This is a genomic window from Mesorhizobium sp. M0848 (genome assembly GCF_040319805.1).
Lineage (GTDB): Bacteria > Pseudomonadota > Alphaproteobacteria > Rhizobiales > Rhizobiaceae > Mesorhizobium.
Map to the genome: position 1 here is coordinate 1 of NZ_JAMYOM010000021.1, position 56969 is coordinate 56969.

The 56969-nt window shown below is 63.2% G+C and carries 51 protein-coding genes, 1 tRNA gene, 1 other RNA gene and 4 pseudogenes (1 of these 57 running past the window's edge); 33 read left to right on the forward strand and 24 right to left on the reverse strand.

Annotation, left to right across the window (positions count from 1 at the left end):
* Positions 1 to 81: 81 nt before the first annotated feature.
* The 8 genes and pseudogenes from NKH95_RS22710 to NKH95_RS22745 form a co-directional block, all read right to left on the reverse strand.
* Positions 82 to 1818: a sulfatase-like hydrolase/transferase gene (locus NKH95_RS22710; protein ID WP_352893294.1), complete on the reverse strand. Its 1737-nt coding sequence runs from the start codon at positions 1816 to 1818 to the stop codon at positions 82 to 84.
* A gap of 161 nt (positions 1819 to 1979) precedes the next feature.
* On the reverse strand, positions 1980 to 2267 hold the full coding sequence (locus NKH95_RS22715) for a GCG_CRPN prefix-to-repeats domain-containing protein (protein WP_023811460.1): 288 nt from the start codon (positions 2265 to 2267) through the stop codon (positions 1980 to 1982).
* A gap of 112 nt (positions 2268 to 2379) precedes the next feature.
* Positions 2380 to 2835, reverse strand: a complete 456-nt coding sequence (locus NKH95_RS22720) for a periplasmic heavy metal sensor (protein WP_352610780.1) — start codon at positions 2833 to 2835, stop codon at positions 2380 to 2382.
* Positions 2832 to 3278 (reverse strand): hypothetical protein, encoded by a 447-nt coding sequence (locus NKH95_RS22725; RefSeq protein WP_352610779.1) that lies wholly within the window; start codon positions 3276 to 3278, stop codon positions 2832 to 2834. Before NKH95_RS22725 ends, NKH95_RS22720 begins: the two co-directional genes overlap by 4 nt.
* Before the next feature lie 86 nt (positions 3279 to 3364).
* Positions 3365 to 3906: pseudogene (locus tag NKH95_RS22730) on the reverse strand (RNA polymerase sigma factor).
* Between the two features lie 45 nt (positions 3907 to 3951).
* Entirely contained in the window at positions 3952 to 4383 is a 432-nt protein-coding gene (locus NKH95_RS22735; RefSeq protein ID WP_023811456.1) for an EF-hand domain-containing protein, read from the reverse strand.
* A 163-nt stretch (positions 4384 to 4546) separates the two neighbouring features.
* Positions 4547 to 4735, reverse strand: coding sequence for a YodC family protein (locus tag NKH95_RS22740; protein WP_023811455.1), 189 nt, complete (start codon positions 4733 to 4735; stop codon positions 4547 to 4549).
* Positions 4736 to 4866: 131 nt separating this feature from the next.
* Positions 4867 to 4942: transfer RNA gene (locus tag NKH95_RS22745), tRNA-Thr, on the reverse strand.
* A 334-nt stretch (positions 4943 to 5276) separates the two neighbouring features.
* Between NKH95_RS22745 and NKH95_RS22750 the strand changes: the two genes are divergently transcribed.
* Entirely contained in the window at positions 5277 to 6416 is a 1140-nt protein-coding gene (locus NKH95_RS22750; protein ID WP_352773451.1) for a hypothetical protein, read from the forward strand.
* A 13-nt stretch (positions 6417 to 6429) separates the two neighbouring features.
* Here the strand turns inward: NKH95_RS22750 and NKH95_RS22755 are convergent, their stop codons facing one another.
* Together NKH95_RS22755 and NKH95_RS22760 are read right to left on the reverse strand one after the other, a co-directional pair.
* Positions 6430 to 8031 carry a cisplatin damage response ATP-dependent DNA ligase gene (locus NKH95_RS22755; protein ID WP_023811452.1) on the reverse strand — a complete coding sequence of 534 codons (1602 nt, stop codon included), beginning with the start codon at positions 8029 to 8031 and terminating at the stop codon, positions 6430 to 6432.
* A gap of 235 nt (positions 8032 to 8266) precedes the next feature.
* Positions 8267 to 9277 (reverse strand): ligase-associated DNA damage response exonuclease, encoded by a 1011-nt coding sequence (locus tag NKH95_RS22760; protein WP_023811451.1) that lies wholly within the window; start codon positions 9275 to 9277, stop codon positions 8267 to 8269.
* Positions 9278 to 9383: 106 nt separating this feature from the next.
* Between NKH95_RS22760 and NKH95_RS22765 the strand changes: the two genes are divergently transcribed.
* The 3 genes and pseudogenes from NKH95_RS22765 to NKH95_RS22775 all read left to right on the forward strand — a co-directional run bounded on the left by NKH95_RS22765 (position 9384) and on the right by NKH95_RS22775 (position 11619).
* Complete coding sequence (locus NKH95_RS22765) at positions 9384 to 10301, forward strand: class I SAM-dependent DNA methyltransferase (RefSeq protein ID WP_023811450.1); 918 nt, start codon at positions 9384 to 9386, stop codon at positions 10299 to 10301.
* A gap of 364 nt (positions 10302 to 10665) precedes the next feature.
* On the forward strand, positions 10666 to 11028 hold the full coding sequence (locus tag NKH95_RS22770; protein ID WP_023811449.1) for a hypothetical protein: 363 nt from the start codon (positions 10666 to 10668) through the stop codon (positions 11026 to 11028).
* Positions 11029 to 11091: 63 nt separating this feature from the next.
* Positions 11092 to 11619 (forward strand): annotated as a pseudogene (locus NKH95_RS22775) (P-loop NTPase family protein).
* Positions 11620 to 11630: 11 nt separating this feature from the next.
* On the opposite strand, the gene NKH95_RS22780 reads toward NKH95_RS22775, so the two are convergent.
* The 7 genes from NKH95_RS22780 to NKH95_RS22810 all read right to left on the reverse strand — a co-directional run bounded on the left by NKH95_RS22780 (position 11631) and on the right by NKH95_RS22810 (position 21100).
* Positions 11631 to 12572: a 2-hydroxyacid dehydrogenase gene (locus tag NKH95_RS22780; RefSeq protein WP_023811448.1), complete on the reverse strand. Its 942-nt coding sequence runs from the start codon at positions 12570 to 12572 to the stop codon at positions 11631 to 11633.
* A 29-nt stretch (positions 12573 to 12601) separates the two neighbouring features.
* Positions 12602 to 14233, reverse strand: a complete 1632-nt coding sequence (locus tag NKH95_RS22785; protein ID WP_023811447.1) for an ABC transporter ATP-binding protein — start codon at positions 14231 to 14233, stop codon at positions 12602 to 12604.
* Positions 14230 to 15375, reverse strand: a complete 1146-nt coding sequence (locus tag NKH95_RS22790) for an ABC transporter permease (protein WP_023811446.1) — start codon at positions 15373 to 15375, stop codon at positions 14230 to 14232. Before NKH95_RS22790 ends, NKH95_RS22785 begins: the two co-directional genes overlap by 4 nt.
* A complete protein-coding gene (locus NKH95_RS22795) occupies positions 15375 to 16472 on the reverse strand; it encodes a microcin C ABC transporter permease YejB (RefSeq protein WP_013527941.1) in 1098 nt (365 codons plus the stop codon). Before NKH95_RS22795 ends, NKH95_RS22790 begins: the two co-directional genes overlap by 1 nt.
* A gap of 30 nt (positions 16473 to 16502) precedes the next feature.
* Entirely contained in the window at positions 16503 to 18371 is a 1869-nt protein-coding gene (locus NKH95_RS22800; RefSeq protein WP_023811445.1) for an extracellular solute-binding protein, read from the reverse strand.
* Positions 18371 to 20251 carry an extracellular solute-binding protein gene (locus NKH95_RS22805; protein WP_023811444.1) on the reverse strand — a complete coding sequence of 627 codons (1881 nt, stop codon included), beginning with the start codon at positions 20249 to 20251 and terminating at the stop codon, positions 18371 to 18373. The genes NKH95_RS22800 and NKH95_RS22805 overlap by 1 nt, the downstream gene beginning before the upstream one ends.
* Positions 20252 to 20407: 156 nt before the next feature.
* Positions 20408 to 21100: a c-type cytochrome gene (locus tag NKH95_RS22810; RefSeq protein ID WP_352893299.1), complete on the reverse strand. Its 693-nt coding sequence runs from the start codon at positions 21098 to 21100 to the stop codon at positions 20408 to 20410.
* Positions 21101 to 21293: 193 nt separating this feature from the next.
* Here NKH95_RS22810 and NKH95_RS22815 point away from each other — a divergent pair, with 193 nt between their 5' ends.
* Together NKH95_RS22815 and NKH95_RS22820 are read left to right on the forward strand one after the other, a co-directional pair.
* A complete protein-coding gene (locus tag NKH95_RS22815; protein WP_128305649.1) occupies positions 21294 to 22022 on the forward strand; it encodes a 3-deoxy-manno-octulosonate cytidylyltransferase in 729 nt (242 codons plus the stop codon).
* A gap of 9 nt (positions 22023 to 22031) precedes the next feature.
* Complete coding sequence (locus NKH95_RS22820) at positions 22032 to 22895, forward strand: prephenate dehydratase (protein ID WP_127293982.1); 864 nt, start codon at positions 22032 to 22034, stop codon at positions 22893 to 22895.
* Between the two features lie 56 nt (positions 22896 to 22951).
* On the opposite strand, the gene NKH95_RS22825 is transcribed toward NKH95_RS22820, so the two are convergent.
* From NKH95_RS22825 to NKH95_RS22835, 3 genes are read right to left on the reverse strand one after another with little or no spacing between them, the layout of a single operon-like run.
* On the reverse strand, positions 22952 to 23257 hold the full coding sequence (locus NKH95_RS22825; RefSeq protein WP_127293984.1) for a Dabb family protein: 306 nt from the start codon (positions 23255 to 23257) through the stop codon (positions 22952 to 22954).
* A 37-nt stretch (positions 23258 to 23294) separates the two neighbouring features.
* A complete protein-coding gene (nudC, locus tag NKH95_RS22830) occupies positions 23295 to 24239 on the reverse strand; it encodes an NAD(+) diphosphatase (RefSeq protein ID WP_352439667.1) in 945 nt (314 codons plus the stop codon).
* Positions 24240 to 24280: 41 nt separating this feature from the next.
* The gene (locus NKH95_RS22835) at positions 24281 to 24700 is read right to left on the reverse strand and encodes an HIT domain-containing protein (RefSeq protein WP_127293986.1); all 420 of its coding nucleotides are present in this window, start codon (positions 24698 to 24700) and stop codon (positions 24281 to 24283) included.
* 170 nt (positions 24701 to 24870) lie between these two features.
* On the opposite strand from NKH95_RS22835, the gene ffs reads away from it, so the two are divergent.
* From ffs to NKH95_RS22905, 14 genes are all read left to right on the forward strand, one after another.
* Positions 24871 to 24967: signal recognition particle sRNA small type (gene ffs, locus NKH95_RS22840), an RNA gene on the forward strand.
* Between the two features lie 105 nt (positions 24968 to 25072).
* On the forward strand, positions 25073 to 26884 hold the full coding sequence (locus NKH95_RS22845) for a DNA polymerase III subunit gamma/tau (protein ID WP_128305646.1): 1812 nt from the start codon (positions 25073 to 25075) through the stop codon (positions 26882 to 26884).
* Positions 26885 to 26914: 30 nt separating this feature from the next.
* Entirely contained in the window at positions 26915 to 27238 is a 324-nt protein-coding gene (locus NKH95_RS22850) for a YbaB/EbfC family nucleoid-associated protein (protein WP_013527931.1), read from the forward strand.
* Positions 27239 to 27265: 27 nt separating this feature from the next.
* Positions 27266 to 27655: a hypothetical protein gene (locus NKH95_RS22855; RefSeq protein ID WP_127293990.1), complete on the forward strand. Its 390-nt coding sequence runs from the start codon at positions 27266 to 27268 to the stop codon at positions 27653 to 27655.
* Positions 27633 to 28001: a hypothetical protein gene (locus NKH95_RS22860; RefSeq protein WP_352439666.1), complete on the forward strand. Its 369-nt coding sequence runs from the start codon at positions 27633 to 27635 to the stop codon at positions 27999 to 28001. Before NKH95_RS22855 ends, NKH95_RS22860 begins: the two co-directional genes overlap by 23 nt.
* Positions 27928 to 28860, forward strand: coding sequence for a cell wall hydrolase (locus NKH95_RS22865; RefSeq protein ID WP_128305644.1), 933 nt, complete (start codon positions 27928 to 27930; stop codon positions 28858 to 28860). The genes NKH95_RS22860 and NKH95_RS22865 overlap by 74 nt, the downstream gene beginning before the upstream one ends.
* Before the next feature lie 111 nt (positions 28861 to 28971).
* A complete protein-coding gene (gene recR, locus NKH95_RS22870; protein WP_128305643.1) occupies positions 28972 to 29577 on the forward strand; it encodes a recombination mediator RecR in 606 nt (201 codons plus the stop codon).
* A gap of 194 nt (positions 29578 to 29771) precedes the next feature.
* The gene (locus NKH95_RS22875) at positions 29772 to 31049 is read left to right on the forward strand and encodes a lytic murein transglycosylase (RefSeq protein WP_352893303.1); all 1278 of its coding nucleotides are present in this window, start codon (positions 29772 to 29774) and stop codon (positions 31047 to 31049) included.
* A gap of 262 nt (positions 31050 to 31311) precedes the next feature.
* Positions 31312 to 32955: an ABC transporter substrate-binding protein gene (locus tag NKH95_RS22880; RefSeq protein WP_023811434.1), complete on the forward strand. Its 1644-nt coding sequence runs from the start codon at positions 31312 to 31314 to the stop codon at positions 32953 to 32955.
* A gap of 18 nt (positions 32956 to 32973) precedes the next feature.
* Positions 32974 to 34041, forward strand: coding sequence for an ABC transporter permease (locus tag NKH95_RS22885; protein ID WP_128304323.1), 1068 nt, complete (start codon positions 32974 to 32976; stop codon positions 34039 to 34041).
* 298 nt (positions 34042 to 34339) lie between these two features.
* Positions 34340 to 35266: a nickel transporter permease gene (gene nikC, locus NKH95_RS22890; protein ID WP_023811431.1), complete on the forward strand. Its 927-nt coding sequence runs from the start codon at positions 34340 to 34342 to the stop codon at positions 35264 to 35266.
* On the forward strand, positions 35263 to 36108 hold the full coding sequence (locus NKH95_RS22895; protein WP_031213315.1) for an ABC transporter ATP-binding protein: 846 nt from the start codon (positions 35263 to 35265) through the stop codon (positions 36106 to 36108). The genes nikC and NKH95_RS22895 overlap by 4 nt, the downstream gene beginning before the upstream one ends.
* Positions 36105 to 36854: an ABC transporter ATP-binding protein gene (locus tag NKH95_RS22900; RefSeq protein ID WP_352554666.1), complete on the forward strand. Its 750-nt coding sequence runs from the start codon at positions 36105 to 36107 to the stop codon at positions 36852 to 36854. The genes NKH95_RS22895 and NKH95_RS22900 overlap by 4 nt, the downstream gene beginning before the upstream one ends.
* Before the next feature lie 44 nt (positions 36855 to 36898).
* On the forward strand, positions 36899 to 37237 hold the full coding sequence (locus NKH95_RS22905) for a hypothetical protein (protein ID WP_128304325.1): 339 nt from the start codon (positions 36899 to 36901) through the stop codon (positions 37235 to 37237).
* Positions 37238 to 37249: 12 nt separating this feature from the next.
* On the opposite strand, the pseudogene NKH95_RS22910 reads toward NKH95_RS22905, so the two are convergent.
* The 3 genes and pseudogenes from NKH95_RS22910 to NKH95_RS22920 form a co-directional block, all read right to left on the reverse strand.
* Positions 37250 to 40344, reverse strand: a pseudogene (locus NKH95_RS22910) (efflux RND transporter permease subunit).
* Positions 40341 to 41420: pseudogene (locus NKH95_RS22915) on the reverse strand (efflux RND transporter periplasmic adaptor subunit). Before NKH95_RS22915 ends, NKH95_RS22910 begins: the two co-directional pseudogenes overlap by 4 nt.
* Positions 41417 to 42556, reverse strand: coding sequence for an efflux RND transporter periplasmic adaptor subunit (locus tag NKH95_RS22920; protein ID WP_023811425.1), 1140 nt, complete (start codon positions 42554 to 42556; stop codon positions 41417 to 41419). Before NKH95_RS22920 ends, NKH95_RS22915 begins: the two are co-directional and overlap by 4 nt.
* A 243-nt stretch (positions 42557 to 42799) precedes the next feature.
* On the opposite strand from NKH95_RS22920, the gene NKH95_RS22925 reads away from it, so the two are divergent.
* Positions 42800 to 44077: a 4-aminobutyrate--2-oxoglutarate transaminase gene (locus NKH95_RS22925; RefSeq protein ID WP_352893306.1), complete on the forward strand. Its 1278-nt coding sequence runs from the start codon at positions 42800 to 42802 to the stop codon at positions 44075 to 44077.
* A gap of 30 nt (positions 44078 to 44107) precedes the next feature.
* On the opposite strand, the gene NKH95_RS22930 is transcribed toward NKH95_RS22925, so the two are convergent.
* Complete coding sequence (locus tag NKH95_RS22930; protein WP_352893309.1) at positions 44108 to 45361, reverse strand: NAD(P)/FAD-dependent oxidoreductase; 1254 nt, start codon at positions 45359 to 45361, stop codon at positions 44108 to 44110.
* Between the two features lie 433 nt (positions 45362 to 45794).
* Between NKH95_RS22930 and NKH95_RS22935 the strand changes: the two genes are divergently transcribed.
* From NKH95_RS22935 to ybeY, 12 genes are all read left to right on the forward strand, one after another.
* Positions 45795 to 47084, forward strand: coding sequence for an imelysin family protein (locus NKH95_RS22935; protein WP_023811422.1), 1290 nt, complete (start codon positions 45795 to 45797; stop codon positions 47082 to 47084).
* 114 nt (positions 47085 to 47198) lie between these two features.
* Positions 47199 to 47510, forward strand: a complete 312-nt coding sequence (locus NKH95_RS22940; RefSeq protein ID WP_023811421.1) for a (2Fe-2S)-binding protein — start codon at positions 47199 to 47201, stop codon at positions 47508 to 47510.
* Complete coding sequence (bfr, locus tag NKH95_RS22945) at positions 47476 to 47961, forward strand: bacterioferritin (protein ID WP_352893312.1); 486 nt, start codon at positions 47476 to 47478, stop codon at positions 47959 to 47961. The genes NKH95_RS22940 and bfr overlap by 35 nt, the downstream gene beginning before the upstream one ends.
* 12 nt (positions 47962 to 47973) lie before the next feature.
* Entirely contained in the window at positions 47974 to 49575 is a 1602-nt protein-coding gene (locus NKH95_RS22950) for a di-heme oxidoreductase family protein (RefSeq protein WP_352893313.1), read from the forward strand.
* The gene (locus NKH95_RS22955; protein ID WP_352893314.1) at positions 49575 to 50654 is read left to right on the forward strand and encodes an imelysin family protein; all 1080 of its coding nucleotides are present in this window, start codon (positions 49575 to 49577) and stop codon (positions 50652 to 50654) included. Before NKH95_RS22950 ends, NKH95_RS22955 begins: the two co-directional genes overlap by 1 nt.
* A gap of 352 nt (positions 50655 to 51006) precedes the next feature.
* The gene (locus NKH95_RS22960; protein WP_023811418.1) at positions 51007 to 52113 is read left to right on the forward strand and encodes a DUF1513 domain-containing protein; all 1107 of its coding nucleotides are present in this window, start codon (positions 51007 to 51009) and stop codon (positions 52111 to 52113) included.
* Between the two features lie 95 nt (positions 52114 to 52208).
* Positions 52209 to 52886 carry a tRNA (adenosine(37)-N6)-threonylcarbamoyltransferase complex dimerization subunit type 1 TsaB gene (gene tsaB, locus NKH95_RS22965; RefSeq protein ID WP_023811417.1) on the forward strand — a complete coding sequence of 226 codons (678 nt, stop codon included), beginning with the start codon at positions 52209 to 52211 and terminating at the stop codon, positions 52884 to 52886.
* Positions 52887 to 53381: a ribosomal protein S18-alanine N-acetyltransferase gene (rimI, locus tag NKH95_RS22970; protein ID WP_023811416.1), complete on the forward strand. Its 495-nt coding sequence runs from the start codon at positions 52887 to 52889 to the stop codon at positions 53379 to 53381. It abuts the gene before it with no gap.
* Positions 53382 to 53402: 21 nt separating this feature from the next.
* On the forward strand, positions 53403 to 54203 hold the full coding sequence (gene olsA / locus NKH95_RS22975) for a lyso-ornithine lipid O-acyltransferase (protein ID WP_023811415.1): 801 nt from the start codon (positions 53403 to 53405) through the stop codon (positions 54201 to 54203).
* A gap of 72 nt (positions 54204 to 54275) precedes the next feature.
* The gene (gene miaB, locus NKH95_RS22980) at positions 54276 to 55697 is read left to right on the forward strand and encodes a tRNA (N6-isopentenyl adenosine(37)-C2)-methylthiotransferase MiaB (protein WP_023811414.1); all 1422 of its coding nucleotides are present in this window, start codon (positions 54276 to 54278) and stop codon (positions 55695 to 55697) included.
* An 83-nt stretch (positions 55698 to 55780) separates the two neighbouring features.
* Complete coding sequence (locus NKH95_RS22985) at positions 55781 to 56773, forward strand: PhoH family protein (protein WP_023758127.1); 993 nt, start codon at positions 55781 to 55783, stop codon at positions 56771 to 56773.
* A gap of 18 nt (positions 56774 to 56791) precedes the next feature.
* Positions 56792 to 56969, forward strand: the 5' portion of a protein-coding gene (ybeY, locus tag NKH95_RS22990) for an rRNA maturation RNase YbeY (protein WP_023811413.1). Its footprint extends 323 nt past the window's final position; the window shows 178 of its 501 coding nt (coding positions 1–178); it begins with the start codon at positions 56792 to 56794; the stop codon falls past the right edge of the window.

Consider the following 56969-nt stretch of genomic DNA (forward strand, 5'->3'; position numbering starts at 1 on the left):
TGGCCTCCAATCCAGCCAGCATCTTGAATCACAAACATCCGGCTTTGGGAATCCTACGATTCTCTCAAAATAGGAATCGCTCTAGCGGGCGTCTACCGATTGGAACGGCGCCGGCGAACGCAGCGGCGCCGCCTCCGGGAACAGATGCAGCAGCCCTGAATCGACGCGCCGGCGCAGATGCGCGTCCACTTCTGCCCTGTCCTTGCAGCCATGGAACCTGCCGCCGCAATGGTCGCGCAGGCGCACGAGATCGGCCATGACAGGCGACATCGGCAGGCCGGCCGCGTCGAGCAGGCTTGCGCTGAGAAAGCCGACGTCGAGCGGCGCCAGGTCAGGCATCGGATGGCGCAAAGGATGGTTGAAGGTGGTGAGCGTGTAGAAGGTGCGGTAGGCAAGCGAGCCAGGGGTCGCCAAGGCGTCGTCCCCGGCGATCGCGTCGACGAACGGCTTGGTCGCCGACGACTGGTGATCGCCGAACTCGAGCACCACGGCGCCGCGTTCACCGGCATCCGCTTTCCTCTCGTCGAGGAAATGCTGGAAATCGCCGCGCGCTACCGCCATCCGGCGCAGATACTCATTGGCCTGGAAATCGCCCGAGAAAGGCTCGCCCTCGACCTTCAACTCGGGCTCCATCCGCCCCTCATAGGGGGAGTGCGGAAACATGGTCTGGATTTCGAGGAACAGCGGCCGGCCGTCTTCCTTGCGGTGCCTGGCGATGAATGCTTCGGCCGCCTGGTAATAAAAGATATCGCGCAGGTGGTAGAAGGGCGCGGCGATGTCCTTGATGTCGAGCACGGTCTCGAAACCGATCGATTTCAGGAACGGCCCTTCATTGACGAACGAAAAGTCCATCGGCGTCATCACGACAGTTCGATAGCCGCAGCGCGCCAGCACCTCCGGCAAGGCGCCGGCGACCTTGTCCTGCAGGGTGATGGTCAAATAGGGGCTTCGCCAGCCGAAATCGGTGGCCGACAGGCCGGTCATCAGCGACAGATTGGTGATCCAGGTGCCGCCGCCAAACGTCTCGACCTGCATCGGATGCGGCGTGCCGGCTTTGGGTGCGAACCTCTGCAGGAATCCCGCGCCGTTGCCGACCTGCGGAAAATAGCCGGGATCGGACTGGCTTTCGCTGAGCACGAAAAAGACGTCGGGAAGATCAGCCCGGTCGCCGCAATCGACCGTGTCGGCAAAAGGCGGCTGTGGCGCGACGGCTTGCAGCCGCTTTTCGAAGCCCGATTCAACAACGAGGTTGTGCAAATCCAGCAGCGAAACGAAGAAGGCCGACATGTGCCGGCCCTGCATGTAGTAGAAATAACGGTCCTTCGAGGCCTCGGCCGGAAAGGTCAGCGGCACCAGAACGACGAGCGCCGCCATGACCAGGACGCGTGCCGATACCGGCCAGCCGATTTTTCGATCGATCCGGAACAGAAGCACCGCCGCCGTAATGCCGAGCACCAGGGCAACAACGACCGGCGCGATCAGATGGAGGTAGGAGCCGAGCAGGAAGCGGTACACTTCCGGATCCTTCGACACGAAGACCGTGTCGTAGAAGTGCAGCGAAAACCCCTTCATCCTGAATTTGATCGCTGACACCACTGTGATGAAAGCGATGCCCATCCAGGCGAGATAGACGGAAAAGGCAAGGCGCCCCGAAGCCAGGAAGAGAAGTCCGGCAAGGGCAGCCACCAGCGCCAGCGAGAACGGCACCGACAGCCATTCGTGCTCGGCCCGTCCGGCGGCGAAGACACCGGCTAGGCTGACCACGACCAGCGTCAGCGGATGACAGAGCACCCGCCCAAGGATTTGAAGCTGAGCCACAGATTTTCCCATGAATATGCCTGAGCATAGTTTCGGGAAACTCTTCGATTATTTGCGGGCTGAGAACAAATCTATAGTGAATTTAACCTTAATTCCGGGGATCGCGCTGTCCGCAACGGCGGGACCAGGTTTCACAAGCGCCTGGCCCTACCGTGCTTCGATCAGTAGTGGTGCCAGCGATGCCAGCGATGGTGCGGATGCCAGACGTGGACCGGAGCGTGCCAGTAATGGTAGCGCGGGCGCACGATGACGACGCCGCTCGGCACGCAACGTCCCCATCTGTTCGGATGCCAGCCGATGCCGCAGCCCCAGCGGACATGCTCGACCGATGCCTGGGCGGCCGGCTGGGCAACGGACACGATGGGCATTGCGCTGGACGCGGTGGCTGTCACGACCGTTCCGCTGAGGGCCAGCATAGCGGCTGCTGCGTAGTTTTTCAGGCGACTCATAATTGGACTCCGAGTGCTTTCGAGTTTGAAGATGGCCGCCCTGCATGGTGCGATCGGGCAGGCTTGTCCCTTCGCGTCGTTAAACGGCGTCTCCGGCCTTTTCCGTCGGTCGTCATGGCGATTTTTTCGGCGCAACGGCGGCGCGGCGTTCCATATGGCGCAGCAATGCCTGTGCCAGCACGCTCCGGTTTTCGTGTGACGTGTTCGCCGCGAAGTCGACAATGGCCTGTTCAAGCCGGCTGCGCACCGTCACATCGGCATTGCGTGCCCGCTCCAGCGCGGCGGACAAGGCGGCCTTGTCCATGACAGGCTGCTGCAACAGGTCCGCTGCCTCCTGCCTCGCCTGCTGGCCATCTAGAATGATCTGCCGGGACTCCACGCGAACCTGGCGCAGCGCCAGGCGGAACGCCTTGCGGTCCTGGTTGGGAAGCTGTCGGCCAGCCGATTCCAGCGAGACACCCGATTTGGCATTTCTCAGCCAGACCGCACCGCCGGCAAATGCGCCTGCAAGAAAGACGTTCAGCACCACGGAAGCAATGACCAGGCCACGGATCCAGCGCGGGCTCATAGGTTTTCCTCACCGTTCTCGGCATCGGGGCCGGCATCGCCAAACGCCGTCACATTGGCATCCAGCACATAATGGTCCGGCTGGACCTCCGGCGTGACGATGGTCACCAGGGCCAGTCCTGCCACGGCACCGGCCAGACCAATACCGGCAAGTCCAAGTCCCAGCCACCAGAACCACTGACGCCGGCGCTGGACGAGGTGCCGGCCGGCAGCCTGCAGAATGCTGCTGTGCAGCGCCTTGTCCGTGGCGTCGACGCGGTAGCTGTCGAGCAGCGCGTCAAGTGCCCCGGCCTGCCTCAAGATGGCCTTGCCCGCGCCGCTCGCGGCAAAGACCGTGCCGGCCATTCGCTCAGCCTCGGGCCATCGCCGCAAGTCGCCGCCATAGGCCTGTGCCAAGGCGGCAAAGCGCCTGGCATCCATTTCGTTTCTGGACCCTTCAGCCATGTGTCTCCTCCTTGCCCGTCGGCGCCGAGCGCCAGGCGGCACCAGCAAGGCGCAATGGCCGTAGTGCGTTGGTGCTTGCCCGGTGCTTACTCATCGGCGCCATCCCGGTCAGGATCGCCTGCAGCGACCGCCGGCCGCGCGCAAGCAGGCTCTCCAGGGCATCGACGCTGATCTGCAAGGTCGCTGCCGCCTCGATATTGGACATCTCCTGATAGTAGACCAGAACGATCGCTTCGCGCTGGCGCGGCGCTATGGCTTGCAGTGCCCGTTCGACCCGAAGCGCGTCCTCTTGGCGAGGGGCGTCGGGAAGTGCCGCAGGGTCGACCACGTCCGGCAGGTCGCCGGTCACCCATTCGCGCCTGCGACGCAGCCGGTCGTAGCAAAGGTTGAGCGTCACCCGGTGGATCCAGCTGTCGAAGCGCGCATTGCCGCGCCGCCAGCTCGCGGCATGGCGCCAGATCCGCACGAAGGTTTCCTGCGCGACATCCTCGGCCTCCGCCGCATCGCCGAGCATGCGCACGGCAAGCGCCAGTATACGTGGCAGCTTGCGCGCGACGAGCGTTTGCACGGCTGCGGGCTCGCCGGCGCCAACACGGCGAACCAGCTCCTCGTCCGGATCCGCAGCCATCAGTCGGCGCACTCCCGATGTTCATCGCGCGTCATTGCCTCTTGGTCATTGTTCCTGCTTGGGAGCGGTTTTGTGGCCCGGCAGTTCGTCGGCCGTTAAAATGCCGTCGGCATTCTTGTCCAGCCGGGCGAAGCGCCTGGCGAAGAATGCATCGAGTTCGGCGCGATCGATGAAGCCGTCATGGTTGGAATCGATCCGCGCGAAGGATTTGGCGGCGTCGCCTTTGGCGTTGCGCTTCGTCTGAAAGGCCTCCCACTCCAGCAGGCTGATCTTGCCGTCGCCGTCGGTATCGGCCGCCATGATCGCCTTCTCGCGCCGCTTCTGGAATTTGGCCAGCGTGATGTCGGACCTGGTCCCCGAAGCGCCTGGCGCGGCAAGTGGCGCGGCCGTTGGCGGTGCAGGCGGCGTCGCTGCCTGGGCGAAAGCCGCAACGGTCTGCAAACTCAAGGCAACGACTGATATCGAACGACTGATCATGTTGTGCGTCTCCAGGTTGGCGCGACGCAGACGGCTTGTGCCGCCATCGCGCTTCAACCGTTAAACGCCGCGACCCGGAAAATCCGTCGGTCGCGCGTGCTGATCCGTTCAAGCCCGGACAACAGAGGGTGCCCATCCCGATCTGATCGGGATGGAAGAAACTCTAGTCCGACTGGTCGGCCGCAATCAGTTGTTCGGGCTTGAACCCGGCATGTTGCGGGGTCCACACCTCGCCCTCGCGATTGAACCAGTGGCACAGATACATGCCCGAGGCTGCGCCATCGCTGATCGTCATCCTGGGGCCTCCGGATTTCAGCCTGACGACGTCTCCGGTCTTGAAATTGTTGGGCATTTTTTGACCTCCCATGCTGAGGCCATGAGTTTCACACCAAACCGGGGTCTCGACAATGGCAGATCTGCCAGGCCGGCGTCGCAGTCCTTTGCACCAGCTGCGAAGGGGCAGACGACAAAACGGAGGAGGAATGGTGCCGCTTGCGTGACTCGAACACGCGACCCCCGCATTACGAATGCGGTGCTCTACCAACTGAGCTAAAGCGGCCCGGGAAGCCAAGGCCTCCAAGATGCGGCGGTGATAGACGCAACCGGGCGCGAATTCAAGATGCGACTTGGCAATTCCTGCGTCGGCGTCATGGCACCCTCGAAAGCCGGCCGCCGCCGCCTTGTCCGCGAGTCAATCGCCAAGGGAATACGGCGCACGGTGCGTGCGCTCCCTGTGCGCGAAAATCGGCGAAGCATGCTGATTTTGTTGCCGGAACAGCGCCGGAATGGACTTTGCACACCTCTGCGAGGCAGAATACGCCGCTCGCCCGTTGATTGATTGGTCGCCTGCGGCTAACGATCACGGCAAGGTTGGCAAAGACAGAGGGACCTGCTTGGACGCGATCGAAAAAGCGATCCGGAACGCCTTGGAGAAAGGCAATGCCGAGGACCGCGCGTTCCGCGAGAGGGTCTATCGTTCGGCTTTTGCCGCGCTCGATCGCGCGCTCCAGGCCAATCCCGGTGTGACCGTTGAGGTCGCCATCAAGCGCCGCAAGGCAATCCAGGCGAAAATCACCGAAATCGAATCCGAGTTCCTGCCGGCGGTGCCGGATGCCGGCCCGCAGGGCGATGCACCGGCGGTCGAACTCGGAGCGGACCCGGCGCCCGCGGTCGAAACCGGCCGACAGGCATCGTCCCCCGATGTCGTCGTCGACGGACCCGTGCAATCCGCTGCCGATGCGCCGCGCTCCCGCGTCCTGCCCGTCGTTCCCGATATCATGCCGGACGCCACGCTTCCCGATGCTCCGGCCATCGACATGTCGGTTCCGGCCTCGGCCGGTGCGACGACGGAAGTGGCGCCCGACCGCGATGAACGGCGCATAAGGGGACGTCGCCTGCCGCTGACCGCCATCTTCCTGACCGTGACACTGCTCGCCGCGGTTGGCATCGGCCTGTTCTTCGCCGTGCAGACCGGCGTGTTCAAGACATCCGCGCAACTCGACACCGCCCCGCCGCAGGCGCCGCCGACCGTCGAGGACGACGATTTCACACCGGCCGACGGCGGTCCGGCAAAACCCGGCGCCGCGGACCAGGCGCGCGACTGGATCAATGTGTTTTCGCCGGCCGATGCATCCCATGTCAGCGCGCCGTCTGACGCCAGGGCCGAGGTGATGAAGGACGATACCGGTTCGTTCCTGCGCATCCGTTCCGGCGCGTCCGGTTCGGCGATCAGTTTCGACGTCGGACAAGGCGTGCTGGAGAAGCTCGCCGGCAAACATGCCGTGTTCGACATCATTGCCCGCTCCGAAGAAGGCAAGGAGACGCAGATTTCGGTCGACTGCAATTTCGGCGAACTCGGCGACTGCGGCCGCAAGCGCTATGCGGTCGGCCAGCAGCAGAACGAATATCTGTTCGATGTGCAGTTTCCGGACAAGCATCCGGGCTCGGCCGGCACCATTGCCATCAATTCCGACTTCGACAAGCAGGGTAAGGCCGCGGACATCTACGAAATCCGCGTTTCGATCGAGCCGTAAGAGCGCTGAACGGCTAGCGGTCGAGCAGCGCCTGCAGCGTCTCGATGCGGTCGGCCTCGTTGGCCGGCTTGTCCCAGCGCAGCCGCGAAATGCGGGGAAAGCGCATGGCGACGCCGGATTTGTGCCGGGTCGAGCGGTTCAGCCCTTCGAAGGCGACTTCCAGCACCAGGCCGTTGTCGCGGTCGGCCCGCACCGAACGCACCGGCCCGAAACGCTCGATCGTGTTGTCGCGGACATATTTGTCGATCTGCTTCAGCTCCGCATCGGTGAAGCCGAAATAGGCCTTGCCGACCGGCACCAGTTCCTCCTCGCCTTCGGCACCTGTCCAGACACCGAACGTATAGTCGGAATAGAAGCTCGAGCGTTTGCCGTGGCCGCGCTGGGCATACATCAGCACGGCGTCCACCGTGTGCGGATCGCGTTTCCATTTGAACCATGGACCTTTCGGCCGGCCGGCGACATAGGCTGAGTCCCAGCGCTTCAGCATGACGCCTTCGATGATCGGATGCGGCGGCACCCGGCGCAGTTCCTCCAGCGTTTGCCAATCCGTGAAGTCGACGAATGGCGAAATATCGAAACGGCTCGGGTCGAGCGTTCCGACAAACGCTTCCAGCCGGCCGCGCCGCTCGCGAAACGACAGCGCGCGCAGATCCTCGCCGCCGACCTGGAGCAGATCGTAGCAGCGCATGAAGGCCGGGTATTGCTGCTGCATCTTCGGTGTCACCGTCTTGCGGTTCAGCCGCTGCTGCAGATCCGAGAACGTTCCCGTCGCCTGCCGGGGATCGCCGACAAGCAGTTCGCCGTCCAGCGTTGCGGAAAAATGCATGGCATCGGCGAGGTCCGGAAAGGCACCCGAAACGTCATCGCCGGTGCGCGAATAGAGCCGGCGGATGCCGCCCTCGGCCACCGCCTGGACACGGATGCCGTCCCATTTCCATTCTGCGGCATAATCCGCCGGATCGAGCTTTTCGAGATCGCCTTCACTGAGCGGGTTCGACAGCATTACCGGGCGAAACAATGCCAACGCCGTGTTCCTGGGCTTTTCGGCCTTGCCCTCCAGCCACGCGAACAGCGCTGTGTAAGGCGGTGACAGCCCGTGCCAGAGCTCCTCGATCTCGGCCACTTCGACCTTGCCGAAATCGGCCAGCGCCTGTTTGGCCAGCCGCGCCGATACGCCGATGCGCAGCCCGCCGGTGACCAATTTGATGATGGCAAAGCGCGCCGAGGTGCCGGCGCTGTCGAGCAGCCCGGCCAGTACCTTCGGCCCGTCGGAGCGGCTCGCCGCCTGCAGTCTGGCCACGACCTCGCCAAGCGTCGGCTCGCGGTTCGGAAGGTTTCCGGGCGTTTGCGGCCAGACCAGCGACACCGTTTCGGCGAGATCGCCGACATAGTCGTAGGAATAGCCGAACAGCACCGGATCCATGCGCTCGGTGACCAGCATGCGCAGCATCGCCGGCTTGACCGCGGCAATGTGGAGATCGCCGGTGATGGCAGCCAGCGCCAGCCCGCGATCGGGATCCTCCACGGCTCGGAAATAGTCGGTCAGCAAGGTCAGCTTGCCATTGCGCGACGGCGTCAGCACCAGGCGGTCGAGAAGCTCGGCGAAGCGGTTCATGGTGACACTACTGGATGGGCTTGGCACTTCGGCACACCCCCCTCTGTCCTGCCGGACATCTCCCCCGCAAGGGGGGAGATTGACAGCTTCGATGCCAGCACTCTCCTTGCGCGGTTGGTGATTAGCGAAAGCGGCGGTGACATCTGATCTCCCCCCTTGCGGGGGAGATGGCCGGCAGGCCAGAGGGGGGTGTGAAGGATCGCGGCGCCGGTGATTGGTGGATCAGCAACTAGCATCAATCGCCCTCGTCCTCGTACCCTACCAGGTGCAGTGGTCGCGCCGCGATGCCTTCGAGCTCGCACCAGCGCACCAGCGCTTCCTCGCGGCCATGCGTCACCCAGATTTCCTCGGCTCCGGTCTCCCTAATGGTGGCGGTCAGCTCATCCCAGTCGGCATGGTCCGAGATGATCAGCGGCAGTTCGACGCCGCCTTGCTTGGCGCGCTGGCGAATGCGCATCCAGCCTGACGCGAAGCACGAGATCGGATCGGGAAAGCGCCGCGCCCAGCGGTCGGCGAAGGCCGATGGCGGGCCGACGACGATGGCGCCGGTAAAATCATCCTTGCCCCCGCTTTCGACGGTTGCCGGCTCCAGTTGCCCAAGGTCTATGCCTTGGCTCTGGTAATACTCACTGAGTTTGGCCAGCGCGCCATGGATGTAGAGCGGCCTGTCGTAGCCGGCGTCGCGCAACAGCCGCATCACCCTTTGCGCCTTGCCCAGCGCATAGGCGCCGACCAGATGCGAGCGCTCGGGGAACTGCGCTGCCGATTTCAGCAGGCGGGCGATCTCTTCGGTATCGGGGGGATGGCGAAACACCGGCAGGCCGAAGGTCGCTTCGGTGATGAACACATCGCACTGGATCGGCTCGAATGGCGCGCAGGTCGCGTCTCTCTGCCGCTTGTAGTCGCCGGAAGCGACGATGCGCGTGCCCTGATGCTCGACCGCTATCTGCGCCGAGCCCAGCACATGGCCGGCTGGATGGAAGCTGACGCTGATGCCATTGAGTGCAATCGTCTCGCCGAGCTGTGCCGCTTGCGTCGCGCCAGCGAAATTCTCGCCGTAGCGCAGGCCCATAATGTCGAGCGTCTGCCGCGTCGCCAGCACCGAGCGGTGGCCGGAACGTGCGTGATCGGAATGGCCATGCGTGATCAGTGCCCGGTTGACCGGCCGGACCGGGTCGATGAAGAAATCGCCCGGCGGGCAATAGAGGCCCTCGGGCCGGGGATGAAGCAGGTCGCTGGGGCGCATGATCCCCAAGATAGGATATAATTCCGCGGCGGGAAGCCTGTTGTAACTCACTGCTGACTCCCGCATAGAGCACCGCCGGCTCGATCCGCCGGCAGGACCCATCGCCATGAAACCGCTTCAAGCCTCGTCCGGCGACTTGAACGCCGATCGTCGTGCCGATTATGCCGAGATGCTGCACGCGGATGGCGATCACGCAGCAGCGGCGGAATTGCTGCTCGGCGCGCTGGAAATGACACCGCAATGGGCCATGGGCTGGTTTCGCCTCGGTGAGATGCAGCAGGCGGCGGGCGCGGCGGATCTGGCTGCACAGGCCTGGACGATGTCGCTGCAGCTCGATCCATCGGATCGTCAAGGCGCTGCACTGAACCTGCAATTGATCGGCAAGGCGCCGGCGCTCGACGCGCTCCCCAGCGCCTTCGTCGAGACACTGTTCGACCATTATGCCGAGAGCTTCGACGAGTCCCTGGTCGGCAGGCTGGGGTACCGGCTGCCTGAGATGCTCGACCAAGCCATTCGAGCGGCAAGGCCGGGCCGCTTCGCGCTGGCGCTCGATCTTGGCTGCGGCACCGGCCTGACGGGACAGAGGCTGCGGCCGATCGCCGACCGGCTGGAGGGATATGACATTTCGGCCAGGATGCTGAGAAAGGCGCGGACCAAGGGCGTCTACGATTTCCTCGATAAGGCCGATCTGCGGGATTTTCCCTATGCCGGTCCGAAAGCCGATCTGGTGACGGTGGCCGATGTTTTCATCTATGTCGGCGCGTTGGGCGGCGTGGTGAAGACGATTGCCGGGCTGCTGGCCACGGATGGCCTGTTCGCATTTTCCGTGGAGACGCTGGCTGGCGACGGCGATTTCATGCTGCTGCCGTCGCGCCGCTATGCGCATGCGCAACACTATGTGCGCGAGGTCCTGGCCGCCAACGGGCTTTCGGTCCTGTCACTGGAACCAACCGTGATCCGGCAGGATCGCGGGGAACACGTCAACGGGCTGATCGTTGTGGCCGGGGCTCCGAACTCAGCCTAGCAAAGACCTGGCGACAGCCAGTTCGGCGGTGTCCGCCGTTTTGCCGGGCAGCGCGATAGGAATTTTTTCTTGACATCCTGCCCTCAGCTATGATACATTTTCGCCCATGGTGCTGATTTGTGCCAGTCACCCGCCGCACAGGCGGTTTTTCGTTTGATGCTCCGTCAGCCACGCGCCGGCCAAGGCTCCGAAGGAACCCTTTGCCCCGAACTCGCAGCCCTGCCGTTGTGGCAGGCAAGCTGCCGGCGAAGGGGTCTATCGCCACCTCGCAAACATTCTTGCTGTGAAAAAGTCCGATTTGCATGCGCGACTGATATTTGCGATCTGCTCGCATCAGGGTGGGATATCAGGAGGAGCATAGTCGATGCGCTGGAACATGATGATCTTGGCCTCTTGCCTGCTGACCGCCGGCTGCGTCGGCGGCACTTCGATGTCGGAACAGCAGGATGCGAACGTCCAGTCCTCCCTGCAATATGACAACGTGCCCTGCGACCAGTTGCTGGCGCAGCGCAACGGCTTGGCGCAGCAATACAACCTTCCGACGAAGGCCAAGCCGACCTTCTCCAATCCGGCGATGGGCTTCGGCCCGTTCACGCCTGACATGCGCTCCAAGGCCAAACGCGATACCGACAAGGCGAGCGGCGAGATCGATGCCATGAACCGGTCGATCGATCGCCGCGAATGCGGCCAGCCGGACAAGCAGAAGAAACTCGCCCTGCCTGGCTAAAGATCCGAGGCCGCCACGGGTTGAGAATCGCAGGCAACAAACCACCTCGTAGGGCACGATCGGATGCATCTCTCGGAGCTAGGGGACCGCATATGTATCTTGGGGCCGTCCAACAGCGGCAAGTCGACCCTTGCCGCTGCGATTGCCCGCAAACGTGATCTGGCGACTATTCATCTAGATCAACTCTTCCATCTCCCGAACACGGATTGGGAAGCGCGCCCAAGGGACGAATTCATTGCCTTGCATGACGCCGCTATCGCCGGCGAGCGTTGAGTGATGGATGGAAATTATTCGGTTTGCATGCCCCAACGCTTTCTGCGAGCGACGGGATTGATCTTGTTGGATATATCGACGCCGACAAGCCTGCTGCGCTATATCAGGCGAACACTGTTTGAGATTGAGCGGCGCGGTGCCTAGGAGGGCGGGCACGACAGCATCAAATGGGATATGATCCACCATATCACCGTGGCCACACCGAAAAATCGCAACCGGTACCGGGCAATGTTCGAACAACTCGATCTGCCAAAGGTCCAGTTGTCGTCACTGCGGGCAATCAAGAAATGCTTCCGGGAGTGGGACCTGGCCCGATGAGGCTGTCCTGGTTAATACCCTGCCTCGCGGTCCACCAGATTGTCGAGCTTTTCGCCGCGCTCGAAGGCGTCCATCTGGCGCAGCATGATCGGCGCCAAATGGACAGGGTCGGAGGTCGCCGCCGCGTGCGGCGTCACGAACACTTTTGGATGCCCCCACAGCGGACTGGTCTTCGGCAGCGGTTCGACCTCGAACACGTCGAGGCTTGCCTCCTTCAATGTGCCGTCATCCAGTGCCCGCAAAATGTCGGCATCCTTCTGCAGGCGGCCGCGTCCGGCATTGATCAGCACAGAGCCGCCGAGGCCGTTGCGTTTGCGCAATTCCTTCAGCACGCCATAGTTGATGATGCCCTTTGTCTCCGGCGTCAGCGGCAAAAGCACGACCAGGATGTCGGTTGCCTTGAGGAAGGGGATCAGCCCGGCTTCGCCGGAATAGGTCGCGACGCCTTCCATGGCCTTGTCGGTGCGCGACCAGCCATTGACGGCAAAGCCGAGCGACAAAAGCACCGAGGCCGCGGCGCGGCCGAGACTGCCGAGGCCCATGATGCCAACCGAAATGTCACCGGCAGGCCTCTGCTGCGGCTCGTGCCAGATCTTCTTCGGCTGCTGCGACCGGTAGAGCAGGCCCTGGCGGTGATGGTCGAGAACCCGCCAGACGACATATTCGGTCATGTACTGGGTGAGGTTGTCGGCGACGACCTTGACGATCGGCACATCGGGCAGGCCGGGATCGGCGAAGATATGATCGACGCCGGCGCCGATCGAGAAGATGGCGCGCAGATTGGGCAGCGACGACAACAGGTTCGGCTTCTGCTTCCACACCACGGCATAGGTGATCGACGGGTCGCTGGCGCCGTCGGGCTCCAGCACCACCTCGCGCTCGGCCGACAGGAGCTCGCGCCAGCGCTGCGGATGAAAGCCGGTGACGGCAAGCAGGATACGGCCTTTTTCCATTGCGGTCTTTTAGTCCCTCTCTACGCAAATCACTCGCTGACGATGCCGACCGGTGCCGTCTCGATTTTGAAGGCGGCCGAGATCAGCGCCCGAGTATAGTCGGTTTGCGGATTTTCAAAAATCTGCTGGGAAGGACCGGCTTCGACGATCCGGCCATTGCGCATGACGATGACGTCGTTGGCCAGCGCCCGGATGACTTTCAAATCATGGCTGATGAAGAGATAGGCGAGATCGTGCTTGGCCTGCAGGCTGCGCAGCAGATCGACGACCTGCGCCTGCACGCTCATGTCAAGTGCCGATGTCGGCTCGTCCAGCATGACGAAGCGCGGGTTGAGCACCATGGCGCGTGCGATGGCGACGCGCTGGCGCTGGCCGCCGGAAAACTCGTGCGGATAGCGGTTGCGTGTCGCAGGGTCTAGCCCGACCTCCTTCAGCACGGCGGCCACCTTGTCGTCGCGCTCGTCGGGCGACAGCTTCGGCTCGTGGATCTTGAGGCCTTCTTCGATGATCTCTGCGATCGACATGCGCGGGCTGAGCGAGCCGAACGGATCCTGGAAGACGATCTGCAATTCGCGCCTGAGCGGCCGCATGGCGTTGAAAGTCAGCTGGTTGATGTCGCGACCGTTGAACTGGATCGTTCCGGTCGACGAAATCATTCTTGCCAGCGCCAGGCCGAGCGTCGTCTTGCCGGAGCCGGATTCGCCAACCACGCCAAGCGTCTGGCCGGCGCGCACGGTGACATCGATGCCGTCGACCGCCTTCACATTGTCGACGGTGCGGCGGAAGAAGCCCTGCTTGATCGGGAACCAGACCTTTATGTCCTTGCCGGTCATGACAGGCTTGGCGGCGGCATTGGCGGCCGGCGGCTTGCCCTTCGGCTCGGCCGCCAGCAGATGCCGCGTATAGGCATGCTGCGGATTGGCGAAGATCTCCTTGGTCGGCCCGGTCTCGACGATCTTGCCCTTGGTCATCACGCAGACGCGGTCGGCAATCTTGCGCACGATGCCGAGATCATGGGTGATGAACAGCATCGACATGCCCTTGCGGCTCTTCAAGCCGGCCAGCAGTTCGAGGATCTGCGCCTGCACGGTGACGTCGAGTGCCGTCGTCGGCTCGTCGGCGATCAGAAGTTCGGGCTCGTTGGCCAGCGCCATGGCGATCATCACGCGCTGACGCTGGCCGCCGGACAACTGGTGTGGATAGGCATCGAGGCGCTTGTGCGGATCGCGGATGCCGACCTCGTTGAGCAAGGCCAGTGTGCGTTCCTTGGCCGGGCGGTCGGCCATGCCCTGATGCAGCTTCAGGATCTCGACGATCTGCTGCTCGATCGTGTGCAGCGGATTGAGCGAGGTCATCGGCTCCTGAAAGATCATGGTGATCTTGTTGCCGCGCACCTGCCGCAACTGCTTCTCGCTCATCGCCAGCAGGTCGGCGCCCTGGAACAGGATCTTTCCCGAGGGGTGGCTGGCGCTTGGATAGGGCAGCAGCTTCAGCACCGAAAGCGCCGAGACCGATTTGCCGGAGCCGGATTCGCCGACCAGCGCCACCGTCTCGCCCTTGGCGATGTCGAACGAGATGTGGTCGACGGCCGTCGACTGGCTACCGCCCTGGCTGAAGGCGACGCTGAGGTCCTGTACGCTGAGCAAGGGGGCTTCGCTCATCTGAAGGTCTTGCGCGGATCGAAGGCATCGCGCGTCGCCTCGCCGACGAAGACCAGCAGCGACAGCATCAGCGAGATGACGACGAAGCCGGAGATGCCGAGCCACGGCGCATTGAGGTTCCGCTGCGCCTGCTTGAGCAGTTCGCCGAGCGAGGCGGAGCCGGGCGGCAGGCCAAAGCCGAGGTAGTCGAGTGAGGTCAGCGTCGAGATCGAGCCTGAGAGCAGGAAGGGCATGAAGGTCAATGTCGCCACCATGGCGTTGGGCAGCAGGTGCCGGAACATGATGGTGCGGTTGGGCACGCCGAGTGCCCGGGCCGCGTTGACATATTCGAAATTGCGGGCGCGCAGGAACTCGGCCCGCACCACGCCGACCAGCGCCACCCAGGAGAACAGCAGCATCAGGCCGAGCAGGATGAAGAAGCCCGGCGGCAGGATGGCGGCGACGATGAGCAGGAGATAGAGCACCGGGATGGCGGACCAGATTTCGATGAAACGCTGGAACAAGAGATCCGTCCAGCCGCCGAAATAGCCTTGCACGGCGCCGGCCGCGACGCCGATCAAGGCCGAGCCGGCGGTCAGGATCAGGCCGAACAGCACCGAAATGCGGAAACCGTAGATGACGCGCGCCAGCACGTCGCGCGCCTGGTCGTCGGTGCCGAGCCAATTCCAGTTGCCGACCATGCAGGCCGGGTCGGCGGCACCCTGCGGATACTGGTTGCAGCGCTTCGTGGCGTCATACTGCCACGACGGCTTGGCCGGCGCTGCTTCCGGAATGGCGTTGTTGACGGTCTGATAGGAGTAGCGCACCGGTGGCCAGATCATCCAGCCATTGGCGTTGATCTCGTCCTGGATGACCGGGTCGCGATAATCGGTGACGGCATAGAAACCGCCGAATTTTTCCTCGGGGTAGGCGACCAGCACCGGAAACAGGATCTCGCCCTTGTAGGAGGCGATGATCGGCTTGTCGTTGGCGATGAACTCGGAAAACAGCGACAGCACGAACAGGACGAGGAAGATCCACAGCGACCAGTAGCCGCGCCGGTTGGCTCTGAAGTTCTGCAGGCGCCGCTTGTTGAGCGGCGACAGAAACGGCCGCTTTATCCGCGCGGGTGCCGCGTCCACGGGGACTGTAGCCTCCGACATCAGACGTCTCTCCGCTCGAAATCGATGCGCGGATCGACCCAGGTGTAGAGCAGGTCGGACAAGAGACCGACGAACAGCCCCAGCAGCGAGAAGATGTAGAGGTTGGCGAACACCACGGGATAGTCGCGCTCGACCACCGACCGGAAGCCGAGCAGGCCGAGGCCATCGAGGGAAAAGATGTTCTCGATCAGCAGCGAGCCGGTGAAGAAGGCCGAGATGAAGGCGCCGGGAAAGCCGGCGATGACGATCAGCATGGCGTTGCGGAAGACGTGGCCGTAGAGCACCTGCCGTTCCGACAGACCCTTGGCCCTCGCCGTCACCACATACTGCTTGCGGATTTCTTCGAGGAACGAGTTCTTGGTCAGCAGCGTCGTGGTGGCGAAGGCCGATAGCACCAGTGCGGTCAGCGGCAAGGTCATGTGCCAGAAATAGTCGACGATCTTTCCCCACCAGGACAATTGATCCCAATTGTCCGAGGTGAGGCCGCGCAACGGAAACCAGTCCCAGAAAGACCCGCCGGCAAACAGCACCATCAGCATGATGCCGAACAGGAAGCCCGGAATGGCATAGCCGACAATGACGACGCCGCTGGTCCAGACGTCGAAGGGAGTGCCGTCCTTGACCGCCTTGCGGATGCCGAGCGGGATCGAGATCAGGTAGGACAACAGCGTGATCCACAGCCCGATCGAGATCGACACCGGCATTTTCTCCAGGATCAGGTCGAGCACCGAAATGTCGCGGAAATAGCTGTCGCCGAAATCAAAGCGGGCGTAATTCCAAAGCATCATGCCGAAGCGCTCGAGCGGCGGCTTGTCGAAGCCGAACTGCTTCTCCAGCTTCTTGATGAATTCCGGATCGAGTCCCTGCGCACCGCGATATTTGGAACTGACGTCGCCGGCGGCATCGAAATTGCCGCCAGCGCCCGCGTCGCCACCACCGCCGCCGAGGCGGTCGCTGCCGCCCTGATTGGTCAGCCGGGCGATGACCTGTTCGACCGGACCGCCGGGGGCGAACTGGATGACGGCGAAGGATATCGCCATGATGCCGAACAGCGTCGGGATCATCAAAAGGATGCGGCGCAGGATATAGGCGCCCATCAGGCCTTCTGCCCTCGTTGAGCGAACATCTCAGCCTTTGCCAATTCTTGCCGCCTTGCCCTTATCGAACCACCACAGCGTCTCGACCGGAAAGCCGAAATCGGGCTTCTGTTCGACAAAGCCGAACATGTCCCAATAGGCGACGCGGTGATTCGCCAGATAGTATGTTGGAATCCAGTCGAGCCGCGCGCGCAAGACCCGGTCGAGCGCTCTGAGCGCCGTGACGAGTTCTATACGGTCTTTCGCCTTGCCGGCTGCCGCGATCAGGGCGTCGATGGCCTTGCTTTCGGTGCCCGGATAGTTGCGCTGCCCCGGGATTTTCGCCATCCGGGAATCATAGAGCATCTGCAGGCTGTCGTCGGTCGGCGTCGCCCCGATTGACCAATGCAGCAAGGCGAGATCGAAGTCGTAATTGCTGTGCCGCTGCTCATACTGCGCCGAATCGATTTGCCGGATCGATGCGTCGATCCCGATCGCCTTCATATTCTCGGACCAAGGGGTGTAGATGCGAACGATGCCGTCGTCCTCCGCCAGCATTTCGACCCGCAGCCGCTCACCCTTGTCGTTGACGACGAAACTGCCATCGCGCTTCCAGCCGGCTTGCGCAAGCAATCTCGAAGCCTCGCCCAGCAGCTTGCGGTCATGGCCCGAACCGTCGGACAGGGGCTGTGTTACCGCTTCACCGAAAACCTCTGGCGGCAACTCGGCCCGGAACGGCTCCAGCAGGGCCAATTCCTCAGGCGAGGGCAGGCCTTCGGCCTTGTAGTCCGACCGTTCGAAATTCGATTGAGAGCGCTCGTAGGAGCCGTAAAACAGCGCCCGCTTCATCCATTCGAAATCGAAGCACCTGGCGATCGCCCGCCGCACCCGCTCATCGCGGAATTGCGGACGACGCTGGTTCAGCGCGACAGCCTGCATGTCCGGCGTCTTCTCGCCGGGAAATTCCCGTTTGACGACCTTGCCGTCCTTCAGCGCCGGAAAGTCGTAGCCGGTAGCCCATACCCGTGAGGTGAATTCCTCGCGAAAATGCGTGTCGCCTTTCTTGAAGGCCTCGAATGCCGCTTGCCGGTCAAGATAGAAGTCGATGCGGATGCGGTCGAAATTGTAGAGGCCGCGGTTCACTGGCAGATCGCGGCCCCAATAGTCGGCCACGCGGTCATATTCGACAGTCTGTCCGGCCGCCACGCGTCCAATCTTGTAGGGACCCGAGCCAAGCGGCGGTGTCATGGTCGAAGCATCGAAATCATTGGCCGTATAAAAGGCCTTGGAGACGATAGGCATTCCCACGATCGCAAGGATGTTTTGCGCCGACTGCTTGCCGTTGAGGGTGAGATCGACGGTAGCGGGATCGACCGCAACCGCGTCGGTCATGTACCGCAACGCTTGGGAAAGGTTAGGATGGCCTTTGTCTTGATAAAGCTTCAGCGAAAAGACAACGTCCTGCGCGGTCAGCGGCGAACCGTCGTGGAAACGCGCTTGCGGTCGCAGCGCGAAGCGGAAACCGTTGCGGTCCGGCGACAGGGTAACGGTTTCGGCAAGCAGGCCGTAGGCCGCATCCGGCTCATCGAGCGCGCTTGTCATCAGGGAATCGAAACAAAGTTCGGTACGCGGCGGCGCCTCCCCCTTCAACACCAGTGAGTTCAATGTGTTGAAGGTCAGGAAGCTCTGATTGAGGGTCGAGTTCGGCGGCGCGAAATTCATCTGGCCACCCTTTGGGGCGTCCGGATTGACGTAGTCGAAATGCGCGAAACCGAGCTTGTATTTGAGGTCGCCGAAGGCCGACAGGCCGTGCAGCTTGGTGCCGGTCGCAGTGTCGGCGAAGGCCTTGCCGGGCAGCAAGGCGGCGGCTGCCGCGGCACTGCCCAGGGCGAGAAAGTCGCGGCGGGCAAGGGCCGCCATCAATTGCCACCCTTGTATTTGGCCGCCAGCGCCTTCTCCTTGTCCGGGTCGATCCACCAAGAGTCCAAATCGACGCCGAGATAGGTTGGCTGTTTTTCAGGCATTGCGAACTTGTTCCAGTATGCGGCCCGAACTTTCCCCAGGTGCCATTGCGGCACCATGTAGAAGTTCCAAAGCAACACTCGGTCAAGGGCATGGGTCGCAGCCATCAGGTCGTCTCGGTCCGTTGCAAAGATGACGCGGTCGATCAGTGCGTCGACGACAGGATTCTTGATGCCGGCCAAATTTCGTGATCCGGCCCTGTCCGCAGCTGTGGAACTGAAAAAGTCGCGCTGTTCGTTGCCGGGTGAGTTGGATTGCTGAAAACCTGCGAGCGCCAGCATATCGAAGTCGAAAGCGCGAGTACGGTTGGTGTATTGGCTGTCATCGACAATGCGCAGCGTTGCATCGATGCCCAGCCGCCGCAAATTGTCGATGAAAGGCGAGGCGACCCGCTCGTCAACGGGATCGTTGCCGAGGAACTCGATCTTGAACACTTCGCCGGTCTTCGCATTCACCAGCTTTCCGGCCTGATTGACCCAGCCGGCTTGCTTGAAAAGCTCGTAGGCCTTGCGCAAATTCTCGCGACCCGATTGTGGCGTGTCGTAGACCGGCAGCTTGAATTCCTGCTTGAACAGTTCAGGTGGCAACTTGTCTCGAAACGGCTGGAGTATCTCCAACTCCTTGCCCTGTGGCAGGCCGGTCGAGGCCAGATCGCCGCCTTCGAAATAGCTGTCTGTGCGCGTATAGGCGCCGAAGAAAATGGTTCGGTTCATGCTCTCGAAATCATACGCGTAGGTGAGTGCCTGGCGTACGCGTACATCCTGGAACAGCGGGCGGCGCGTATTTATCAAATAGGACTGCATGGGTTCCGGTGAGGTTGTGGGGAACTCCTTTTTGATGACATCTCCGGATTTGATCGCCGGAAAGGTGTATTCGACCGCCCAACGCTGGGCGCGTGTCTCGGCGCGGAAGTCTTCGAACCCCCCTTTGGTGAAGGCCTGCCAACCGGCGTTGTCGTCAAGGAAATAGCTGAAACGCTGCCTGTCGAAATTCTCGCGGCCGATCTTCACTGGCAGTTTGGCGCCCCAATAGTCCGGCACACGCTGCCAGACGATTTCGGAACCCGGCTTGAAACTCGCGATCTTGTAGGCCGCTGACCCCAGCGGCGGCTCCAGAGTCGTCTTGGTGATGTCGCGCTTCTTGCCGCTGGCGTCGTTGCCCTCCCACCAATGCTTTGGCAGAACGACGAGATCGCCGAGAATCTTCGGCAGTTCCCTGTTGCCTTTCTGATTAAAGTGGAACTCGACCTCGCGATCGGAGACCGCGACCGCGTCGGTGACGTTCTCAAAATAGCGGTTATACAACGGGCTGTTGGCCTTCAGCACCTGGAACGACCAGATCACGTCGTCGACAGTGATCGGCTGGCCGTCGTGCCATTTGGCGCGCGGGTCGAGGCGGTAGGTCGCGGAGGAATAGTCGGCCGGATACTTGTAGGCATCGGCGATCAGTGGGTGGCTGGTGCTGCCTTCGTCGGTCGCCTGCTCCATCAGCGTGTCGTAGAGTAGGCCGCCGCCGAATCCCACGAGGCCGGCCGCCGGCGATCCCTGCACGATATAAGGATTGAAGTTGTCGTAGGTGCCGATCACCACCCGGTTCAGCGTGCCGCCCTTGGGCGCGTCGGGGTTGACGTAGTCGTAGTGCTGGAAATTGGCGCCGTATTTGGACTCGCCGATCAGCGATGACGTGGTGCGCCATTCATCGGCGAGGGCAGCCTGCAATCCCGCCGCCAGAAGGGCTGCCGCCAGCAACGACTTGAGAAGCGTTCGGCCAACCGTCATGCACTATCCTCTTCGCAATGCCCGTTCATCGGCAATCTAGATGATTTGGCGCCCGTGAAAACCGCCATGCGCGGCTTTGTCGCCGCCTATGCGGTTTTCCCAACAAAAAAGCCGGGCTGAACCCGGCTTTTTCAAGGTCGTCGAGATGATATCTGGTTATTGGGCAGGCGCCGGTGCGGGTGCGGCCGGAGCCGGGGCGGCAGGAGCGGCCGGTTTCGCGGGCGCGGCACCATCAGCCGGCTTTGCCGGAGCGGCTGCATCGGCAGGCTTGGCGGGCGCGCCTGCATCGGCGGCGGCACCCGGTGCCGGCAGCGGCTTGGGATTGTCGGACAGCGTGCGCAGATAGGCGATGACGTTGGCGCGGTCTTCTTCCTTCGGCAGGCCGGCAAAGCCCATCGCCGTGCCTTTAACGTCCTTCTTGGGCGACGTGATGAAGTGGTTGAGGTTATCGTAGGTCCACTTCTCTGTGCCGCCCTTGGAATATCCCTTCATGCCCGCCGAATAGGCGAAGCCCTCGTGAGAGGCGACCGGACGGTCGACGATGTCCCACAGATCGGGGCCGACCTTGTTAGGACCGCCCTTTTCGCCGGAATGGCAGGCCTGGCACTTCTTGAAGATGGCAGCGCCCTGTTCGGCATTTGCATTGGCCAGAAGATCTGCGATCGGCTTTTCGGCTGCGGCAGGAGCGGCCGGGCCGCCTTCGGCGGGCTCCGCGGCCTCGATGGCGAAGCCGGGCTTTTCCGGCGCAGGCGAGGCAAACAGCGCATCGGACACAATGCCGACCGAGAAGACGACGAAAACGGTTCCGAGCAATCCGGCGAGCAGTTTGTTGACTTCGTTGGAATCCATACGCCCCTTGCTCCCTTTTCCGGCGGACAGAACCGTCCACTCCGTCCGTCGGTATCGTGACCCGTCCTGCCAGGGCGGTCAAATCGGGCGGAAACTAGGTCTTTTGCTGCGGCGTTGCAACACCTATAAGGGCGCTTCCAGTGAGACCTTTTGCCACTTTCCCTGTCCTCTTTCGAGACGCCTTGCACCCGAAATGTCCACGCTGATCCTGATCCCGGCCCGCATGGCCTCGACCCGCCTGCCGGGCAAGCCGCTGGCCGACATCGCAGGCGCCCCGATGATCGTCCATGTCGCCCGCCGCGCCGCCGAAGCCGGCCTTGGCCGGGTGGTGGTGGCGACCGACACGCAAAGCGTGGCGCAAGCGATGCGCGCGCACGGGTTCGAGGCCGTGATGACGCGCACGGATCACGAATCCGGCTCCGACCGCATCCACGAGGCGCTGATCGCGCTCGACCCCGGGCGCAAGGTCGAAACCATCGTCAATGTGCAAGGCGACCTGCCGACCATCGATCCGCAGATTATCGCCGCGTCGCTCAGGCCTTTCGAGGACAGTGCGGTGGACATCGCCACGCTCGGCGTCGAGATCGTCCGCGACGAGGAAAAGACCAATCCCAATGTCGTCAAGATCGTCGGTTCGCCGCTTTCCGGCAGCAGGCTGAGGGCGCTCTATTTCACCCGTGCCACGGCGCCTTGGGGCGAGGGGCCGCTCTATCATCATGTCGGCCTCTACGCCTATCGCCGCGAAGCACTTGAGCGTTTCGTCGCGCTGAAGCCGTCGCCGCTCGAACGGCGCGAGCGGCTGGAACAGTTGCGGGCGCTGGAAGCCGGCATGCGCATCGACGCCGAGATCGTCCAGTCGCTGCCGCTCGGCGTCGACACGCCGGAAGACCTCGAACGCGCCAGACAGATCCTTTCAACCTGAGATATCGGCATGCCTGAAAAGACCAACAGAATATCCTTCCAGGGCGAGCCGGGCGCCAATTCCGACACTGCCTCCCGCAACGTCTATCCATCGATGGAGCCCTTGCCGTGCCCGACCTTCGAGGATGCGTTCAACGCGGTCGAGACCGGCAAGGCCGATCTCGCCATGATCCCGATCGAGAACACCATTGCCGGGCGCGTCGCCGATATCCATCATCTCTTGCCGGAATCGAAGCTGCACATCATCGGCGAATATTTCCTGCCGATCCATTTCCAGCTGATGGTGCTGCCGGGCGTCAGGCGCGACGAGATCAAGACGGTGCACAGCCACATCCACGCGCTTGGCCAGTGCCGCAAGTACATCCGCAAGAACGGCTGGAAGGCGATCGTCGCCGGCGATACGGCTGGTGCAGCCAAGATGGTCTCCGAGGTCAAGGACCGCACCATGGCGGCGCTGTCGCCGGCGCTGGCAGCGACCCTCTACGGGCTCGACATCATCGAGCAAAACGTCGAGGACACCGACAGCAACGTCACCCGCTTTGTCGTCCTGACCAAGAACAAGCAATGGGCCGAGCGCCCATCACCCGACGTCAAGATGATGACGACCTTCATCTTTCGCGTCCGCAACGTGCCGGCCGCGCTCTACAAGGCGATGGGCGGTTTTGCCACCAACGGCATCAACATGACCAAGCTGGAGAGCTACCAGTTGGGCGCTTTCACGGCGACGCTGTTTTATGCCGACATCGAGGGCCATCCCGACGACCCGCTGGTCAAGCTTGCGCTGGACGAGCTCCGTTTCTTCTCCCGCGAAGTGCGGATTCTGGGCGTCTATCCGGCCAGTGAGTCGCGTGAGCAGTGGAAGGTTGCGGACTGATCGCTACTGGGCATGATCTTGTCCAAAAACCGGTTTCCACTTTTCGGGACCATGCCCTAAATCACCGCGCCCAGCGGCACGTAGTCGATCTCCATGAAGGCCTCGACCTCCGGCACCCAGCGGTCGCGCACGAAGGCGACATGGTCCGGATGGTCGTTGTACCTGTTGTAGGCGGCCTGGTCGGCGAACTCCATCGAGAAGCCGAAATGATAGTCGTTCTTGGGGCTGATCTGCCGCAATTGCTCGAAATGCGTGACGCCTCTGATCGCGGTTAGGATTTTCTTGGCGTCGACCAGGAACCGCTTTTCCTCCAGCGAATGCGGCGGATGCTTCAGCGTGAAAACGACGGTGTGACGGATCATGTCCTGCTCCTGCAATGTCTTTCGGTGTTCGCTGCCATCATTCTGAATCGACCCAGGCGCGGATGAGGTGATGCGCAATGGCGCCTTTCGGCGGCGTGACCAGATTGTCCTTGTGCGTCCTTTCCAGCATCAGGCGCACCTCGTCGCGAAAAAACCAGCGGCAGTCCTCAAGCTCGTTGAGGTCGGCCTGGATATCGTCATTGAGCGGCTCGCCGAAGCAGCCGATCATCAGCGAATAGGGGAACGGCCAGGGCTGGCTGGCGTGGTAGACGACGCGGCCAAGCCGTATACCGGCCTCTTCCAGCGTCTCGCGGCGCACCGCCGCCTCGATCGTCTCGCCCGGCTCGATGAAGCCGGCAAGGGCCGAGTACATGCCCGGCGCGAAATGCCGGCCGCGTCCGAGCAGGCATTTTTCCCGCGTCGCCGTCAGCATGATCGCCACCGGGTCGGTGCGCGGAAAATGCTCGGTGCCGCAATTCGGGCAATGGCGCTTGTAGCCGCCGGCCCGCATCTGCGATTCCGTACCACATTTGCTGCAGAAGCGATGGCTGGCATGCCAGGCAAGCAGGGCCGCCCCTTGCGCCATCGCGCCAGCCGCCGCCTCGTCGATCAGCCCTTGCATGTAGACCGAGCGGTAGTCGATGGCCTTGACTGCTTCCGGAAGCTGTTCGGGTTCGAAGCCGGCGGGCACGGCCAGCACCGGTCCTCGTTCGGAAAAGCCGAGCAGAATGCCTTGCGCTAGGGAAACCTTGAAGGGCTCGCTCTCGGTGGCGCCGAACCAGGGATCGAGAGCGCCGCTATCGCCGAGCTTCAAATAGAGCCGGCCGCCATGCATCAGAAGCAGCCGTGTCGCCGGATCGGCCAGCGCCTTGTCGACCGAATCGTCGGCGCGGTTCTCGGACTGCCGGTCGATCATGTTGCCGGCAAAGCCGACGAACTGGCTCGGCTCGCGCAAAGGCGCGTCAAACAGGCGGAAGCTCATGGGGACTCTGGGATACGTTGAGGGATGGACACGGGGAACGCTTATAGCGCCGCCTTGATCGTTTCGGCAAACCGTCGCAAGTCGGAACGTTGATAGGGCTCTCGCAGACCATGTCCCCACACAGGGCCTGGCCAGCCGGGATCGCCTTCCGAACGCGCGATGACATGGATGTGCAACTGGCGCACGATGTTGCCGAGCGCGCCGGTGTTGATCTTGGTGCAGCCGGTCGCCTTCTTCAGCGCCTGCGCCACCATATTGGTCTCGAAGGTCAGCATCGTCTGGTCGAGCGGCGTCATGTCATGGATTTCCTCCGCGCCGGGCCGCTGCGGCACCAGCAGCAGCCATGGCCAGCGGCGGTCGTTCATCACCCGCAATTCGCACAGCCCAAGCCACATCAACTGTTCGCTGTCCGCCTCCAGCCGTGCGTCCAGCGTGAATCCGGCCTCCAGGCCCGGCAGCATCGGCGTTTCCCTTGCTTTTCTTGGTTTGCTCAACACATGAAGGCTAGAGCGGCGGCAAGGGGGCTGCAAGCGAATCATTGCGCCCCTCACGCATTGGTGCGCCAATTCCATATTTTGCGATTTCTTCGGCGGACTTGCATTTCGTCGCGCAATTGCCGATATGGAAAGCGGGAGGTTGGTGGTGGACGATCCACTCGCCAACCGGGTCAGGTCCGGAAGGAAGCAGCCCTAACGAGCCCGGAACGGGTCATTGTTCCAGCCTCCCACCTCATCGGCCCCTCTCGCGACATTGACGACGCATTGCAGCGCGGGCGAGACTATGCGCAGGAATCGGCCGCCTTCGGGCGCGGCCATTTGGAGCTTTACGGGCGTATGAGCGAAGCCGGAAATTCGGGACCAAAAAGCCTGGAGATAGGCAAGGCCGCCGCCTATCGCGTGCTGGCGCGCAAGTACCGTCCTTCGAACTTCTCCGAGCTGGTCGGCCAGGAGCCGATGGTGCGCACCCTCACCAATGCCTTTGCCACCGGCCGCATCGCCCAGGCCTGGATGCTGACCGGGGTGCGCGGCGTCGGCAAGACCACGACGGCGCGCATCCTCGCGCGGGCCCTGAATTATAAAACCGCTGATATCGACCAGCCTTCGGTCGACCTCGCGGTGCTCGGCGAGCATTGCCAGGCGATCATGGAGGGCCGCCATGTCGACGTCATCGAGATGGACGCCGCCTCGCATACCGGCATCGACGACATCAGGGATATCATCGAGCGCGTGCGCTATGCGCCGGTCTCGGCCCGTTACAAGGTCTATATCATCGACGAAGTGCACATGCTGTCGACACAGGCCTTCAACGGCCTGCTGAAGACGCTGGAAGAGCCGCCGCCGCACGTCAAATTCATCTTCGCCACCACCGAAATCCGCAAGGTCCCGATCACTGTCCTGTCGCGCTGCCAGCGCTTCGACCTGAGGCGCATCGACGCCGGCGCGCTGGTCGCGCATCTCGGCTCGATCTCGGCCCAGGAAGGCATTGCGGTCGACGACGACGCGCTGGCGATGATCGCGCGCGCCGCCGAAGGCTCGGCCCGTGATTCGCTCTCCATCCTCGACCAGGCGATTGCCCATGGCGCCGGCACTGTCGGTGCCGCGGCTGTGCGGGCGATGCTGGGACTTGCCGACCGCGCCCGCATCGTCGATCTGTTCGAACATGTGATGAAGGGTGATGTGGCAGCCGCCCTTGGCGAATTCCGTGCGCAGTATGACACCGGCGCCGATCCGGCCGCCGTGCTGACCGACCTTGCCGAATTCAACCATCTCGTCACCCGGCTGCGTTTCGTGCCGACGGCCATCGAGGATGCCTCGCTGTCGGAGGACGAGCGGCAGCGCGGCGCCGATTTCGCAAGGACGCTGTCGGTCAGGGTGCTGTCGCGGACATGGCAGATGCTGCTCAAGGGCATTCCCGAAGTGCAGTCCTCCAACCGGCCGGTCAGTGCCGCCGAAATGGTGCTGATCCGGCTGGCGCATGCCGCCGACCTGCCGACGCTGGACGAGGCGTTGAGATCGCTCGAGGGCGGAGCGTCGGTCCAAAGCGGCGCGCCGCGCCCGAATGGCGCGCCTGCAAGTTCCGGCAACGGCGGTGGCGCCGGCGCGGTGGCGCAGACGCGCATGCCCGCCGGTCCTGGCGGTGCGCAGACCATGCGGCTGGTCGAAGCCTCGCCTGCTGCCGTTGCCTACGTCGCTCCTCCGGAGCCGGCCATGGAATCGGCGCCGCTGAAATCGCTGGCCGACATCATTGCGCTCGCCGATGCGCAGCGTGACATCGCCTTCAAGGTGCTGGTCAAGAGCTGCATCCGGTTTGTGCGCATCGAGCCCGGCCGCATCGACGTCGGCCTGACCGGCGATGCGCCCAAGATGCTGCTCAACGACCTGACGACGAAATTGCGCGCCTGGACCGGCCGCAGCTGGCTGGTCTCGCTGTCGAAGGAAGAGGGCGGCCAGACGCTCGCCGAAATGGAATCGGCCAAGCGCGAGACGGCTTTTCTCGATGCCAAGAGCGACCCGACCGTGGCCGCTATCCTGGCGCGCTTTCCCGGCGCCAAGATCATCGACGTGCGCATTCCAGACGCGCCGGAAGCCGAAACGACAGAGGCTGAAGTGCCGGTCGAGCCGCCGGCTGACGACGATGAACCCTGATCCAGCCACGAATCCGCAAAGGACCCGACCATGAAAGATCTTCTCGGCCTGATGGGCAAGGCGAAGGAAATGCAGGCCAAGTTCCAGGCCATGCAGGACGAGATCGCCACGCTGGAAGCGTCCGGCCAGGCCGGCGGCGGCCTGGTCAATGTGACGCTGACCGGAAAATTCGAGATGAAGTCGCTGAAGATCGATCCGTCTCTGTTCAAGGAAGACGATGTCGAGATCCTGGAAGACCTGGTGCTGGCCGCTCACAACGACGCCAAGACCAAGGTCGAGCAGATCATGCAGGAAAAGACCAAGGCGCTGACCGCAGGTCTGCCGATCCCGCCGGGAATGAAACTGCCCTTCTAGCATTCGGCGCGCGCGCCCATCATCGACATGACCGAAGAGCCCTCCGAAAGACTGATCGAGCAGCGTATCCGCAACAGGATCTACGAGATCCTGGAAATCCTGGCCGATTGTGACGACGGCGTCGATCTCGTCGGCATCAAGGGTTATTTCTATCTGTTCGAGGATTTCGTCCATCGCCCTTCGATCGAAGCCGGCACATCGGCGCTTTCGAAGGACGAGCGCGCGATCGTGCTGGAGATCGCCGAATTCCTGGAGGCGGCAAGCGAGACAAATCCGGACTTCACCAAGGCTGAGTTCATTGACAGCGACTGGCCGGGAAAGATCGCCCCGACGGCCAGGGAGGCGCGGACGCTGTTCCTCCGGCGCGGCCTGTTTTCGGAGAAGGTCGAGGAGCTTGAGCCTGGCCAGCGGCCATGATTGCGGCCGGGCTGCAGACCGGTTCCAGGAGAAATTAACAGCGTTTGCCCGGGAAAAGCGCGTAGTGCTTTCCCTTGGGGCAATTGCGGCGAAACAAAGAGAGAGAGGTCATCGCCTTTGTGAAATGATGGGTGCGATCTATCTGGAAAACCAGGAAATTGTGCCAATTTGGCAACAGCGCGTTGTTAATAACGTTTTGGCCATCATTTTGCCCGAAAGTGTCTCATTCTTGCCGCAGCCTGGGGGCGGGCACGAAGTGAGAGGGTTACCTGTTGATTTCTACGCGATGGAAGACGCCGCTGTTGCTCGGCGCCGTCATTTCACCCCTGTTTTTGGCTGCCTGTAGCCAGACCACTTCACACGGCATGTCCGTCGCCAGCCTGACCGACGCCATCACGCCGGGTTTCCTGAGCTCCCGGGCGTACAGCCACACGCCGAAGGACAAGGAATGCCTGGAACGGGCGATGTTCTTTGAATCCAACCGCTCGAGCCGCGACGGCATGATCGCGGTCGGCACGGTGGTGATGAACCGGCTGCGCTCCGGCAAGCACGGCAGCACCATCTGCGCGGTGGTGGGCGAGCGCGGGCAGTTTGCCCCCGGCGTCATGACAAGGCCGATGAATTCACGCGCAATGCCCGATGTCGAGGAAGCCGCCGACGCGGTGCTGAAGGGGGAGCGCAAGTCCAAGCTCAAGAACACCATGTTCTTCCACACCGCCGGCCTACGCTTCCCCTACAAGAACATGCACTACACCATGGTTGCCGGCGGCAATGCCTTTTACGAGAAGCGCGGCCGCAACTGGCAGCCGCTGCCGGACGAGCCGCAGGTCGCCATTGCCTCGGCGGCGCCGCAGAAGCCAGCGGAGCCGGTGACGATGGTCGCGTCCGCCGAGCCGGTGCGTCCGGCCAAGCCGGCCACCGTCCGGTCCGCTCCTGCCCAACAGACCTATATGACCGCGGCCGCCGCGCCGGCCGCGAAATCGGCGCGTGTCTCGGCGGAGCCGACGGTGGTGGCGATGCAGGAGCCGATGGAGGAACCGGATGCCGCCCGTTTTGGCGGAACCTTGAACACAAGGACGAGGGTCATCTCCTCGGTCGAGGAAGCGCCGCAAGAGGCGTCTATGGGTTTCCAGTCGACGCCTGAGAACACCGACGCTGTCGGCGCGATGATCGTCAGCCAGGGCCGGCCGCTCGAAACCAACTGATCTGCTCTCCATGATCCCATGGCCCCGCCCATTTTGGTCCGCCAGGGCCAATATGGCGGTCATGCGTATGCGGATGTTCCAAAGCGCTCTGAAAAATCCTAGATCAGAGCGATGTCGAAGCGAATCGCCGGTCCCGAGATCGAACGTCTGATCCAGCTCCTGGCCAAGGTGCCGGGGCTGGGTCCCCGTTCGGCCAGGCGTGCCGCCCTTCATCTGATCAAGAAGAAGGAGCAGCTTCTGTCGCCGCTGGCCGCCGCCATGGCCGAGGCGGCCGACAAGGTGCGCATCTGCTCGACCTGCGGCAATGTCGATACATCGGACCCTTGCATGATCTGCACCGATCCGCGCCGAGATGCCGGCACCATCATTGTCGTCGAGGACGTCTCCGACCTGTGGGCGCTGGAGCGCGCGGCGGCGATGAATGTGCGTTACCACGTTCTCGGCGGCACGCTGTCCCCGCTCGACGGCATCGGCCCCGAGCAGCTCAACATGCGCTCGCTGATCGACCGCGTCGCCGGTGGCGAGGTCAAGGAGATCATCCTCGCCGTCAATGCTACGGTGGAGGGCCAGACGACCGCGCATTACCTCACCGATCAGCTGTCCGGCTTCGATATCAAGGTGACACGACTGGCGCATGGCGTGCCTGTCGGCGGCGAACTCGACTATCTCGACGAGGGCACGCTGGCCGCGGCGCTGCGCTCGCGGACGGCGTTTTGACAAAGTTGCGGCAGAGGATGCGGATCATGATTGTTGCGCATCCGTCGAGGCTGGTGCCAAGCACCCCCCTCTGTCCTACCGGACATCTCCCCCGCAAGGGGGGAGATCGGATGTCATCTTTGTTTTCGCAAATCGCCGACATTGCAACAAGAGCGCCGCCGATGAAGCGGCCAATCTCCCCCCTTGCGGGGGAGATGTCCGGCAGGACAGAGGGGGGTGTGAAGGAACGCAAACCTCTCAGATTGGCTCTGTTTTCCTTTTTTGCAGTTCTTCTCGCGGTCCTCCTTTCCACCCCCGCCTCCGCCGCAAAGATCGACGACCAGTTTCGCGCCTGGCTGCAGAACGACCTTTGGCCGCAAGCCAGGGCGAAAGGCATTTCCAAAGCCACCCTCGATGCCGCCTTCGACGGCATCAATCCCAATCTGAAGCTGCCCGACCTGGTCAAGCCGGGCGATAAGGCGACCACGCCGCAGAAGCAGCACCAGGCCGAATTCGGCTCACCCGGCGCCTATTTCGCCGAGAAGACGGTTCGCGCGGTGACGGCGGGCGGCCGGGCGCGCGAAGCCACCAATGCCAGGACACTTGCATCTATCGAAAAGCGCTACGGCGTGCCGGGCGAAGTGCTGCTGGCGATCTGGGGCCGCGAGACCGGATTCGGCGCGGCGAAGATGCCCTACGACGCCTTCGAAGTGCTGGGCACCAAAGCGTTCATGTCGACCAGGAAGGACTTCTTCCGCACCGAACTGCTTGCTGCACTCGAGATCGTCGAGCGCGGGCTGGCTCCGGTCGGCGCGATGAAATCGTCCTGGGCCGGAGCGCTCGGCCAGCCGCAATTCATGCCGACCTCGTTCCTGAAACATGCCGTCGATTTCGACGGCGACGGCCGCGCCGACATCTGGAACTCGACGCCGGACGTGCTGGCCTCGATCGCCAATTATCTCGTCCACTATGGCTGGGTAAAGGGCCGTGGCTGGGGTTTCGAGGTGATGGTGCCGGAAAGCGTTTCCTGTTCGTTGGAAGGCCCGGACCAGGGCAAGAAAATCTCCGAATGGGCGGCAATGGGCGTTAGGCGCGTCGGCGGCAAGCCGTTTCCAGCGAGTGAGATGAAGGCCGAAGGCTTCCTGCTGATGCCGGCAGGGCGCAGCGGTCCGGCCTTTATCGCCACGCCCAATTTCTACGTGCTGAAGCAGTACAACACCAGCGACCTCTACGCGCTGTTCATCGGCCATGGCGCCGATCGCATCGCCCATGGCGATCAGAATTTTGCCGGCAGCTGGGGCGCGGTCGGCGGGCTCCACCGTTCGGACATAGCCGCTCTGCAACGCGCGCTGGAAGCCAAGGGCTATGACGTCGGCAGCGCCGATGGCCTGCCCGGCTTCAAGACCCGCCGTTCGATCGGCATTTGGCAAGCCAAGAACGGCCGCGCCGCCACCTGCTTCCCTGACACCAGCCTGGTCACGGCGCTGAGATAGCCGCGACATTCGCCAGATTATCCTCGATCGGCAGCCTCGATTGGCTGGCCGATGCGTCGACATCCCACCGGCCTTTCTGGCCCATTGAGCCATCGTATAAATGCTCGTTGCCCGCCACGAGGCTGCCGGATATGGTGTTGACCAACTGGACAAAAACCGCAACGGTAAGAGATCAGTGGGGCCTTCTCCAGGCCCGAAAAGAATTGCACAACCCTGAGCCGGGAACTCAGGTCAACAAACAACAAAACAGGGAACAATCACGATGATGATGGAAAAGTTTGCTCTACGCTCTCGCTTCCTGCTGGCGGGTGCAGCCATGTCCGCGCTGCTTCTGGCCGGCGCGCCCGCCGGTGCGGTCACGCCCGCCGACACGCTGGTCGAAGGTTTCGCGATCGACGACATCATCTCCATGGATCCGGGCGAGGCGTTCGAGCTGTCGACCGCCGAGGTCACCGGCAACACGTATGATCTGCTTGTCCGTCTCGACCTCAGCGACACCTCCAAGGTCAAGGGAGACCTTGCCGAAAGCTGGACCGTCTCCGATGACGGCCTGACCTACACATTCAAGCTCAAGCCCGGCCTGAAATTCGCTTCCGGCAATCCGATCACCGCGGCCGACGTCGCCTGGTCGTTCGAACGCGCCGTCAAGCTCGACAAGAGCCCGGCCTTCATCATCGGCCAATTCGGCATCAGCGGCGACAACGTCGCCGAGAAGGCCAAGGCGGTCGACGAGACCACCTTCCAGTTCACCGTCGACAAGGCCTATGCGCCGAGCTTCGTGCTGAACTGCCTGTCGGCAACGGTTGCATCGGTGGTCGACGCCAAGCTGGTCAAGGAACATGTCGCTGCGGTGACGCCGAGCGCCGACTACAAATGGGACAATGATTTCGGCAATGCCTGGCTGAAGACCGGCTATGCCGGCTCCGGCGTCTTCAAGCTGCGCGAATGGCGGGCCAATGAGGTGGTCGTTCTCGAGCGCAACGATAATTACTACGGCGAGAAGGCCAAGCTTGCCCGCGTCATCTACCGCAACATGAAGGAAAGCTCGGGCCAGCGCCTGGCGCTCGAGGCCGGCGACATCGACGTTGCGCGCAATCTCGAGCCGAACGACCTCGACGCCATCGCCAAGAACGCCGATCTCACCTCGACCAGCGCGCCGAAGGGCACGGTCTATTACATCAGCCTCAACCAGAAGAATGCCAACCTCGCCAAGCCCGAGGTCCGCCAAGCCTTCAAATACCTGGTCGACTACGATGCGCTGAGCTCGACGATCCTCAAGGGCATCGGCGAAATCCACCAGACCTTCCTGCCGAAGGGTGTGCTCGGCGAATTGGATGAGAATCCGTTCAAGTTCGATGTCGCCAAGGCCAAGGAATTGCTGGCCAAGGCCGGTCTGCCCGACGGCTTCAGCGTAACCATGGACGTACGCACCGGTCAGCCGACGACCGGCATGGCGGAATCGATCCAGCAGACGCTCGGACAGGCCGGCATCAAGCTCGAGATCATCCCGGGCGACGGCAAGCAGACGCTGACCAAGTACCGCGCCCGCAACCACGACATCTATATCGGCCAGTGGGGCCAGGATTATTTCGACCCGAATTCCAACGCCCAGACCTTTGCCTCGAATCCGGACAACTCGGATGCGGGTAAGTCCAAGACGCTGGCCTGGCGCAACGCCTGGGACATTCCGGACCTGACCAAGGAGACGGAAGCAGCGCTGCTCGAGAAGGACGCCGGCAAGCGCGCTGACATGTACAAGGATCTCGAGAAGAAGATCCTGGACACCAGCCCCTTCGTCGTCATCCACCAGCAGCTGGAAGTGGCCGGCCTGCGCAAGAACCTCAAGGGCTTTGCCCTCGGCCCGAGCTTCGACAGCAATTTCGTCGGGCCGGTGTCCAAGGAATAGTGCTCGCGGACACGCCGCATGAGCACGGTTGAAAAGGAAGTGGCGGCGGGGCGCGGCAGCGCCCGTGCCGTCGCTATTGCATCATCGCTTGGCCGTTTCCTGGTCATCGCGATCACGACCTATCTTGGTCTGCTCGCGGTCACCTTCTTCATCGGTCGCGTCATCCCGATCGACCCGGTGCTGGCGGTGCTCGGCGACCGGGCGCCGGCCAATGTCGTCGAGCGCACGCGCCGCGAGATGGGCCTCGATTTGCCGCTGGTCGAGCAGTTCTACATCTATGTGAAAAATGCCCTGAACGGCAATTTCGGTGTCTCTGTGCTGACCACCAATCCTGTCATGACCGACATTCGCCGGGCGCTTCCGGCCACGACGGAACTGGCGACGCTGGGGACGCTGATCGGCGCACTGTTCGGCGTACCGCTTGGCGTGCTGGCCGCGGTCAGGCGCGGCAGTTTCATCGATCAGATCGTGCGTATCATCGGCCTGATCGGCTATTCCGTGCCGATCTTCTGGCTGGGACTGCTGGCGCTGGTGCTGTTTTACGCCAAGCTGCAATGGGTTGCCTTCCCCGCGCGGCTCGACATCGTCTACGAATACACCTTTACGCCGATCACGGGCTTCTATCTCCTCGACTCTGCGATGCAGGGGCAGTGGGACGTTTTTTACGACGCCTTCCGCCACATCATCCTGCCGGCCTCGCTGCTCGGCTATTTCTCGCTCGCCTATATCAGCCGCATGACGCGCTCGTTCATGCTCAACGAATTGTCGCAGGAATATATCGTCGCGGCGCGCGCCAAGGGCCTGTCGGAAACCCGCATCATCTGGGGCCACGCGCTGCGCAATGCGGCGGTGCCGATGGTGACGGTGATCGCGCTCTCCTATGCCGGGCTGCTCGAAGGTTCGGTGCTGACCGAGACCGTCTTCTCATGGCCGGGCATCGGCCTCTACATAACCAACTCGCTGCAGAACGCCGACATGAATGCGGTGCTCGGCGGCACCATAGTCATCGGCTCGGTGTTCATCGCCATCAATCTCCTCTCCGACCTTCTGTATCGGGTCCTCGATCCGAGGACGAAGGTTCAATGAGCAGAGGTATTCCACTTTCGGGCCTAGAGCAGTTCACCGTTTCACGGAAACGGCTACCCGCTCTAACTCCTTGTTTTTACGCAATTCCGGACGGAAAACCGTTTCACACTTTTCCTGGAATTGCTCCAGCTGCGGCCAATCACCCCCACTCCGGCCCTTCGGGTCACCTCTCCCCCTGCCCGGGGGAGAGGAAAAGCCGGTCGCACGCTTCGCGCCTTTCCTCTCCCCCGTCGAGCGGGGGAGAGGTGGTCTGCGAAGCAGGCCGGAGTGGGGGTCGACAGCTCCAAGAGGCATCATCATGACCGCCTCCGACGCCCGTCCTCTCTCTCGTCGCGACTGGCTGCTCAGCGAGCGGCCGGCCTCGCGCACCCAGGCGAGGCTCGGCCGCGCCTATGTGGCGTGGCGGCGCTTTTCCGCCAACCGGCTGGCCTTTCTCGGCCTGCTCATTATCATTGCCTTGCTGATCGTTGCCGCCCTTGCCGGTGTGCTGGCGCCTTATTCTCCGACGTTCGGCGACCTGAAGAACGCGCGCCTGCTGGCGCCGAGCACCGAGCACTGGTTTGGCACCGACGATCTCGGCCGCGATATCCTGTCGCGCATCCTCTACGGCTCGCGCTGGACCCTTTATGTGGTCATCCTGGTCGCCATCATCGCGGCACCGATCGGCCTTCTGGTCGGCACGGTGGCCGGCTATGCCGGCGGCTGGACCGATGCCATCCTGATGCGCATCACCGACATCTTTCTCGCCTTTCCCAAGCTGATCCTGGCGCTGGCGTTTGTTGCAGCACTTGGCCCCGGCATCGAGAATGCGGTGCTGGCCATCGCCATCACCTCATGGCCGCCCTACGCCCGCATCGCGCGGGCAGAGACGCTGACGGTGCGCAATTCCGATTACATCAAGGCGGTGCAGCTGATGGGCGCCTCGCCCTTCCGCATCGTGCTGCGCCATATCATGCCGCTTTGCATTTCGTCCCTGATCGTCAGGGTGACGCTCGACATGGCCGGCATCATCCTGACCGCCGCCGGGCTCGGTTTCCTCGGCCTCGGCGCGCAACCGCCGCTGCCGGAATGGGGCACGATGATCGCGTCGGGGCGCCGCTTCGTGCTCGACCAGTGGTGGGTGGCCGGTGCGCCGGGCTTCGCCATCCTCATCGTCAGCCTCGGCTTCAACCTGCTCGGCGACGGCCTGCGCGACGCGCTCGATCCCCGCAGTGGTGACCAATGAGCAGGGAAACGAAGACGCTGCTCGAGGTCGACGATTTGCGCGTCACCTTCCCGACCCGCACCGGGCTGATCGAGGCGGTTCGCGGCGTCTCCTTCTCGCTCGGCCGCGAACGGCTCGGCATCGTCGGAGAATCCGGCTCCGGCAAATCGCAGACCGGCCGCGCCATCATGGGCCTGACGCCGCCGCAGGCGCGGATATCGGCCAACAAGCTCGCCTTCGACGGCATCGACCTGCTCAGCGTCTCGCCGCGCGAACGCCGGGCGCTGCGCGGCAAGCGCATCGCCATGATCCTGCAGGATCCGAAATACTCGCTCGACCCGGTGATGAGCATCGGCCGCCAGATCGTCGAAACGCTGCGCACGCATGAAAAGGTCGGCAAGGCCGAGGCGCGCGACCGCGCATTGGCCATGCTGGAGGCGGTGCAGATCCGTGATCCCTCTCGCGTCTTCAACCTGCATCCGCATGAAGTGTCCGGCGGCATGGGCCAGCGCGCCATGATCGCCATGATGCTGATCGCCGGTCCGGAAATGATGATCGCCGACGAGCCGACCTCGGCGCTCGACGTCACCGTGCAGCTTGATGTGCTCGGCATTCTCGACCGGCTGGTCAGTGAGCGCGGCATGGGGCTGATCTTCATCTCGCACGATCTGCGCCTGGTCTCATCCTTCTGCGACCGCGTCATCGTCATGTATGCCGGCAAGGTGGTCGAGCAGCTCAAGGCGTCCGAACTCGGCCATGCCCAGCATCCCTACACGCGCGGCTTGCTCAATTGCATGCCCAAGATCGGTGCCGACCGCCACCCGCTGCCGGTGCTCGACCGCAAGCCGGAGTGGGCGGCATGACTTCTGCGATTGCCGTCGACAGGCTGGAAGTGATCTTCGACCGTTTTCGCGCACTGAAGGGCGTCAGCCTCGACGTGCAGCCGGGTGAATCCTTTGGCCTGGTCGGTGAATCCGGCTCCGGCAAATCGACGCTGCTTCGGGCCATCGCCGGCCTTGCGCCGGTCGCATCGGGCAGCATCGCCGTCAACGGCAAGACGCTCGGGCCACGCCGCGACAAGGCCTTCTACCGCGAAGTGCAGATGGTCTTTCAGGATCCGTACGGCTCGCTGCACCCGCGCCAGACCGTCGACCGCCTGCTGCAGGAGCCGCTTGCCATCCACGGCTTCGCCGATGGCGAAAAGCGCATCCAGCGGGCGCTCGACGAGGTCGGGCTGGGAAATGGCTTTCGCTTCCGCTATTCGCACCAACTATCGGGCGGCCAGCGCCAGCGCGTGGCGATTGCCCGTGCCCTGATCCTCGAACCTTCGATCCTGCTGCTCGACGAGCCGACCTCGGCGCTCGATGCCTCGGTGCAGGCGGAAGTGCTCAACCTGTTGGAAGAGGTACGCAAGCGGCGCAAGCTGACCTTCCTGATGGTCAGCCACGACCTCGCCATCATCACCCATATGTGCGAGCGGCTGATGGTGATGCAAAGCGGCGAGGCGGTTGAGAACCTGGCGGCGGCGGATCTCGTCGAACGTCGCGTGACGAAGGACTATACTCGCAACCTGCTGAGAGCGAGCGACGGGTTTGTGAGAACCGCCTGAATTCGTCTTCCTGTGTGCAGAACCAACCGTCTTCAGGGATTCCGATGGAGGAATGGAAGTTTGCGGATCCGCCCAACCTCGCGGTGTTGTCGGACAAGAGCCTATTTAAACGTGGCGACTGGATCGCATACGTTGTGCATGAAGATGACGACGACGACAGCTACAACGACGAAGGTGGCAGTTGGCAATTCTACAGCAGCGACACTCGAGATTGGGATGAACGCGAGGTAATGCTCGTAGGCCTGCAAGAGGTGGTTCAACTGGATGAAACCATCGTGGAGTTGGCCGATTTGCCGAAAGGTTGGCATGCCTGGCGCACCTCAAAATCGTCGCCGTGGCAACGCGCCAAGTCACGCCCCGTACCCTCCAACGACAACGAATGACCCGGCAAAGCCTTAAGTCTGAGCTTGCACCGGTTCGCCGCTCTCCACGGGTAGCTCTTCCTGGGCTTTCGGCTCCTTGATCCTGAACCACGTCACATAAAGCGCTGGCAGGAACAGCAGCGTGATCGCCGTGCCGGCGATGATGCCGCCCATCATGGCATAGGCCATCGGGCCCCAGAACACTTCGCGCGCGATCGGGATCAGGGCGAGACTTGCGGCCGCCGCCGTCAGCGCGATTGGCCGCATGCGGTGTTCCGTCGCCTCGATGACGGCCGCCCAGCGGTCCTTGCCTTCCCGGACGAGATCCTCGATCTGCACGATCAGGATGACCGAGTTGCGGATCAGGATGCCGATCAGCGCCAGCACGCCGAGGATGGCGACGAAGCCGAGCGGCGCGCCGCTCGGCACAAGGGCCGCCACAACGCCGATCAGGCCGAGCGGCGCCACCGCCACCACCAGGAACAGGCGCTGGAAACTCTGCAATTGCACCATCAGGATCGTCGCCATGACGAACAGCATCAACGGCACGACGGCGGCGATCGGTCCTTGGCTTTTGGCACTCTCCTCGACCGAGCCGGCGGTGGCGATCGAATAGCCCGGCGGCAGCTTGGCGGTGAAGGCATCGACCGAAGGCTTCAATTCGTTGACGACGGTGGCCGGCAGCACGTCGCCGACCAGTCCGGCGCGCACGGTGATGGTCGGGATGCGGTCGCGTCGCCACACCGTTGGCTGCTCCAGATCGTAGCGGAAGTTGGCGACGGCCGCGAGCGGGATCGCCTCGCCGGTACTGGTCGGCAGCTGCATGTTCTGCAAGGTTTCGATCGAGCCGCGTTCGGACCCACGCGAGCGCGCCACGACATTGATCAGGTAGGTGGCGTCACGCACCTGCGTGATGGTAGCGCCGCCGACGGTGCTGTTGAGCGCGCTGGCGATGTCGGAAGAGGTGATGCCAAGCTGGCGTGCCTTGTCCTGCAGCACGTCGACCCTCAGCACGCGTTGCGGCTCGTTCCAGTCGAAGGTCGGCGCGGCAAGCTTGGGGTTGGCGGAAATGATACCGGCGAATTGCTGCGCCAGCCCGCGCACCGTCTGGATGTCGGGACCGCCGACGCGATACTGCACCGGGCGGCCGACCGGGGGCCCGAGTTCGAGCGGCTTGACGAAGGCGTCGGTGCCGACGAACTCCTCGCGCAGCAGTTTTTCAAGCGCCGGCTTGACCCGGTTGCGGGCCGCGATGCTCTTGGTGACGATGACGGTCTGGCCGAAATAGGGGTTGGCCGGCTGCACGTCATAGGCGAGCACGAAACGCACCGCGCCCTGGCCGATATAGGACGAAAATGGTCGATGTCGGGATTGCCGACCAGCGCCCGCTGCTCGAACCGCTCCATCTGGTCGCGCGTATCGGCGATCGAGGCATTCTGCGGCAGGTTCCAGTCGACGATCAGCTCCGGCCGGTCCGATGGCGGAAAGAACTGCTGCTGCACCAGCCCGAAGCCGGCGATCGAGCCGGCAAACAAAAGCACGGTGACGATGATGGTCAGCCAGTGATGGCGCACCGAGCCGACAAGCACGCGCCGGAAAAGCGAGGTGAAGCGGCCGGGCTGGTCGTGATGCTTGGTTTTCATCGTCGCCGGCAGGATGGTGACGCCGAGCAGTGGCGCAAACAGCACCGCCACGACCCATGACACCAGCAGCGAAACGGCGATGACCACGAACAGGGTGAAGGTATATTCGCCGGCGGCGCTGTTGTTGAGGCCGATCGGGATGAAGCCGGCGACCGTCACCAGCGTACCGGTCAGCATCGGAAAGGCGGTCGATGTGTAGACATAGGTCGCCGCCTTGCGCAGATTGTCGCCGACCTCCAGCCGCGCCACCATCATCTCGACCGCGATCATCGCGTCGTCGACCAGAAGCCCGAGCGCGATGATCAGCGCACCCAGGGAAATACGCTGCAGCGAAATGCCGAGATAGGCCATGACCGTGAAGGTGATGGCCAGCACCAGCGGGATCGACAGCGCCACGACGAAGCCGGCGCGCATGCCGAGGCTGATGAACGACACCGCGAGCACGATGGCGACCGCCTCGAACAGCGCGCGCGTAAAGCCCGAGACGGCCTCCTCGACAATGACCGGCTGGTCGGCCACCAGATGCACGCCGACACCGACCGGCAGGTCGGCCAGCACCTTGTCCATCTCCTTGTGCAGCGCCTCGCCGAATTCGAGCAGGTTGGCGTTGGGTTTCATGCCGATGGCGAGCCCGATCGCGTCCTGGCCGTTGAAGCGGAATAGCGCCGTAGGAGGATCGACATAGCCGCGCGTGATCGTCGCCACGTCGCTGAGGCGGAAGAAGCGGTCATTGACGCGCAGATTGATGGCGCGCAGGCTGTCCTCGGAGGTGAACTGCCCGCCGACACGCACGCTGATGCGCTCCGGCCCGGACTGAATGACGCCGGACGGCGTAATCGCGTTCTGCGCCTGCAGGCTCGCCACGATCGCTTGCTGGTTGAGGCCGAGGGCGGCGATCTGGCGGGTCGAGAATTCGAGATAGATCGCCTCGTCCTGGGCGCCGACCAGGTCGACCTTGCCGGCGTTGGGCACGGTCAGGATTTTTGTTCTGGCGTCCTCGACATAGTCGCGCAACTGGCGCGGCGTCAGCCCGTCCGATGTGAAGGCGTAGATGTTGCCATAGACGTCGCCGAAGCGGTCGTTGAAGAACGGTCCCTGCACCCCCTGCGGAAACTGCGCCCCGATGTCGTTGACCATGTTGCGCACCTGAATCCAGTTCGGCACGACATCGCGTGCCTTGGTGGTGTCCTTCAGGTTGACGAAGATGACGGTCTGGCCGGCCGTGGTGACGGACTTGGTGTAGTCGAGGCTGTCGAGTTCCTCGAGTTTCTTCTCGATACGGTCGGTCACCTGCTGCACGGTTTCCTTGACCGAGGCGCCCGGCCAGTTGGCCTGGATGATCATCGTCTTGATGGTGAAGTTGGGGTCTTCTTCACGGCCGAGATTGAGGTAGGAGAACACGCCAGCCACGACGAAGACCAGCATGAAATACCAGACCATGGAGCGGTGGTTGAGCGCCCAGTCGGAGAGATTGAAGCCTTTCATGAGGCGCCTCCCTCGAGCACTTTCACCTTCTGGCCTTCGCTCAGGCTGTGGACGCCCGCCGTGACGACACGCATGCCCGCGTCAAGCCCTTCGGCCACGGTGAAGATAACGCCATTCTTCGACGCGATCTTGATGTCGCGTGCGTTCACGCTGGATGTCTGCGGGTCGACGATCCACACTTTCGCGGAACCGTTCTTTTCGAACAGCGCCGACATCGGCAGTTCGATCGTCGGTGCCACCTTGGTCACGCGGGTCGCCGTCACCGTCGAGCCGAGCCGGAAGGCCTGTGGCGGATCCGTGAGCGTCAGCTTGACGCGCCGCGTGCGGGTCGAGCCCTCGGATTGCGGTGCGATCTCGCGCAGCTTGGCCCCGGTCTGGATCGTCGGCAGCGACTGCAGGATCACCTAGAAGGGCGTGCCGGCCTCAAGATCACCGGTCAATTGATCGGGAATGTCGACCACCGCCTCGCGCAGGTCCGAACGCGCCACGGTGACGATGGTCTGGCCGGGCGAGACCGTCTGGCCAACTTCGGCGCCCACCGCGGTGACGACACCGTCGAAATCAGAGAACAGCCTGGCATAGCCGAGTTGCTCCTGCGATTTGGCAAGCGAAGCCTTGGCCCGCTCGACACCTGCCTCCGCAGCTTTGCGCGCCTGCTGCGCGGCATCGAAGACAGCTTGCGTGGCGTTGGCCGAGGCGAGCAACTGGCGCTGCCGTTCCTCGCTGGCGGCGGCGTTGGCGAGCTGCGCCTCGGCATTGGACAGTTCCGCCTTGGCCGCCTGCAGGCCCAACTCCAGCGCGGTCGGATCGAGTGCCGCTATCGTCGTGCCCTTGCTGACGATGTCGCCGACCTGGACGTCGCGCGAGACGACCCGCCCAAGCAGGCGGAAGGCCAGGTCGGCGCTGACCTGCGGTTCGACGGATCCGGCAAAACCGAAGATTTGCGTGGTGCGCGGCTCGATCACCATCGACAGCACCGGTCGGATGATCTCTGGCGGCTTTTCCTCCGACTTGGAGCAGGATGCCAGCGCGCCGAGCATGAGCACGCCGAGCAGGATGCGTGGCGTTCGGCTCATTGGCCCGCTCCCGATATTTCGATCGTCTGTCCAGGGCTGAGCAGCTGTCCTCCAGCGGTGACGACGCTCTGGCCCGCGTCCAGCCCCTTGGCGATCACGACCGTGCCCGAATTGAACGCCAGCACTTCGACCGGCGCCATCGTCACCGCCTTGGTCGAGGGATCGACGATCCAGACCGCCGGCTTGCCGCCGCTGGACGTCAGCGCCTGCCAAGGCAGCAGGATCGCCTTCGCCGGTTTGGCGCTTACCGAGCCGATGACGGCTGCCCCCAGCGGCATGCCGGCGGGCGTGTCGGGAATGGCGACTTTGACCCGGATCGAGCCCGAAGCCGGGTCGACCGCAGGCGAGATTTCGCGGACCTTGCCCGTCGCCCTGACCTGCGGATCGGACAACAGCGTGATCGTCACCGCAGGCGATGCCGGTGTCTTGGCGATCAGCGTCTCCTGCACGTTGAATACCGCGTCGCGGTCCCCGTCCTCGGCGACGGTGAAGACGGTTTGCGCGGCTTGCACCACTTGGCCGGTTTCGACTTGGCGGGCGGTAATCACGCCGGCGGCACCGGCCTTGAGTTCGGTGAAGGACAGGTTTTGCTGGGCGTTGGAGAAAGCGCTCTGCGCGGCATCGACGCTGCCTTGTGCCATCTTCAGGGCCTGGTCCGCGGCGTCATAATCGCGCCTGGTGGTGAAACCCTGGGCGAGCAGCGTCTTCTGCCGTTCGAAGGCGGCGGCGGACTGGGTCAATTGCGCCTGTGCCGCGTCGAGATCGGCCTGCGCCGAGCGCAAATCGGATTCCTGCTCCTGCGGATCGATCCGGGCAAGCACCGTGCCTTGATCGACATGCTGGCCGACATCGACAAACCGTTCGGCGACGCGACCGCCGACCCGGAACGACAGATTGTTCAGCGTACGCGCCGCGATCACCCCGGTCAGCGAGGTCCTTGGCGCATAGTCGGCCATCGCCACCGTTTCGGTGCGCACCATGATCTGCAGTTTCTTGTCCACCGCTTCCTGCTTCTGGCAGCCGACCAAAAGCAGCGCAGCCGTGCAGGCGAAAAGCGCCGGGGCGGCTGGAAAAGACAAAAGACCGGGAGCTTGGACCGACGGCTGCGAGACGGGCGAAGTCACGTTCCTGCTCATGGGCTCCCCCGGCCGCGGCGGCTCGCTGGTCGCGATGCCTCGTGGACATCCAGAGGATAGTCGATCCCCGGGAAAAGGAAACCGGTCTCGTACGTGTATCGCCTGACTGGTTAAGCGCCGGGATCTGCCCACCGCAGGCCCAATCGCCTGCCGGTGGTGCCGACTTGAGGAAAACGTGAAATAAGGTCAGAAGATGTCTCAACGGCATCAAACAGGACGGGCGCCGGCCCGGTGAGGGATACGATGAAGAATTCAGCCATTTCCGAACGCAAGAACCAATCGATTTCCCGCGGTGTCGGCATGACCACGCAGATCTATGCCGACCGGGCTGAAAATTCGGAAATCTGGGATGTCGAGGGGCGTCGCTATATCGATTTCTCGTCGGGCATTGCCGTCGTCAACATCGGGCATCGCCATCCCAGGGTGATCGAAGCGGTCAAGGCACAACTCGACCGCTTCACCCACACCTGCCACCAGGTGGTGCCCTATGAGAGCTATGTGCGCCTGGCCGAACGGCTGAACGGCATGCTGCCCGGCAAGTTCGAGAAGAAGACGATCTTCGTCACCACCGGGGCGGAGGCGGTAGAGAACGCCATCAAGATCGCCCGCAATGCCACCGGCCGTCAGGCGGTCATCGCCTTCGCCGGCGGTTTCCATGGCCGCACCTTCATGGGCATGGCACTGACCGGCAAGGTCGTGCCCTACAAGGTCGGCTTCGGCGCCATGCCGGGCGATGTCTATCATGCGCCGTTCCCGGTGCCGCTGCACGGTGTCTCGGTCGCCGACTCGCTGGCGGCGCTCGACCGGCTGTTCAAGGCCGATGTCGATCCGGCCCGCGTCGCCGCCATCATCATCGAGCCGGTTCAGGGCGAGGGCGGCTTCTACGAGGCGCCGCGTGACTTCCTGGTTGCGCTGCGCAAGCTTTGCGACCAGCACGGCATGCTGCTGATTGCCGACGAAGTGCAGACCGGCTTTGCCCGCACCGGCAAGATGTTTGCGATGGATCACCATGAGGTGGCGGCCGACATCACCACCATGGCCAAGAGCCTGGCCGGCGGTTTTCCGCTGGCGGCGGTCACCGGCCGCGCCGAAATCATGGATGCGCCCGGCCCCGGCGGGCTAGGCGGCACCTATGGCGGCAGCCCGATCGGCGTTGCCGCCGCGCACGCCGTGCTCGACGTGATCGAGGACGAAAACCTGTGCGACCGCGCCAACACGCTGGGCGCAAGGCTGAAGCAGCGGTTGCAGTCGATCCGCGACGACGTGCCCGAGATCGTCGACATCAGAGGCCTCGGCTTCATGAACGCGGTCGAGTTCAACGACGTCAAGAAGGGCCTGCCGTCGGCCGAGATCGCCAATGCGATCCGGTTGAAGGCGCTCGACAAGGGCCTGATCCTGCTGACCTGCGGTGTCTACGGCAACGTCATCCGCTTCCTGGCGCCAATCACTATCCAGGACGAAGTCATGAACGAAGCGCTCGACATCCTGGAAAGCTCGATCCGCGAAGTCTGCGCCGCCTGATCGGTAAAGGTGTCGGCCTGAGGGCCGGAATTATCCAACCGCTCTGGCGGGCTCTTTCTCGAGGAAAGCGGCCAGTGCCGCTTTCAGTCCTTCGGGGCCAGCCGCGATGGTCTGCGGCGTCGGCGAAAAGCCGGCGCCGAGCATCTTGCGGCCAAGCATGTGGTCGCCGGGACGGTTGACCGATTCGATACCGAGCAGCCGGTCGCCGGCATAGTGGTAGATCGAGAATTTGTTTTCGGGCAGGTCGCCCAGCACGACATGGCTGTCGCCGCCGGCGGTCAGGCCGACCATTTGCAATTTCATGTCGCCGATGTCGGACCAGAACCAGGGCACCGCCGAATAGGCGTCGGCATGGCTGGTGATCGTGCGCGCGGCAAGCCGCGCCTGATCGGTGGCGTTCTGCACCGATTCCAGCCGCACGTCGCCGCCGGTGAACCAGTGACGGTAGGAGGCAGCATCGCCAATGGCGAGAATCTCCGGCATCGACGTGCGCATCTGATGATCGACGCGGATGCCGTTGGCGATGCCGAGGCCTGCAGACTGCGCCAGTTCGACATTCGGCATGGCACCAATGCCGACGATCACCATGCGCGCCGGCAGCCTTTCGCCTGACGAGGTGATGGCGGCCGTGACATGACCGTTTTCGCCATCGAGCCTGGCGATCGAGGTGCCGGTGAGAATGCGCACGCCTGTCGCTTCCAGCCGTTGCCGGACGTGGCTCGCCACCACCGGCGCCACGGCGCGGCCGAGTAGCCGGTCCACGGCCTCCACCACTGTCACCGTGCGGCCGGTGGCCCGCAGTGTGGCTGCTATCTCCAACCCGATGAAACCGCCGCCGAGGATGACGATTTCGTCGCTTTGCGCGCTGAGGTCGCGGATCAGCCGCGCATCGGCCAGCGAGCGCAGCGACAGCACACCGGACAGGTCGGCACCGGGCAGCGGCAGCGTGCGCGGGCGCGAGCCTGTCGCCAGGATCAGATGGTCAAAGGCCAGCGCACCACCGCCGGCAATATCCAAACTGCGGCGCCGGGTATCGATCCGATCGATCCTGACGCCAGGCCGGTAATCGATGGCGCTGCCGGTGTAAAAGGCCTCGCCGCGCAAGGGTTGCGGCTTGGCCTCGGCATCCTTGATGAAAGTCTTCGACAGCGGCGGCTTGTGATAGGGAAGTTCGTCCTCATCCCCGACGAGGATCACCGGCCCGTCATAGCCGTCTTCGCGCAGACTGGCGGCCGCTTGCACGCCCGCATGACCCGCGCCGACAATGACCACACCGTTCTTCATCGCATTCCAATCCCGCTTCTATCCTAGGATGTCTCGCCAAGTGGCAATTGTCTGGTGCCGCCGCAAGAGAGCTTTTGCGGGTCGCACCCGGAATGGCAGCTGTCAATCGTACAGTTCAACGGCAAGACCGGTGCAGAAAGACGCATAAGTTGAGAGTCGTAGTTTAGAATAATTCTAAACTGTTGTTTCAATTGACTTTTCCTACGGATTGTCATTGACATCCGACGATGTCGCAGCTTTATGGAAGCTCGCGCGTCAGCGCATCCCTTTAATGTCTGGGCCTTGAACCCTTTCGATTGGAGGCATTTTGGTGTCTTTCTTCCGCGAACCGCGCGCTAGCGCGGCATCTCTTGCGCCCAATGGCCCGCAGATGGCCTGGCGCCGGTTGCTGTGCGCGCCGTTTACAGAATTTCCGAGAAACTGGAGAGTGATTATGACAGCACGATATGGCAGCAGGCTTGCGGCGATCGGCGCCACTGCCCTGCTGACGGCGGCGGTATTCGTGTTGCCGGCAAAGGCGGAAACCGATGCAAAGGCCGTCATCAAGACCTATTCCGACATCGCGCTCGCCAAATATGAGGATTCGCTGACCACCGCGCAGGCGCTCGACAAGGCGGTCGACGCGCTGCTCGCCACGCCATCGGCGGAAACCCTCAACGCTGCCCGTGACGCCTGGAAGGCATCGCGCGTTCCCTACCAGCAGACCGAGGTCTACCGCTTCGGCAACAAGATCGTCGACGACTGGGAAGGCAAGGTGAATTCCTGGCCGCTGGATGAAGGTTTGATCGACTACGTCGCCAAGAGCTACGGCACCGAATCGGACGCGAATGCGCTCTACACGGCCAATGTGATCGCCAACAAGGAGATCGAGATCAACGGCAAGAAGGTCGATGCATCGAAGCTTTCGCCGGAATTCCTCTCCGGCACGCTGCAGGGAGCCGGCGGCATCGAGGCCAATGTCGCCACCGGCTACCACGCCATCGAATTCCTGCTCTGGGGCCAGGACCTGCATGGCACCGGGCCGGGTGCCGGCGAGCGCCCCTATACCGACTACGACCTCCAGAACTGCACCGGCGGCAATTGCGATCGCCGCGCCGAGTATCTGAAATCGGCCAGCGACCTTCTGGTTTCGGATCTTCAGGAGATGGTCGGCAACTGGAAGGAAGACGGCGCCGCCCGCAAGGCTCTCGTCGATGGCGAGCCGAACACGGCGATCTCGACCATCTTCACCGGCATGGGCTCGCTGTCCTACGGCGAACTGGCCGGCGAGCGCATGAAGCTCGGCCTGCTGCTGCATGATCCGGAAGAGGAGCACGATTGCTTCTCCGACAACACGTACAATTCGCATCTCTACGACGCCATCGGCATTCGCGCGGCCTATCATGCGAGCTACACGCGTCTCGACGGCACCGTCGTTTCGGGTCCCTCGGTGGCCGATATGGTGAAGGCGGCCGATCCGGCGATCGACAAGGAACTGTCTGACAAGCTCGATGTTTCGGTCGCCAAGATGGAGGCGATCAAGGCGCGTGCACTGGCCGGCGAGGCCTATGACCAGCAGATCGCCGAGGGCAACATTGAGGGCAACGCCACCGTGCAGGCGGCGATCGATGCGCTGATCGATCAGACCAAGTCGATTGAGCGCGCCGTCGGCTCCTTGAAGCTCAGCACCATCGCCTTCGAAGGGTCCGATAGCCTCGACGCGCCGGACAAGGTGTTCAAGTAAGGGTCGAAAGACAGGTGACTGATCCGGGAGCCGGAAAACCGGCTCTGGAACGGCCTCCGCTAGAAAATCAAGCCACACGGCGCGGGAGACGCCGTCAGCCAGCCGAGCAAGCCAATGCTGATTTGTCATTGCAATATCATCACCGAGAAGGAGATCGAGCAGACGATCGTCGGGCTGCTGGACCAGGATCCCTGGCAGCTGATCGTGCCGGCGAAGATCTATCATGCCATGCAAAAGCGCGGTCGCTGTTGCGGCTGCTTCCCAAATGTGGTGGAAACGATCATTCGGGTCACCGAAAATTACCACGCCCGCTCGGAGGCGAGCGGCGTGGATGTCGTTTCACACCTGGATCGCGTCAGAGGCCTGCGCGTCCAATACGGGAGCAGAATTCATGAAAGGCGATCCGCAGATCATCGAGCGGCTTAACGAGGCCCTTTTTCTGGAACTCGGGGCCGTCAATCAGTACTGGGTGCATTTCCGTCTGCTTGAGGACTGGGGATACGCCAAGCTGGCAAAGAAGGAGCGGGCGGAATCGATCGAGGAGATGCACCATGCCGACAAGCTCGTCGCCCGCATCATCTTCCTCGAAGGCCATCCGAACCTGCAGTCCGTGGCGCCGCTGCGCATCGGGCAGAACGTCAAGGAAGTGCTCGAATCCGACCTTGCCAGCGAATATGATGCACGTACCGCTTACAAGCGTTCGCGCGAAATCTGCAACGACGCCGGCGACTACGTGACGATGAAGCTGTTCGAGGAATTGCTCGCCGACGAGGAGGGCCACATCGACTTTCTCGAGACGCAACTCGACCTGCTTGCCTCGATCGGCGAGGAGAAATACGGCCAGCTCAACGCCGCATCGGCGGACGAGGCGGAGTAAGGGCATGCGGGAATGCGGCGCCTGCTAGAATTCGTGCGCCGCTCGCGGCGGGCCGATGGCTCGCCGTCCCTTCCAAAGACGTCAGCCGGATTGGCGCGTCGGCACTATGTCATGCTCGTGTTGGCACTCACCTCTTCGGCGATGGCGGGTGATATTCAGCCGGCCGGCCTCGCCGTCACGCGCACCGACCTCAATGCGAAGGATCAGGCGCGCGTCATCGCCGTCACCAGGCCGACCACGGATTTTTCCAGGCCAGAGCAGTTCGAACTGATGCAAGGTGGCGCCGGCACGTCCCGAAAGGACGTCAGCCGCGATTCCTTCTCGCAATCCTCGGCCAACATCACCTTCGAGGAAGAGGGCGACTTCAAGCTCGGCAATGCCCTTTTCCGCAAGAATTGGGTCTCGTCGCCATCCTCGACGCAGGCTTCGGACGGGCTCGGCCCGCTGTTCAACGAACGCGCCTGCCAGAACTGCCATCTGAAGGATGGCCGCGGCCGCCCGCCGCAAGGCGACGCCGGCACCACGTCGATGTTCCTTCGGCTGGCCCGCGACGCCAGCAGCGCGCAAGAGAGGGAGGCGCTTGCCGACCACGAGGTGCCTAACTTCCCCGACCCGGTCTATGGCAGGCAATTGCAGGAGCTCGCCGTGCCCGGCCTGCCCGGTGAAGGCAGGATGCACATCGACTATCAGGAACGTAAGGTGGAGCTGACGGACGGCACAGTGATCTCCTTGCGCAAACCGAGCTATTCGGTTGACGGCCTTGGCTACGGGCCGCTTGACCCACGCACCACGCTGTCGCCGCGCCTGACGCCGCCGATGGTCGGCCTGGGCCTGATCGAACAGATCGCGCCGGCTGATATTCTCGCCCACGCCGATCCGGACGACAGGGACGGCGACGGCATTTCCGGCAGGCCGAACATCGTGCGCGATAGCCTGAACGGAGAACTGACGCTTGGCCGTTTCGGCTGGAAGGCGCAGACCGCGTCGATCCGCCAGCAGGCAGCGGATGCCTTTGCCGGCGACATCGGCATCTCGACGCCCGAAGAGCCGAAGCATTGGGGCGATTGCACTGCTGCGGAGGCAAAATGCCTCGCCATGCCGAACGGCGTGCAGCAGCGCCTTGGCCCGGTCGAGGCGCCGCCGCCGGTGATGGATCTCGTCACCTTCTATTCGCAGAACCTGGCCGTGCCGGCGCGCCGGGATCTCGACGCCCCACAAGTTCTCAAAGGCAAGAAGGTCTTCTATGAGATGGGCTGCATTGCCTGCCACACATCGAAATTTGTCACGCGCCGCGACACGCCCAACAAAGCGCAGGCCTTCCAGCTGATCTGGCCTTATTCCGACTTCCTGCTGCACGACATGGGGCCAGATCTGGCCGACGGCCAGGCTGTGGGCGATGCGACGGGCAATGAATGGCGCACGCCGCCACTGTGGGGCATCGGCCTGACCGAGACGGTCAACGGCAATTCCTTCTTCCTGCATGACGGGCGCGCGCGCAGCTTGACCGAGGCGATCCTGTGGCATGGCGGCGAGGCGCAGAAAGCGCGCGACCGCTTTGCCGCAGCCAATGCGGCCGACCGCAATGCGCTGCTCAAATTCCTGGAGTCACTGTGATGTTCAAGCGTTCTGCATTGTTTCTCGTTCTTCCGCTGGCTCTGCTGGGCGTTGTCCCTGCGTCGGCGGCGGTCAAAGCCTCCGATATCATCCAGCGCGCGATCGATGGCTTCGTCCGCCCGGCCTATGCCGGCCTGCACGAGCATGCGGAAGCCTTGACCGGATCCATGCGCGAGCTGTGCGTCACGCCCTCGCAAGGAGAACTCGATGCCGCACGCGCCGAATTCTCCGCCACCGTCTATGCCTGGTCGTCAGCCGAAATCATCGGCTTCGGACCGATCAAGGAGAACAACCGGCTGGAACGCATGCTGTTCTGGCCGGATCGCAAGAGCATCGGCCTGAAACAGGTACAGGCGGCGCTGTCCGCCAAGGATCCGACCGCGACCGATCCGGCACAACTGGCTGGCAAGAGCGTTGCCATGCAGGGGCTGGGCGCGCTCGAATTCGTTCTTTACGGCGACGGCGCCGATGCACTTGCCGGCAAGGATGATCCCTACCGCTGCGCTTATGGCACTGCTGTTGCCGGCAACATCGAAACCATGGCCGGCGAGGTCAGCGCCGCCTGGAACAAGCCGGGCGGCTTTCCAGCCCTTTGGGCCAATCCGGGGTCGCAGAACCCGCTCTACCGCGACGGCAACGAAGCGGTGACGGAACTGGTCGGCGTCTTCATCAACGAACTGGAAATGGTCCGCGACGTGCGCCTGAAAGGGTTTTTCGGCGGCAAGCCGGATGCGGACAAGCCGAAACAGGCAATCTACTGGCGCTCGCAAAACACCACCAATTCGCTGGCTGGAAATCTCTCCGGCATCGACACGCTGTTCCAGGCCTCGAAGCTTGGCGACGCCCTGCCGCCCGATGCGCGCTGGATGGCCCAATCGATCCATATCCAATTGGTCAACGGTGTCGCCACCGCAAAGTCCATTCAGGGCCCGATCGACAAGGCGCTCGCCGATCCGACACTGCGTGACAAACTCGACCATTTCGCGCTGATCACCTCCAGCCTGTCGACCTTGATCGGCACCAGGTTGACCGCTGAATTCGGCCTGACCGCCGGCTTCTCGTCGCTGGATGGGGACTGAGCATGACCTTGAGATTGGCCGAAACGCCCATAGCTTCGTCATCCTGGGGCGAAGCAAGGAGCGAAGCGACGCAGCGCAGACCCCGGGATCCATGCCGCGACTTCAAAGCGCTGCCGCGGTCCAGAATTTTGCTCCGTTGCACCCGACGGTCAAGGTCACGGCATGGATCCTCGGGTCTCCGCGACGGAGCTTCGCTCCTGCTCCGCCCGTGGATGACGAAGTTCCGGAGGCGTCGGCCAACTTCCAATGTCTGCGATGGATCATTCCAAGAATCGGTAGGTGCCAAGCGTCAGCTCCGATCCGTAATAATCACCGTGTCCTGGAGCGAGCCAGTGCAGGGGAGGATAGTCTCTTGAAAACCTCCCTCATCGATCGCCGCGATTTCCTGAGGGCTGCGGGTATCGGCTTTGCCGCGGCAATGGCGCCGTCGGCCTGGGCAACGACGCTTGCGGCCGACGCCGTCTTCGCCACCGCTTTCGTCAAACGCGACGGCAGCTTTGGCGCTGCCGTCCTGTCCGAGGCCGGCAAGCTCCTGCATGCGATCGACCTGCCCGATCGCGGCCACGATGTCACCTTCGATCCCATATCGAAACGCTCGGTGGTCTTCGCGCGTCAGCCCGGCACCTTCGCCGTGGTTTTCGATCACTCGGGCCGTGACGCGCCGCTGACCATCGCCAGCATCGCCGGCCGGCATTTCTTCGGCCATGGCGTGTTCTCGCCCGACGGGGCGCTGCTTTATGCCACCGAAAACGACTTCGAGAATGCTGCCGGCGTCGTCGGCGTCTACGACGCGCGGGCGAAATTCAGCCGCATCAGTGAGTTCCCGACCTACGGCATGGGTCCGCACGAGCTTCTGCTGCTGGGCGACGGCAGGACGATCGCTGTTGCCAATGGCGGCATCGAGACCCATCCGGATTACGGCCGCGCCGAGCTCAACATCGCCACCATGAAGCCGTCCTATGTGCTGATAGACCGCGTTACCGGCTATGTCATCGAGAAACACGAATTGCCGGCCGCACTGCATCAGCTGTCGATCCGCCACATGGACACCGATCCGGCCGGAAGCGTCTGGTTCGGCTGCCAGTACCGGGGACCGGGCAGCGATCGTCCATTGCTGGTCGGTCGCGCCGCGCGCGGCAAGGATCTGCAGTTGCTCGACATGCCGCAGGACGTTTTGTCCGGCTTCCGCAACTACATAGGCTCGGTCGCGGCCAATCGGGCTGCCGGAACCGTCGCCGTTTCCTCGCCGGAAGGCAACTCGCTTGTCGTGATCGATGCGGCCAGCGGCCGGGTCGTTGCGAACAGCGCGTTGGTCGAGGTCTGCGGCGTGGCCCCCGATGGAACCGGCTTCATGGCCACCACCGGCGCCGGCGAGATCGTCGAGGGCAGCGGCGCGACACGCTCCGAACCGGACTATGTCTGGGACAACCACATGCTGCGCATCGAACAGGCCGCATAGTCTACCAGCGAAGCCGTTTAACGAATTATGCACTATCCCCTTGCGGTGGCGGGCCGTGGCGGGCACAGGGAATTGTTTTTCGAACCGGTTGCCTCATGAAATTGCTTGCCATCGACTGTGCCGCCAACCTTTGCGCCGCTTGCGTCTATGATGCTGTGGCGAAGCGGGAGCTTGGCCGCTCGGTGCTCGATCTCGGCAAGGGCCATGCCGAGCACCTGATGGCGGTCACAGCCGAAGCGCTGGAGGCAAGCGCAACCGACTATGCCGGTCTTGGCGCCATTGCCGTCTCTGTCGGCCCCGGTTCCTTCACCGGTCTGCGGGTCGGCGTCTCGACCGCGCGTGGCCTGGCGCTGGCGCTGAAGATACCGGCGATCGGGGTGACGACCCTGGAGGCGCTGGCCGCCGAAGCAGCAGCCGCATTTCCCGGTCGCGCCGTGCTGGCGGCGCTCGATGCCGGCCGTGAGGAGATCCACGCCGCCTTTTACGACGAAACGTCAGCCTTGGCTTACGGTCCGGCCGTGGCCACGCTGGCTGACGTGGTGGCCATGGCGATGGAAACGTCTCCGGTGCTTGCCGGCACCGCGGCAGCGCTCATCAGCGCATCGGCCGGGCGCGAATTTGATGTCGGCCCTCGGACAGCCACCGCCGACATTGTCACCTACGCCCGCCTGGCTGCCGCCAAGGGCGCAGGCGAACGGCCGAAACCACTCTATATGCGCGGCGCCGACGCCAAGCCGCAGGCTGGCTTTATTCTATCAAGGCAAGAAAGATAAATGCGCATACCTTTTCTCCAACCACGCCGCCGGGACTACGCGCTCGAGCCGCTGAGGATCGCCGACAGTCCGGCGGTCTCGCTGCTGCATCGCGAGGACTTTGTCCGCCCCTGGACCGATGGCGAATTCGCCGCCCTGCTCGAACAGGACACCGTGTTCGGCTATGCCGCGCGCGAAACCGGGCAGGGCTCCAAGCCGCCCGTCGGCTTCGTGCTGGCGAGGCTTGCGGCAGGCGAGGGCGAGATCCTGACCGTCGCGGTGGCGCGATCGCATCGTCGCCAGGGGTTGGGCTGGCAATTGATGGACGCGGTGTTGCGCGAACTGCACGCGCAGCGCGCCGAAGCGCTGTTCCTCGAGGTCGATGAGACCAATGTCGCGGCGATCGCGCTTTATCGTCGGCTGGGCTTCCATGAGGTCGGCAAGCGGCCGAATTACTACAGATCGGCCGAACACGGACCGACCGGCGCGCTTGTCATGCGCCGCGATCTTCGCTAGCGACACGGCCGGGATGAGGCGATGATCAAGAAAATCAGGATTTTCCTGGCGCTGGGCCTCGTTGTCGCCGGTTCGCTGGTCCTCGTGCCGTTACAGATCCTGTCGATGAAGACCGGCTGGTGGCCGGAAACCTTCATCCTCAAGATCTGGCACAGGCTGATCGTCAGGGCGCTCGGCATGCGCATCCATGTCAAGGGAACGCTGTCCGACAAGCGCCCGCTGCTGGTTGCGTCCAATCACATCTCCTGGACCGACATCATGGTGCTCGGCTCTTTTGCCGACGTAAAGTTCATCGCCAGGGCGGATATGGAAGGCTGGCCGTTGATCGGCATGCTGTCGAAGCTGCAGCGCACCGTGTTCATCGAGCGCGAGCGCAAGCGATCGTCGGGCGACCAGGCAAGCGAGATTGCCAGCCGCATGGCCAAGGGCGATGCGATGGTGCTGTTTGCCGAGGGCTCGACCGGCGACGGCAATATGGTCCTGCCGTTCAAGAGCACGCTGTTCGGCGCCGCCTCGATGGCGATTTCCGAAGGCGCGGCGGAACAGGTGTTCATCCAGCCGGTGGCGATCGCCTATACGCGTCTGCACGGCGTGCCGCTCGGCCGCCGGCATCGCCCGCTTGCCGCCTGGATCGGCGATGAGGATCTGATGCCGCATCTCAAGGTATTGCTCGCTGAGGGCGCGCTCGACGTCGAGGTGCATTTCGGCGAGGCAATCGCCTTTTCCAAGGGTTCGAACCGCAAGGAGACGTCGAAACTGATGGAAAGCCAGGTGCGTGAGATGATGCAGGCGGCGCTTGCCGACCCGCGGCCGAGCCGGTAGCTCCGGCATGCCCTTGCTGGCGCGCCGAGAATCGTCTGTTTTTTGTCACGGAAAGGCGTTAGAAGCCGCCTTATGGACTTGAACACGATAGAAAGCGACGACATCGGCACTACGGCTGGACAGCCGGCGGTGCTTCCCGCGGCAGCGAGAAAAGTCTTCATCAAGACCTATGGCTGCCAGATGAATGTCTATGATTCACAGCGTATGGCCGATGCGCTGGCTGCCGACGGCTATTCCGCGACCGATGCCATTGGCGAGGCCGACCTGGTGTTGCTGAACACCTGTCATATCAGGGAGAAGGCGGCCGAAAAGGTCTATTCCGAGCTCGGCCGTATCCGCGACATGAAAGCCGAGCGTGCCCTGGCCGGCCGTGAGATGCTGGTCGGCGTCGCCGGCTGCGTGGCGCAGGCCGAAGGCGCCGAGATCATCCGCCGTTCGCCTGCCGTCGACCTGGTCATCGGTCCGCAGACCTATCACCGGCTCCCGGACGTGCTGGCGCGGGTGCGCGGCGGCGAAAAGATCGTCGAGACCGACTACGCCATCGAGGACAAGTTCGAGCATCTGCCGCAGCCCAAGCGCGCCGAGGTCATCAAGCGCGGCGTCACCGCCTTCCTCACCGTGCAGGAAGGCTGCGACAAGTTCTGCACCTTCTGCGTTGTGCCCTACACAAGGGGCTCCGAAGTCTCCCGGCCGGTGGCGCAGATTGTCGCGGAGGCTGAGCGCCTGGCCGAAGCCGGCGTGCGCGAAGTGACGCTGCTTGGCCAGAACGTCAATGCCTGGCATGGCCGGGGCGAGGCCAAAGGGGGCAAGACCGAGGAGTGGGGCCTTGGCCGCCTGCTCTTCAGGCTGGCCGAAATCCCCGGGCTGGCGCGTCTGCGCTACACCACCAGCCACCCGCGCGACATGGATGACGAACTGATAGCGGCCCATCGCGATCTGCCGGCGTTGATGCCCTATCTGCATCTTCCGGTGCAATCCGGCTCCGACCGCATCCTCAAGGCGATGAATCGCCGGCACACGGCGAGGGATTATCTGGCGCTGCTCGACCGTATCCGTGCCGCGCGGCCTGACATCGCGCTCTCCGGCGACTTCATCGTTGGCTTCCCCGGCGAGACAGAAGCGGATTTCGAGGCGACGATGGAGTTGGTGCGTCAGGTGAATTACGCCTCGGCCTTCTCGTTCAAATATTCGCCGCGCCCCGGCACGCCGGGCGCCGAAATGTCCGATCATGTGCCCGAAACGGTCAAGGACGAGCGCTTGCAGCGGCTGCAGGCTCTGCTTGTGAAGCAGCAGCAGGATTTCGGCTTGAGCCTCGTTGGAAGCACCATCGACACGCTGATCGAGAAGCCCGGCCGTCAGGCTGGCCAGAAGGTTGGCCGCTCACCTTGGCTGCAGCCGGTTATTGTTGATGAAAAGGCCGGCGAAATCGGTGACATTATCCAGGTGCGAATCACGAAGACGGGCTACAATAGCCTGTTCGCCGAATTGGCCTGAGGGTCTCGGCAGATGAGGAGAGACGGTTGAGCGCAGCAGAGCTGAAGAACCTGCCCCCGGTACCGGCATCTGGGGCTTCTGACATGGCGCACATCGTTCTGACTTTCGACAACAACAAGCTTGCCAGCGCCCTTTATGGTCAGTTCGACGAAAACCTCGCCAGGCTGGAGCAGAAGCTTGGCGTCGACATCCGCTCACGCGGCAACCAGCTGACCATCAAGGGTTCGGCGTCGGCCGCCGAGCAGGCGCGCCGCGCGCTCGACAATCTCTACGGCATTCTCCAGAAGGGCGTCGATATCGGCCAGTCCGACGTCGATGGCGCCGTGCGCATGGCGATTGCCGCCGACGATCAGCTGACCCTGCCGACGCTGGAGCGTAAGGGCAAGGTTTCCGCCGCCCAGATCGCCACCCGCAAGAAGACGATCTATGCCCGTTCACTCAACCAGGACGCCTATATGCGGGCGCTGGAACGGTCGGAACTGGTGTTCGGCATCGGCCCGGCCGGCACCGGCAAGACCTATCTGGCGGTGGCGCATGCGGCGATGCTGCTCGAGCGCGGCATGGTCGAGCGCATCATTCTCTCGCGGCCTGCGGTCGAGGCCGGCGAACGGCTGGGCTTCCTGCCCGGCGACATGAAGGAGAAGGTCGATCCCTATCTGCGGCCGCTCTATGATGCGCTCTACGACATGATGCCCGCCGACAAGGTTGAGCGCGCCATTGCCGCCGAAGTGATCGAGATCGCGCCGCTCGCCTTCATGCGCGGCCGCACGCTGGCGCATGCCGCCGTCATCCTCGACGAGGCGCAGAACACCACGCCGATGCAGATGAAGATGTTCCTGACGCGTCTGGGCGAAAATTCGCGCATGATCGTCACCGGCGACCCGACCCAGATCGACCTTCCCTCCAACACCAAATCGGGCCTGGTCGAAGCCTTGCGCGTGCTGGACGGTGTGGCGGGCGCGGTCACCGTGCGCTTCAACGACGGCGATGTGGTCCGCCATCCACTGGTGGCGGAAATCGTCAGGGCCTACGACCGGGACGCCAAGCTGGCGCGCGGCCTCGGCGCCGAGAATTGATGTTGACGATGCGGCTTCATGCCTGAGGACATAATATCCGGCGACGGGAATGTTCCCGTCGACATCGACATATCGGTTGAGGCGGGCAACTGGCCCGACGAGGTAAGCCTGACGCGGCTGGTCGATGGCGCGGTCAAGGCGGCTTTTGCCGAAACCGGCGTGGCGGGCCGTTCCGAACTCAGCCTCGTTTTTACCG

Coding starts and splice junctions, on each gene's coding strand:
- NKH95_RS22715 (WP_023811460.1), bottom strand. CDS start 2,267: ATGAGTCGCCTGAAAAACTACGCAGCAGCCGCTATGCTGGCCCTCAGC.
- NKH95_RS22720 (WP_352610780.1), bottom strand. CDS start 2,835: ATGAGCCCGCGCTGGATCCGTGGCCTGGTCATTGCTTCCGTGGTGCTG.
- NKH95_RS22725 (WP_352610779.1), bottom strand. CDS start 3,278: ATGGCTGAAGGGTCCAGAAACGAAATGGATGCCAGGCGCTTTGCCGCC.
- NKH95_RS22735 (WP_023811456.1), bottom strand. CDS start 4,383: ATGATCAGTCGTTCGATATCAGTCGTTGCCTTGAGTTTGCAGACCGTT.
- NKH95_RS22740 (WP_023811455.1), bottom strand. CDS start 4,735: ATGCCCAACAATTTCAAGACCGGAGACGTCGTCAGGCTGAAATCCGGA.
- NKH95_RS22755 (WP_023811452.1), bottom strand. CDS start 8,031: ATGAACCGCTTCGCCGAGCTTCTCGACCGCCTGGTGCTGACGCCGTCG.
- NKH95_RS22760 (WP_023811451.1), bottom strand. CDS start 9,277: ATGCGCCCCAGCGACCTGCTTCATCCCCGGCCCGAGGGCCTCTATTGC.
- NKH95_RS22765 (WP_023811450.1), top strand. CDS start 9,384: ATGAAACCGCTTCAAGCCTCGTCCGGCGACTTGAACGCCGATCGTCGT.
- NKH95_RS22770 (WP_023811449.1), top strand. CDS start 10,666: ATGCGCTGGAACATGATGATCTTGGCCTCTTGCCTGCTGACCGCCGGC.
- NKH95_RS22780 (WP_023811448.1), bottom strand. CDS start 12,572: ATGGAAAAAGGCCGTATCCTGCTTGCCGTCACCGGCTTTCATCCGCAG.
- NKH95_RS22785 (WP_023811447.1), bottom strand. CDS start 14,233: ATGAGCGAAGCCCCCTTGCTCAGCGTACAGGACCTCAGCGTCGCCTTC.
- NKH95_RS22790 (WP_023811446.1), bottom strand. CDS start 15,375: ATGTCGGAGGCTACAGTCCCCGTGGACGCGGCACCCGCGCGGATAAAG.
- NKH95_RS22795 (WP_013527941.1), bottom strand. CDS start 16,472: ATGGGCGCCTATATCCTGCGCCGCATCCTTTTGATGATCCCGACGCTG.
- NKH95_RS22800 (WP_023811445.1), bottom strand. CDS start 18,371: ATGGCGGCCCTTGCCCGCCGCGACTTTCTCGCCCTGGGCAGTGCCGCG.
- NKH95_RS22805 (WP_023811444.1), bottom strand. CDS start 20,251: ATGACGGTTGGCCGAACGCTTCTCAAGTCGTTGCTGGCGGCAGCCCTT.
- NKH95_RS22810 (WP_352893299.1), bottom strand. CDS start 21,100: ATGGATTCCAACGAAGTCAACAAACTGCTCGCCGGATTGCTCGGAACC.
- NKH95_RS22815 (WP_128305649.1), top strand. CDS start 21,294: ATGTCCACGCTGATCCTGATCCCGGCCCGCATGGCCTCGACCCGCCTG.
- NKH95_RS22820 (WP_127293982.1), top strand. CDS start 22,032: ATGCCTGAAAAGACCAACAGAATATCCTTCCAGGGCGAGCCGGGCGCC.
- NKH95_RS22825 (WP_127293984.1), bottom strand. CDS start 23,257: ATGATCCGTCACACCGTCGTTTTCACGCTGAAGCATCCGCCGCATTCG.
- nudC (WP_352439667.1), bottom strand. CDS start 24,239: ATGAGCTTCCGCCTGTTTGACGCGCCTTTGCGCGAGCCGAGCCAGTTC.
- NKH95_RS22835 (WP_127293986.1), bottom strand. CDS start 24,700: ATGCTGCCGGGCCTGGAGGCCGGATTCACGCTGGACGCACGGCTGGAG.
- NKH95_RS22845 (WP_128305646.1), top strand. CDS start 25,073: ATGAGCGAAGCCGGAAATTCGGGACCAAAAAGCCTGGAGATAGGCAAG.
- NKH95_RS22850 (WP_013527931.1), top strand. CDS start 26,915: ATGAAAGATCTTCTCGGCCTGATGGGCAAGGCGAAGGAAATGCAGGCC.
- NKH95_RS22855 (WP_127293990.1), top strand. CDS start 27,266: ATGACCGAAGAGCCCTCCGAAAGACTGATCGAGCAGCGTATCCGCAAC.
- recR (WP_128305643.1), top strand. CDS start 28,972: ATGTCGAAGCGAATCGCCGGTCCCGAGATCGAACGTCTGATCCAGCTC.
- NKH95_RS22875 (WP_352893303.1), top strand. CDS start 29,772: ATGTCCGGCAGGACAGAGGGGGGTGTGAAGGAACGCAAACCTCTCAGA.
- NKH95_RS22880 (WP_023811434.1), top strand. CDS start 31,312: ATGATGATGGAAAAGTTTGCTCTACGCTCTCGCTTCCTGCTGGCGGGT.
- NKH95_RS22885 (WP_128304323.1), top strand. CDS start 32,974: ATGAGCACGGTTGAAAAGGAAGTGGCGGCGGGGCGCGGCAGCGCCCGT.
- nikC (WP_023811431.1), top strand. CDS start 34,340: ATGACCGCCTCCGACGCCCGTCCTCTCTCTCGTCGCGACTGGCTGCTC.
- NKH95_RS22895 (WP_031213315.1), top strand. CDS start 35,263: ATGAGCAGGGAAACGAAGACGCTGCTCGAGGTCGACGATTTGCGCGTC.
- NKH95_RS22900 (WP_352554666.1), top strand. CDS start 36,105: ATGACTTCTGCGATTGCCGTCGACAGGCTGGAAGTGATCTTCGACCGT.
- NKH95_RS22905 (WP_128304325.1), top strand. CDS start 36,899: ATGGAGGAATGGAAGTTTGCGGATCCGCCCAACCTCGCGGTGTTGTCG.
- NKH95_RS22920 (WP_023811425.1), bottom strand. CDS start 42,556: ATGAGCAGGAACGTGACTTCGCCCGTCTCGCAGCCGTCGGTCCAAGCT.
- NKH95_RS22925 (WP_352893306.1), top strand. CDS start 42,800: ATGAAGAATTCAGCCATTTCCGAACGCAAGAACCAATCGATTTCCCGC.
- NKH95_RS22930 (WP_352893309.1), bottom strand. CDS start 45,361: ATGAAGAACGGTGTGGTCATTGTCGGCGCGGGTCATGCGGGCGTGCAA.
- NKH95_RS22935 (WP_023811422.1), top strand. CDS start 45,795: ATGACAGCACGATATGGCAGCAGGCTTGCGGCGATCGGCGCCACTGCC.
- NKH95_RS22940 (WP_023811421.1), top strand. CDS start 47,199: ATGCTGATTTGTCATTGCAATATCATCACCGAGAAGGAGATCGAGCAG.
- bfr (WP_352893312.1), top strand. CDS start 47,476: ATGAAAGGCGATCCGCAGATCATCGAGCGGCTTAACGAGGCCCTTTTT.
- NKH95_RS22950 (WP_352893313.1), top strand. CDS start 47,974: ATGCGGCGCCTGCTAGAATTCGTGCGCCGCTCGCGGCGGGCCGATGGC.
- NKH95_RS22955 (WP_352893314.1), top strand. CDS start 49,575: ATGTTCAAGCGTTCTGCATTGTTTCTCGTTCTTCCGCTGGCTCTGCTG.
- tsaB (WP_023811417.1), top strand. CDS start 52,209: ATGAAATTGCTTGCCATCGACTGTGCCGCCAACCTTTGCGCCGCTTGC.
- rimI (WP_023811416.1), top strand. CDS start 52,887: ATGCGCATACCTTTTCTCCAACCACGCCGCCGGGACTACGCGCTCGAG.
- olsA (WP_023811415.1), top strand. CDS start 53,403: ATGATCAAGAAAATCAGGATTTTCCTGGCGCTGGGCCTCGTTGTCGCC.
- miaB (WP_023811414.1), top strand. CDS start 54,276: ATGGACTTGAACACGATAGAAAGCGACGACATCGGCACTACGGCTGGA.
- NKH95_RS22985 (WP_023758127.1), top strand. CDS start 55,781: ATGGCGCACATCGTTCTGACTTTCGACAACAACAAGCTTGCCAGCGCC.